This is a genomic window from Desulfoluna sp. HI9BLuna (assembly GCF_056829775.1).
Genome location: NZ_CP186555.1, coordinates 6280585 through 6338255 on the forward strand (window position 1 = coordinate 6280585; position 57671 = coordinate 6338255).

A 57671-nucleotide genomic window follows, 5' to 3' on the forward strand; every position below is an offset into this window, starting at 1 on the left:
ATGGAATATCGGACAATATTGTCCATATTTACACCTGAGATGGTGTTATGGGACAAAAATGTCCACTAATAATTGTTAGGCCCAACAATATCAGTAAGGAGTATCGTAGTTTGTTTGTTAATTTATTTAAATCATTTATGTACGTCAGAAAAATTCGTCAATTTAGCAACACTCTGGGAGATAATAGCTCTTTCAACCTCGATAACATGTTTGAGGATTTTGAAAAAAAAGAAGAAGCACTTAGATCAATGGTAAAATTTTGGGATGAAAATGATAAACTTTCACCCATTCTAAGCAAATATAAATTGTCCCCTCACAACCTTGAAGAGTATTACAAATCGTTGTTACGTTCAGGCACAGGGCAATGGGTTAATGGCTACTATGTTCCAGTCGCTGCTTTATGTTTCCCTATTCCCCTCGAATTTATAATTTCAAACATTGAACAACTCTCAATGGAAGAATTAACATTTAGATTAGTTGACTATTTCTCAAAAGGAAATCCTAACTCACCAGTAATCTAAGTTAATTCAGGGCCTAACAATGGCATAAAGGGCGACGGCAAAAAACCGCCGCGCCTTATGCCAGGCGTTATCTTAACTCTGCCCAAGAATTTTAATTATGGATCTTTCTTTTCTAAATTTTAGCCTTATAAAAACAGTGTTGATGTCGCTACCTGGTTTTATCGTAGTGTGCTTTTCAATATATTTTGCAATCCAAAAAACTGGATCAAATATCCAAATTTCTTATACTTACCACAGTAATAGCTTATCAGCAGAGCGAATTACAGAGCTGATTTTGGTAAATAAAAAAAACAAACCTATAGTTATTTTTTCAATCCAAGCCATAATAGACAATCACTTAATTTTGGATGTAATAAAATTCAAAAGCCCTCTAATTCTTAAACCCTTAGAGTCTCATCTAATAGAGACTGACCCTATTTCAAGTTATTATGTCGGTGACCAAGCTTGGGAACCAAATTTTGCCTTAAATAAACGAGATGAAAAGTTTTACTTGATAACCGAGAAAGGAAAAATTCGTTGTAAAAAATTAACACCACCATCTATCAATTCTTTCCTTTTATTCAAAGATTATGTGAGGGTACTAATAAATAGATCCACATTTAACGATATAATAATAAGCGAGAATAAGGTTAGTTACGCTATAACGTACAATATGGACAATGAGGATAAAACGGCGTTTGTTACTAAGGGTGGGTTTATTAGCGGACAGTGGAAATTTCGTTTTAACTGTATTCCCGAAAACGAATTGATTTCAGAAGAAACTGTTTCAAATTGGATAGTTCAATCTGGCATATCCAAGTATTTTAAAACGTTCTTTGTCGATAAAATTGAAAAAAGATAACAATGTACTAAAGTGGGACCGGCTACTGCAGGCTTTTTTCAAATTATTCTATAATTCAAGCTTTATGGGGCAACGGCCAGTGTCGTTACACGCCGCCGGCCCCTTAGTACGGCGTTAGCAGCCTATGAACTATCAACGTTTCAACGAACTATTCTGGGAGTTCTCGAAGTACCTCGAGAATATACACGCATTATATCTTGATAGCGTAGTTGGCTATGAGCTGCTGCACAAAAGCATAGAGAAGCACCAAGAAGTGGTTTGCTCGCTTATGGGCGATTATGAGTATGCGACAAGAGAATTTCAGGATACGTGTTCTGTTGCTTATGAGACGTTAGGCGGTGGTAGCCATCGATTAATCTCAACCTCTCCTGTTATGAAACAGGGTGATCTTCGGGCCAGAATTGAGCCAGACGGGCAAAATGTACAAATTATGGGAAACATGCTTGTTGTATCTGCGTACGCCTACTGGGAGGAGTACTTGAGGATCGAGATCGGTAAAGCTAAGGGTGTTCTCCCCCCAGATGCCAAGAATTCAGAGGAAACGCGAAAAATCCTCAACAAAGAGGTTGTCAGCGACTATTGGGGAGACCTTAGGCATCTGCGCAACTCTATTGTTCACTCGAATGGTGTGGCAAATAGCGATATTGCCCGGTGCAAAGTTATAAGGTGGTTCAAGCCAGGCGACAAAATTGTACTGAGTTACGAAATGGTTAGGGCACTATTCCTCAGGATGGGGGCATATCGCAATGAAATACATCGAATGCAGTTCCCGCCGAGATACACTCAAATACCTCACGACAGCTGCTAACATTTTTTTGCAGTGGGACCGGGCTTACAACCCGGTTTTTTGAATAATAAAACATATACAAACAATTTTTTTCAGTGGCCGTTTTCTGCATTCGCCGCCCGGCCCCTGAAAAATGCGTTAGGTTTCAATCGGTAATGGAAAAATCAATTAGAAAATATGAAATTGGCAAAGGTTTTAGCCAAGACAATTCGATCTTTCCTTATGGAATTCGATATGTTCCAGATATGGAAAAGCCTATATATTTTTGGAGTGGTTACACTTGGCTTTTGAATGGATGTTATTGTTCCGCCAAAGAGGCATTATTTCCTTCATGGAAAGAGCATTTCGTATTGTCAAAATCCGTATGGTTTATTCCAATAGTTGAAAAAATTGCTTCTGGGCAACACGTTTCTATTGATGAAATCGAGAATGCTAAAGGCAATAAACTCAAATACTTTGATGAAACATTAAAAACCTAACATACGCATTGTAAGGGACCGCTGGCGCTCCGCGCCAGTGCCCTCGCTTCGCTCGGCGGCCCCACATGCGTGGCGTTGGTCTGTGAATATTATGCATAAATTAAGTCTATTAGAAAATGCCGCAGATTCATTAAGACATGCTATCGAGCATATTGACCCTTTAAACAAAGGGAATATTAGCAATTGGAAACGTGCCATACTGGACTTGGCTCATGTGGTAGAGCTCATGTTTAAGGAGCGACTAAAAAGAGTTCATCCTTCTTTAATGTGGAAAAATGTAGACAAATATCCATCAACTGAGGCTTTTACTGTCTCTTCCGAGTTAGCTCATAACCGACTAAAAAAAATTGTCGGTGTTAAATTCACAGAACAAGAAGATGAATTCATAGAAAAGCTACGTAAAAAAAGAAATGAAATTGAACACTTTGAGTTTGATATATGCAACGAAACTGCCCGAATGGTAATCGGACACATACTATCATTCATACTTAATTTTTCGAAAAGAGAGTTAGGTCTTGAATGGCAAGAAGAGCATCTTGATCATAAAAAGTGGGGTATTCTAAAAGAGTATACTGAATTCTATGAGCAACAATTAAAAATAATTGAAAAGCGAATTGAAGAAGAAGAGATACATGTACTAATTTGTCCGTCTTGCAACCATGAAACTTTTGGAATAGAAGCTGAATACTGTTTGTTGTGCAATCATAAAGACGACGTTTTAGAGTGTAAGTGGTGTAAAGAGCATTACCTTTATTCTGACGTCGAATATGAAGAAGCAGGGTTATGTAAAAAATGTGAATATGAAGATGGTTACGCTACAGCTAACTTTGAAAAATATTGACAGATTCGGCCAACAAATAAATAAACTCGGACGCCACAAAGCTGCTGCGCTCGTTCCTCGCTCCGCAACTTCGTGACGCCGGTTATTTAAGCGTTATGGCATATTCGGAGTTAAATATTGGACTCGTTCGACAGTTTAGTTCAGGAATATAAAGCAAAAAAAGATGTTGCTCACTTGTTTGGTGTAATTTTGTATACAGATGAGCATCCGCACATCAAAAAAGTCCTAAGGGATGATGATTATTGGTGTTCATTTGACGAGTTAACAGGCGAGCGGCTTTGTGTTTTTTCAGTAAGGCCCAAACAAGGGCAATACAAAATGCCATCGCCTCCTAAAGGTACTATGGCAATGATGGTTCCGATATGGAGCGAACCGTCAGAAAACAATAAACTCATTAGGTTTTTTGAGATAAAAAACACCGAAGCATTACCCTTACTATTATTATTCACCGAAATACATGGTGAGTACCACAAAATTGAAATACGTATAGATGATCGAACTGTAGACTCAGCCTATAACTCAATCAAAGACAGTTTAAAGTCAACATACCAGGCCATTATACGTATAAAACATGAAAACCTTACAAACACAGCAGGCCTATACGCAGCAGTATCTCGCCATGAAAAAGACCGGGTTTATTGGAGTAAATTAAAAAAAGGTTTTGAAATTCTAAATTACCTTAGAAAGTTGAAGCCATAACAAGCACTTTCACGCCGACCGGGCGTAAGTGCAGCTTTTCGATCCTGTTCGTTAGCCGAAGGGCGTCAATTATCAAACACTATCGTACTTCGGCGCCCGTCGGGTGAAGTGCGGCGTTCGTCGGCAAGAGATTGAAATACGATGACAGCTTTTAAACAGTACCAACTGGTGCGCGTAAAATGCCTTCTACAACCCCAGTCTCACTACAACGGTTGGTGCGTAAGTGTGCGTCCACCCTCAATCGGTGATATTGGAACGATTGTGGATTTCTTACATGCTAACGGGTTGCCTGACCGTTTCATTGTTGAATGCTGTCAAGCCGATGGAAATACAGTGTGGTTAGCGGATTTCGATGCTACCGAACTGGAGCCATACATCGAAGATCAAAGCGTGAAGAAAAACCGAGCTCACTTGGTATTTCTGCGGTCAGATCGTTTGCTCCTCGTTAAACGTCCAGAGGCCGATTGGCGACAACTACAGGATGACTATTCGGATTTCGTGACATCGTTGGGGCCTTGGACCGCAGACGAGATCGCGTCATACTTCGCTCTCGATTATACTGAGGACGATACCCTATGGCCATTCTCGAAACAGAAGATCGATGAGTTTTTCGCTATGGCGGATTCCGTCGAGTTGTCAACCGAATAGCTGACGAACAAGTCATTTCACCGGACGGGCTTACAGCTGCTCTTTGGTAAGCGCTTCCGGTCCTCAAACAATTTAACCAATTCACCGGTGTCGGCCCTCGTCACCCGCAGTGAATTCCAGCGTTAGCTTCTCGGTATGAAAATGAAATTACCTGATTTAAAAGAATATCCGAGTGTTTTAGAGTTTATTCAAATTAATGAAATTTTTGAAAATACTTTAAACCAACTTGATAATAAAGAAGAATTGGTTGATAGAAGTAAAATCGTCGATTTTTTAATAGAAGTAATTCAAGCGCAAGGATATCGGCCAGATGAAAATTTAAGAGAGGATCTATCCAACAGAGTTCTTATTTATTTAGAATTTTGGTGGGATGAAAACGATATTGAACTATGTAAAAATATAACAATATTATCTGCAAATTTAAAAATTCCTGGTGTACTTGTATTTTTAAATGAAAAATTGAATTCAACAAAAAATCAATCTATTCAAGATGAAATTATTGATACTATAAATGAAATCAGAAACAGCTAACATTAAGGATTGCTCGTAACCAAAGGTCACATCAATCCTTTGTTCAAGAAACCCGGTTTTCGGTACTCGATGGTCTTAAAAAGCCTTCGCTTGTTGGGTGCCAAGCCTTTCCATCGCCTGAGACAGCGCCTCCAGGAACCAGGTAGTGGACATGTGGATGATATTGAAGTTGGCGTCCCCAGGTATGCAGCACGCCAAAAAATCCCGGTGCCTTACCCGTCATCCATCGTCCCCTGTCCACAAGTTCTGACATGGCTTGGGAGGAGGCCGCGAACATCATGCCATAGCAAGCCTTCTGATTGGAGCGGATCACATTCCGCAGCTCCTCCGGCACCGTAAAGGTCACCATGAAGTGATGGCCCGGGAGCTGCCGCTTGATCTGACGAGCCATCCACTGGCGGGCCTTATGATTTTGGCACGCCGGGCAATGGCGATTCCCGCAGGAACGATAGAAAGCATGGATTTTTGCCGCACGCTTCGCATTTATAGTAGAAGCAGCCCATGGGCCTGCGTTCGGCAAGAGAGGATGGCACAGATGGTTTTGCGATGGGTCTTCGGCATGGAGGCCCCAAATCGATCCAGATACTCGGGGGCTAACTCCCGGAAAATTTCAGATATCTTGTTCATGGCTGTCTCCTCTCATCACGTGATTGATGATCCGGTACGAATTTTCAATCCCTTTCTGTGTGAGATGGAAGTAAGCCATGGTGGTTTTGAGATTGCTATGCCCCATGTAACGCTGCACGACCCTCGGGTTGACTCCAGCCTCAAGCAGGTGGGTGGCATAACAATGGCGCAATGTATGGATGGATACCCTGCATTTCTTGATGCCCGCTGCATATCGAGCCTTTCGGAAGGCGCCCTGCACGCCTTCGATGGACATGACCTTATCGGTGGTGGGGGCTTCTGTGTCCCCACGTCCCCGAGCAGGGAAAATCAGGGTGGGGTTGCGGTGGTTGCACCAGTATTGCCTCAGGACACCCAGTGTGTGTTTCGGCAAAGGCACATAACGATCCTTATGATAAAACGCCAGGTTGTGTGGGGTTGTCACATGATTCAATATGCGGAAGACCTCCTCACGGCTGAGGATACACGGCAGGTTTTTTTCCCGCCTGGCCTTCAGGTAAGAAAAGAGATGGAAGTCTTGCTTTAACACATTGGTGAAGAAGAACTTGATTCCGTAATGGGCGATACCCATGGTGGAGGCGGACCTCCTGTCAACGTTTCGACGATGAAGAAAGTAGGCTTCAATTTCTTCTTCCGTGATTTTGTCAGGCGTCTTGCCACAATAATCGACAAGCTTGCGAACAGCGCGTGTGTATGCCCTTTGGGTGCTCTTTCCCAAACCTGCCAGTTGCAAAGCGCGCATTGATTTTTCATAATAGTCGTGCATCGTAGTCTCCATTGGTTAGAATTGGTTGAGTTACCGCAAGGCTACGATGTTTTTCTTTCGTTTTAAATATGCTGGTATGCAGGGATATTGATTTTTGATATGCAGGTTGAGGAATGATTTGCCGCGTAGCGGCTTTCTTGAACAAACGATTGAACACCGATCGAGCACAACTCAGTCGGCCGAAGGCTTTCACATTTGAAGCACATTCGTGCTACCCGCCCGCCGGGTGAAGCACGGCGCTCGCTATATAAAATATGATTTTCAAACGACATAAAATAATAAAAAAATTTGGATCGAGTATGAAGAGCCCCTTGAAATTGACCATATGCGATCTTAATACATCAGTCCTCGATACATTTAGTGCGGAATTTCAGGATATAAATGAAGTTTCAGTTGTTGAGGGGGATATTACCAAATTCAAGTGCGATGCTCTTATAACTGCTGGAAACAGTTTCGGGGATATGGGTGGTGGAGTCGATAAAGCAATAGATGATAGTTTTAATGGGGAGGCTCAAAAATTAGTCCAGAAAAACATTACAGATACTTTCTTTGGAGAGTTACCCGTTGGAACGGCCCTAACAGTTTATCCAAATAAAAAAAGGCCAGCATTGATATATGCTCCGACAATGCGTATTCCAGGCCATATCCCCAATACTATCAACCCGTACTTGGCATTGCGAGCTGCGTTGATTGTTGCAATACAAAATAATTTTGAACATGTTGTTTGTTCAGCATTTGGTTGTGGTATTGGTGGGGTTTCTCCTGAAGATTCCGCTGAACAAATGAGGACGGCATTTCTTATTATAGCATTCAATCAATGGAAAAAAATTGTTCACCCAGCTCAAGCACCATATGCTATGAGGCAATGTTAGCGGCAAGTAAATCTGAGGTTTTGTTATATTGAAAAGTCGATCGCTAAATGAACAGCTCGAGATAGGTAATCTCTCTGAAGTTATCAATATCGACTTCGATACTGAGACGTTGGTGGTTACAATATCAGTTGATAATTATAGGTTCGATATTGCCTTTTATAGCACCCTCGGCTTTAGAGTCCTTGACGAAGGCGATTTATTAGAATTTTGGCCGCATTGTTCCACAACAAGTGGATGGCTTTTTGAAATTGAGAGTGGTGGATGGTTCGACCAAGAAAGCCAACGAAAAGATTTTTTATCAATGGAGAACGATGAGGTGCAGGAGTCTTTCATTTCAGGTGAGAACTATTGCGTCAATGTGCTTGCTTTTGAAAAACCTGAAGTAACGGTAAGTATCCGCTAACAAGTACTTGTACGCCAACCGAAAGCAAGTGTTGCTTTTTCGGGCCTGTTTGTTAGGGCTATGACCTTAAATAATAATACACAACGATACTCCGCCTCAAATTCGTTATGTATCGAAGCAACGATCAAAAAAACATGCTGAGGACTTATGGGGTGATCCCGTCATGTGTAATTAATTCTTGGCATGACCCTTATCTAAAATACTCCAAATATCAAATACTATCGTACTTCGGTGCCGTCGGAGGGGTTCCGCGCTAGCAGCAAGAAGGTAAAATATTATCATGTCTGATAAGGCAATCAAATTTTGGAGAATCCTCGATTTATGCTCTATTTCCTGGTATGTTGTACTCGACATTACAAATAGCCGCATCCCCTTTTGGTCTGGCTTATCAAGGTCTATTGCTGTTTCTAAATCGTTTGGAAATCTGTTGCCAATTGTCATGTCGGCCACAAGTATCATTCTCTATGTTTCGTTTGTTGTCTCAGGTATTCTCCTTTTCAAGGTGAAAAAATCCGGTGTATTTTTAAGTTACATACAGTTACCCTTCAGAGTGATTAGTGCTTCACCATCAGTATTTTTTGCCACCTGGCCGCTCAAATACTTGTTTGTGGAGCCACCGTAAATTCTTGGTGCTGTCATTATGATTGCAACAGCAATCAATAAAACTATTATCGACAATATTGTGGCATAGAAGACATGTAACAAACGGCTGCTAACAATGCGCCTGCACTCCGCCCGGTTTGCTGTGGCGTTTTTTCGGACGCTGTTGTTCACCAGATTTTTTTGAATTTTATCATAGGACTTTTCGTTATGAATCCCCGGCGGGTTATAGCCAGCGTATAAAATTTTCTGAACTTTGAAAAAAACCTAAATGGGTTGTTGTAGTTTTCCACTTCGTCTCGGGGTTTCGTCCTTTGAACTCTTTCACTGTTTCCCGGCAGGGCCCACCGTACATTTTCTTTTATATTCAAAGAAATACAAGCTATTCAGAGCACTCTAAGCACATCGTTCAACTGAACAAGGAGGAGTGAAATGAACAAGTTAAAATTTGCTGTATTAGTAATACTGATGAGTGTTGCCACACTAAACTCGGAAGCAGCTGAACACTCTGTAATAGCAACCGATAATATCAAATGGGGGCTTCTTAACCCTCTCAGGGGTGACGCAAGCCCAAAAGCGGCTGATCTATGGGGCGATCGTACCAAAGATACAGCAACAGGTATGCTGGTCAAATTTAAAAAGGGATTCTCTTCTCCCCCCCATATTCACAACATTACTTACCGTGGTGTAGTGATCAAAGGGTTCATGCATAACGACGATCCCACAGCAGAAAAGATGTGGCTGCCCACGGGTTCCTTTTGGACCCAACCAGCAGGTGGAATTCACATCACAGCAGCAGACGGACAAGAGAATCTTATCTATTTAGAAATCGACAGTGGACCATACCTTGTCCTGCCTAAGGAAAAAGCGTTTAACAACGGAGAACGTCCAATCAATATAGATGTAAGTAACTTGGTCTGGCTTGACGCTAAGGATGTTAAATGGATAGAAAAAAGTAACGCTCAAATAGCGTACCTATGGGGGGCACCTCATTTAGCCAATGGTAGCTTCATTAAACTGCCTAAGGGCTTTAAAGGTTCAATCCAAAGCGAACAAGCTTTTAAAGCTGTAGTCATAAAAGGTAAAGCCACCTATCAATGGAATGACGAAAACCCAGAAACTGAGCTATCGCCAAGTAGCTTCTTCAGCTCTGATGTAAAAGGTAGGCATAAGATTAACGCAGAGACTGAAGCCATCTTCTATATTAATTCAAATGGCAGGTACAACGCAGAGCAAACACCAAATTAAGCGGCAAGCTTTAAAGGCTCCGCCTCCACCAAACCCCGTCAAGAGCATCAAGAACGAGGCGTTTTATCATTCTTGCTCCCTTCTATTTGTCGAGGTTAAAAATCCATAACAATGGGCAGGTATGCCCATCCTTCAAGCATCCAAACATATGTGATATCTGTTGCCCGTACTTTGTTATGGTTTGAAGGGTTAAACGTTAGGTCAAGGAGATTTTGGCGACTGGATCACGGAAACCTCGCTTTTAGCTATCGGTGGTTGTCAAGCAAGGTGTCCGTTCGATGTTTACCCATTCATCGGTCAATCATCCCTTTTTCATCTTCACAGCCAACTCCAGGCGATCCCGAAAGCCCGTTTTGGCAAAAATCGAGGTGAGATGGGCCTTTACCGTACGCACGGTGATGGCCATCTTTTCGGCGATCTCCCGGTTGGAGAGGCCTTCGGCTACAAAGCCTGCCACCTCTTCTTCCCGTCTGCTCAAGGGCTCCAGGGTATCGGGCAAGGCCTTTTCAGGTAGTGTCGGTGCAAGGGAGGCGATCATCCGGGTCACGAACTCAGGGGGCATCCAGACTTGGCCTTCCTTAACGGCCGAAATGGCCTGGGCCAGATTCTCGCGGTGCATGTGGCGGTTTCCGTAGCCGCGGACCCCGCGCCGCAGAAGCCTCATGCCCTGGTCGTACAGGGGCCTTTCGGCAAGGGCAATCATGGGGGGGACAACCGCATCCAGATTGTCTTCGCCGCAGGATTTGAGGTCGATGAGAAGCAGGCTCACAGAATCCGGTTCCACATCGGACAGCCCCTCAAGGCCTGTCACATGCACGAGATTGTCGTCATCAAGGGGAAGACCGGCAAGGGATTTCACCCACCGGCTATCGCTACTGCACACACAAATCATGAACTACCTCTCCCCCAACGCATTTTCTTTGGCCCTTAAAATCGGTTTCAACAGATAGGCCATCACGGTTTTGCTGCCCGTGATGATGTCCACCTGGGCCGTCATTCCAACAATAATCTCTTTTTTGTTCTCGTCCGTGCCGAGGTAGTTCCGGTCCGTCTCGATGCGGACCAGGTAGTACTCTTCCCTTCGGTCATCGGTGATGGTGTCCGCGCTGATGTGGGTCACCTGGCCGTCAAGGCCGCCGTAAATGGCAAAATCGTAGGCCGTGATCTTTACCACAGCCTTCAGGCCGGGATAGAGGAAGGCGATGTCCGAGGGCTTGATTTTCGCTTCCACCACCAGGGATTCTTCATCCGGGACGATCTCCAGGATGTCCATGCCCGGCTTCACCACCCCGCCCACGGTATTAATGAGGATCTGCTTGACCGTGCCGTTCACAGGGGACCGGACGCTTGTGCGCTGAACCCGATCCTCAATGGCCAGGCGGCTCTGGTTGAGGCGTTCGATCTCTGCCATCACCTTGTTGTACTCTTCCTGGGCTTCGCTTCGAAACCGCGCCTCCAGCTCACTGTTCTGCTCTTTGGCCTCCACAATACGGGAGTTGAGGGTTTCGACCTTTTTCCGCGCGCTTTCAAGCTCGTGGTTTCTGTCCAGGGATTTTTGCTTGAGCTGAATATACTCCAATTCCGAGACCAGCCCTTTCCTATACAGAGGACGCGTGAGCTCCATCTCCCGGGCGATCATCTGAGTGCTGCTCTCCAGCATGCGGATGTTCATTTCTGCTTCGGCCAGTTCGATCTCGCGCTGGCGAAGTCGTTCGCGCATTACCTCGATTTCGCTTTGCTTGCGCCGGGTGTTGGTCTCGTAGAGGCGCTTCTCCTTTGCAAGCAGGTCCTTGACCTCCTGGGCTTCGGCCACGCCCTCTTCAAAGGAGAGAATTCCGGCTTCGGCCGCCAGACGGACGGAGCGGGCCGTGAGCTCATTGATGACCGAACTGCTCTCCGCGTAAGAGCTGCCCACGCCCGTGTCGTCGATGGCGATGAGCACCTCCCCTTTGGTCACTTTGTCCCCTTCCCGGACCCTGATCTCCTTGATGATACCCCCTTCAAGGTTCTGCACCACCTGGATCTGACGGGAAGGAATCACCTTGCCGATGCCGCGGGTTCGCTCATCCAGGCGCGCAACGCTCATCCACCCGAGAAGGGAAAACACCAGGGCGGCAATGATCCACAAAAAGAAATTTGATTTTTTAGGGTTTCCCGCAAGGACGGCAGCGCTCAAGCTGTTCATGAACTCAATGTCCTGGCTGCTGTATCGCCCGGACCGCCCCGACAGACGGCGCCCCTGGACGCCTTGTTTCCGCACACTCTTTTCGGTTGCCATTTACTGCGCCCCCCCCAGCTTTGCCAGCACCTCGGCCTTGGGGCCATCCATGGCAACGGACCCGTTATGCATCACGATGATGCGGTCCACCACCTCCAGTATCGAGGGTTTGTGGGTAATGATGACCGTGGTCTTGCCCTGGGTCACCTGCTTTAAGTTGGAAATCACCTGAAGCTCCGTATTGAAATCCATGGCGTTGGTGGGTTCATCCAGCAGGACCAAAGGGGTGTCGTCGATGAAGCAGCGGGCCAGGGCCACGGACTGGCGCTGCCCTCCCGAGAGGCTGGCGCCCCGCTCCCCCACCTGAAGGTCCATGCCCAGGGGGTGACGGTCCGTAAAGGTGTTCACCCTGCCGATTTCAGCCGCCCTGATGATGGCCCGATCGTCCGCATGGGGAGATTTCAGGGTCATGTTGTCCCGCACCGTACCGGAGAACAGAACCACATCCTGGGGCACGTAGCTGAAATGGTGCCGCAGGTCTACTGGATCGATCTGTCGGACATCCAGGCCGTCCACAAAAACCGAGCCCTGGTCCTGCTCGTAAAACCCAAGGAGGATCTTGCTGATGGTGGATTTACCCGACCCCACCTGACCGATGATCCCCACCCGCTCGCCAGCCTTGATGCGAAAGTTCACGTCCGACAAGGCATTGATCTGCTCACCCGGATAGGCAAAACTCACGTCCTTGAACTCAATGTCGCCCTTGATATCCTGACGTCGGACAAACTGCTTGGTTGCGGGACGCTCCACCTCCTTGTCCATCAACTCGTTGAGGGATTTGAGCCCGGCGCGCATCTGCTCAAACCCGGAAAGCAGCGCCACCACCTGGGACATGGGGGCGATGGTGCGGGAAGAGAGCATGTTGATGGCGATAAGCCCGCCCATGGAGAGTTCGCCGGCTTTGATGAGGTAGACCCCCACCACGATAATGGCAACGGAGCTGAACTGGGTCAGAAAGGCGGAGAAAACGCTCAGGGAGTTGGACATGATCCGGGATTTGAGGCTCTTTGTCGCAATATCCCCGGTGCTCTCCTCCCAGTGCCACTGCATGGAGCTGCCCGCGTTGAAGGCCTTGATGGTCTCCAGGTTGGCCAGGGCCTCCACCAGGATCCCGTTTTTCCGGGCCGCGGCTTCATGGGTGCTTTCCACGATCCTGTAGATGGGCTTTTTCAAGCAAAGACTCGTCAGGAGAATCAGGACCATGACCGTAAGCGGTACTCGGGCCATCACCGGATGGATCGAGTAGATGACGATCATGAAGAGAACGGCAAAGGGCACCTCGATGAACGCGGTGACCGCGCTGGAGGTAAAAAAGGAGCGGATGCTTTCAAAATCCTTGATGTTGTTGGCAAAGGAGCCCACGGACCGGGGCCTCTCCTTCAGCTTGAGGTTCATGGCCTGTTCAAAAAGAAGGGACGAGAGGATGATGTCGCTCTTCTTGGCCGCTGTTTCAAGGAACGAGGTACGGATACACTTGATGACCAGGTCAAACAGATAGACAAGACAGATCCCGGACGCCAGGACCCAGAGGGTCTCCACGGCGTTGTGGGGAATGATCCGGTCGTAGACGTTCATGGTAAACAGGGGCCCTGCCACCACAAACAGGTTCACCAGGAGCGTGCCCAAAAGCACCCGCGCGTAGATGCCCTTGAAGCGCTTCATGGTCCCGAAAAACCAATGCCCGTCCGAGGGGCGTCTCACCTCTTCATCATCCCCGGAAGCCCCGTCATAGGTGCGCTTCAGGAAAAAAACATAGCCCAGGTACTCCTCGGCCAGACGCTCGACCTCAATCTCCCGGGGGGTGTCGTCCACCTCCGGCACGATGATCTCGGCCATGCCGCTGCCGTGGGAAATCCGCGTCAGCACACACGCCTTGTCATCTTTGAGCATCAGGATCACGGGCAGGACAACGGCCGGGATTTCGGAGAGAGACCGCTTCTGGAGACGAGACTGAAAGCCTGCCTTGGCTGCTGCCCGGGAGACGTTGGACTTGCCCTTGTCCAGGCTGAAGAGCCGCTGCTTCTCCACCGTGGGGTCAAAGGGCAGCCCCTGAGCCAGGGCTTCTGCCGAGGCGGGTTTGTTGTTTATCTTTGTCAGCACGACCAGGCACTGCATCACCGGGTCTGTGGATATATCGTAACTCATGACGGATTCCCCAACGGTTCGACCTCGGCGATGGCACGGCCCTGGAAGAAACGGATGTTCCTCCTCTCCAGCATCTCCCGTTGGTCCTCTGATTCAATTTTCGATGCCACGAGCCTGATCCCCAGGCTGTCCGCAATGGTGGCAAGGGCATTGAGGGCAACATCCGACACCCCACCCTGCTCTGGATCATCCAGATAATCGGCATCCACTTTCATGTAGTCGGGCTTCAGGTCTTTCAAAAGGGTCAGGGTGGCATCCTGCATCGTGCACTGGTCCAGGCCGAACCCGTAGCCCATGCCCCGGAAAAGCCCGGCAAGGTCCATGCAGATCTCCGGAGAGCTCAGAAGGGTCGCCTCCTGAAGCTCGAAGACAACCCGGTGCCGCACGGGCCGCTGGGCAGACAGGAACTGCCGAAGCCACAGGAACGACTCCCGGTCCCTGCAGAATTCACGGGTCAGGTTAACGGCGAAAACCCCGTGGCGATCCCGGGCTATCTGCTCTGCCACGGCATCAAGCACAACCCGATCCAGTCGGGCCGCATACCCCAGGGTAATGATCATGGGCATGAACTCCCCTGCCTTGTGGAGCACCCCGTCCCCGTCCATCATGGAGACATACACCTCCCGATGAAGCTCGCCGTCGGCCGACACAACAGCCTGGGAGTCCACAGGAAACCGCCCGCTGTCAAAGGCATCTTCGATCATCCGCTTCCACTCGTATTTCCCCGAGAGGCAGGGGGCGGACCGGCCGCTGTAAGTTTTCACCATCCAGGGGGCCCCGGATTTGGAGACAGAAAGGGCGTAATCGACCTTGGACAGGATGCTGCCCACGCGCTCTTCGGCACCGTAGGCTGCCAGCCCTCCGCTGACGGTCACCTCGCCCTTGAAGGTGGGATGGCCGGAGGTCAGGGCATGGGCTCCTTTGATGATGGCATCGGAGACGGCCAGGGCATCTTCCCGAAGACACCCGGGAAGGGCCACGCCGAACTCCTGGTGAGACAACCGGGCAACCACATGCTCAGGGACCTTTGCGGCCTCGGTTTTCATCATCTCCACAAGCCCGCTGTAAAAACGGTGCATCACCGGATGCCCACCGGACAGACCGAGGCGCTCCATGCCGTCGAGGCTGAGAATCATCACCGCCCCCACCGAGCCCCCGGAATCGCTCTCCAGAAAATGCCCCAGCTGCTTTACGAAATAGGAACGGTTGTACACCCCGGTATCGGGGTCCTTGAAGTGAAGCGCCTGATAATCCCGAATAGTTTGCAGCTGCCGGTCGAAGATGGCCTTCACTTTTTCCACCATGGTGTTCATGGCAAGAACCACCTCTTTGAGTTCCGGGGTACCGGGAAGATTGCTGTTGATGATAAACTCGTGGTTGCTGATGGCCTCGGCCTGACGCCGGATGTCCGTCAGGGATCTCATGAGATACCGCAGGATAACCCAGCAGACGAAAAGGGCTGCGCCGCCCACCAGCACAAAGGTGAGGCAGAGCTGCTTGAAGGTATCCCAGAGCCGCAGATAGGCGTGCCCCGGATGCCCTTTCACCTTGAGGGTTCCAAAAACGGACCACCCGTTCATGACACGGGCCTCGGCCACCGGCGGGTCCAGGGCCACCATGCGAATAAACAGCTCGGGCACCCCTTCCACACGCACGGCCTCATGCCGCTCGTAAACCGGCACGCCGTTTGACCGGACGAGCTCGATGCGTTCGTAATACCCCCCGTCAAACATGGCGTTCACAGCCGACTTCGTGAATCCCGCGTCGGAAGGTGCGGAACTCAGGGACAGGGCCAGGACATTGGCGGTGTTTTTCGCGCCGGTGTAAAGCTGCATCCCGGTAAAATCACGGGCACGGTCAAAGTTGATCTTCATGACAATGCTCAGCATCACCACAAGGACCACGGTTATCAACACCTGTATCTGTTTGAAAAGACTCATGACCTTCCCCTTTCACGGATCTCCGGATCAACGGCTTTCAGCTTCTTCTGGTTTTTCAAGGGTTTCCTGTTTATCCGCTTGCCCAGGCCCTGCTGTTTCTGAAGGTACAGGTCATCGGCTGTAAAACTGTAGACCGGGATCAAATCGGGACGTTCGGTGGCGGGTTCGATGGTGGTCTTGTAGTTGTCCAGAACGAGGGGAACGGCGCCGGGCGCGGCGTAGTAGGTCACAACGAGGTGAGCAGCGTCCGGGTAGCCGATGGCCTTGACATAGGTGAGAAAGACCTTCTCTTCGGGCACCCCCACCTGGACCATGGTCAGGTACTTGGCCACCGCGAAATCCTCGCAGTCGCCCCGCCCCTTTCCCAAAAACTCAAGGCGGCTTGCCCAGTAATCGTCACGATTCCACACGGTCCTGTCCGTGGCGTAGGTTACCTGGTTGAAAAACCGGTTGATCTCGGCCACCTTCTGGTCTTCAGTGGCGTTCACCAGGCTTTCCATAAGGGCAAGAAGGCCGTTGAGGCGTTTGGTGGCCTGTTCTCCGTAGGTCTCCCTGTAGCGTGCGGCTGCATTCTCGGGCACATAGAAACGGTTGGCCTCCCGTGCAGCCACAAGCTGTGAACACACCAGAAGTATCAAAAAGGCTCGACGCACGAAGCCTCCGGTGGGGAAAGGACTCCCCGCCAATTTACGAACGGACCTTTCGGGTCAGCTTGAACTCGGTCCGTCGATTTTTCCGTTTGCCATCCCCGGTGGCGTTGTCCGCCACGGGCTCGCTCTCCCCTTTGCCGGACCAGGAGAGGATCTCACGATTCACACCCAGCCCCACAAGGGCATCACACACACTACGGGCCCTTTTCCGGGAGAGTTTGAGGTTGTAAGCCTTGGAGCCATCGGAATCGGTATGCCCGACCACTTCAACGGAAAACCCCTCTGTGGCCTTGAGCTGGTCCGCAACGTAGGTGAGCTGCTTTTCAGCCTCTTTGGTCAGTGAACCCGAGTTGCGCTTGAAGCTGATTCCCTCAAGGGCGATGGTCTGCTCCTTCCGGGAGGTATCGATCTTCAGGTCAAAGGCATCCGGTGTCCCGGTCACGATGTACGGGGCCACGACGTCTGTCTCCTCAAACCCCACGGTCTGCATGGCATCCCCGGCGCAGCCCGATGCCGGTGTACTGCTCTTCGGAACGGAGTTGTCGCACTGATCACAGGGGTCGTCCACGGAGTCCTGGTCCCGGTTATGCTCCAGGTCGTCATCCCCGGCGCATCCCAGGGATGCCTCCAGGGGAAGCCCCATGGCCTTGCGAAGGCCGGGATCGTATTCCCGGAGCATCAGCCCGGTTGTGCCTGCGATCCTGTAGGTGGCCGTCAGGCAGGAGTACACGGACTCCACCAGGGCGGTTTCCGCCGAGTTGTATTCGTTTTCCATGTTGAGCAGGTCAAGGAGGGTGCGGCGACCTAAGTGGTACTCCTCTTTAAAGGCGGACAGGGTGTCCAGGGAGAGCCGAACATGGTCACCGAGGTATTTTTCCCGCTGCTTTTCTGCCTGAAGGATATTCCAGGCCAGCCTCACGGACTCATTGACGTTTCGCCGTTCGAGGTAAGCCCGGTAATTTTCCCCGTGCAGGTTCCTGTTGCTCTTCAGGGTTTCCCCTTTTCTTACGCCGCCGTCAAAGAACGTATAGTTCAGCTTCAGCATGGCCGAGGCCTGGTCTGTGTCCCCTTCGTCTCCACCGGTATCGGAACGACGCTGGGCCTTGAGCTCAAGGTCCAGGGAGGGCCAGTAAGCGGCCTTTGCTTTTTCCACGGCCTGCTTTCGAACCTGGATATTGGACTGGGAGACCCACAGGGCCGGATGGTTTTTCAGCGCGATATCCACCGTGCCCTCGACGGTCTCGGGAACGAGAAAGGACGGAGCAGGACGCACCATGCGATCAGGGGAGACAAACCGGCCAAACTGCCTGTGGAACTTGACCACCGCCTGATTCAGGTTCTGCTGCCTGGAGATGTAATTGCTCTGGGCCAGGGCAAACCGGGCCTCGGAGTTTTTGAGGTCGGAGACCCTGTTGAACCCGGACTCGGCCTTTTCCCTGACCTGGCGAAGAATCTGCTTCTGGGTGGCCACGTTCTTTTTGGCCAGGGCCAGCATCTCTTTGGCCTGGAGCACACCGAGGTAAGCCTCGGCCGTATCCAGATAGACCCGGTTGCTGACATTGAGCACTTCGTAAGCGGCCGAGAGGATCCGGGCGTCGGTCTCCCGCACGGTGGCCCGTGTTCTGCCGCCGTTGAATAAATTCATCCGCGCATAGACCGTTGCCGTTGCTGCCGTCAACTCCTCGCGCTCGTCGTTGGTATCTTCCCCGTCCGTTACTTCCGGACCGGCGGCAAGTTCTGCGCCGATGGTTGGACGATACCCGCTTTTTGCGATGGATCGCTCAGCAAGAACGCTTTCGTACCTCTGCCTGGCCTCCAGAATTTCCGGGTTTGTGTTTGTAACAATTTCGAGCGCCTGACGCAGTGTCATGGCCTCAGAGACAACCCGCTCGCCTTCTGCCAAAGCGACGGTCGTCAACGATAAAACAAAAACAGCCATCGGGATCACCCGACGGAACAACCTGTTGCGCATGCCTGAACATTCTCCCACCACAGTTTAACTTATTGATTTTAAGACCATCGGACTCCGCTCCAAATCATCACGGAGTATCGCTAGTTTTAAAACCAGCGAACACATATTCAATAAAACAGCACCTGTCAATAGACACATTTACAGCAGTTACGTAACCCCTCGAACCTTTCTTTATTTTTCTATAGTATTAGAAATATCCTTTTAACAATTTCACACAAAAGACTCAAGTCAAAGAGTCATCTAAACAGGAACCTCACAACAAAACCACTGCCGCGGCAAACGGCCACATCACATTCAGACGCCGCACCCGCACGCCGCAATCACCTGCCACCCCACAGCTACGCTGGAAAACAACAGAAAATGCTTATCCGGCAGCCCTCATCCGGCTGCGTCGCGAAGGCGACAAATCATGGATTTTTTGATATGCAGCCTTTAATCGCCTTGCCGTATCCCACGGACCCGCGTGAGGTTTTGACATTCCCCCGGTCGGCATGTAAAGTAGAAAAAAATCGACCGCATCTCCGCAATCCCGCCATCTTTAACAGATGCTTAAAAAAAGCCTCCCCCCAACCACCTGCAAACGAGAAGGTAATGACCCATGTCCATGATCTTCCCAGATACGTTTACGCGTCTTTCCGGCACCAAGGTACCCATCTATGTATCTCCGGACACCCCTCACTGGTTCGTTCCCAACACGGCCGGGGACCGGTTGCTTCAGGCTTTGGGCGAGGCGAAAAGCGCCCCCCGGGACAACAAGACAAAGGGCCCCCTGGAGCAGCTCAGGGCAGAACAGTTTTTATCCCTTATGCCCTGGGGCAACCCCGCACCCTACTCCGGGCGCGGAGAGATTCTCTCCCTGAACCGCCTGTCCGAATGCTGGATTCACCTCACGGATCACTGCAACCTGTCGTGTCGTCACTGCCTCTTCTCCTGCTCCCCAAAAACAAGGCAAAGCCTCAATTTTGAGGAGATCGAGGCTTTGTACCGGGCAACCGAGCCCTTAGGCACGGAGACCTATTACATCACCGGGGGCGAGCCCCTGCTCCACCCAGATTTTCAACGCATCTGCCGCCTTCTCCTGAGCAAGGAAAACACCCGCCTTGCCATCCTCACCAACGGATTGCTCGTCCCGAAGCATCTGGATTTTCTCACCACGCTCCCCACAGACCGACTCCACTTCCAGATCAGCGTGGACGGCCTTGAGGAGAACCACGACGCCATGCGCGGCCAGGGGGTCTTCAACAAATTACTCGCCATTTTTGACATGCTGTCCCAGGCAGGACTCAACACCTCCCTTGCCATGGCCGTTCACAAAGGCAACGTCCACCAGATGACCGATATCGTCACCCTTGCCGGTCGGTTCGGCATTGCCGACGTCCATTACCTCTGGCTCTTTGCCGCCGGAAAGGCGCGAGACACCGCCCATGTCCCTCCGGAACAGCTTTTTTCCCACCTTATGGAGGCTGAAAAAACCGCCGCACCATTGGGAATCACCATCGACAACCTCAAGAGCATGGAGGCCCGGGTCTTCTCCTCTCCGGGCATCCGCCACGACCTGGGCAACGCCGGATGGGAATCCCTTGCCGTGGGTCCCGACGGGCACATCTACCCCACCCCGGCCCTCATCGGCAACAAACCGGCATGCTGCGGCCACATGCGGGACGGCATCGAGAAGGTGTGGAGACACAGCAAAGCGCTCAGCGACTTGCGAGGACTATCCGTTGTGAATGACGAAAGCTGCCGCACAAGCCCTTTTCGCTACATCGTGGGGGGCGGCGATATCGACCACAGCTACTATGCAGGCCAACACTACATCGGCCACGACCCTTACATGGCGCTCTACGAAGCCATCGCCGTTCACCTTATTGAAAAGGCGGCGGGTACGGTTGCCGACGCCCATGGCGTGCCCGGCATGCGAATCCAGATGGGCGACCGCCTCACCGAATGCAGCCACGCCGAGGGTGATGTGGCCCTCACCCACTCCAACTGTGTGCTCTCCCTAGCCGGTACCCGGGGCACGGTGGGCGCCTTTTATGCCGATGCGGCAGACGCCCCCAACACCGACATCACCAACCCGGTCTGTTACGAAGAGGAGTTGATCCACCACATCCCGGAGTCTGCCAGGGTGCGTTCCTACGGATGCGGAAGCCCGGTACAGGATGCGGACCTTGACCAGGGGGAAACCCTTGTGGACTTAGGCTCCGGGGCCGGGGTGGAGTGCTTTATCGCCGCCAAGATCACCGGTGCGGCGGGGAGCGTCTACGGTATCGACATGCTCGACGACATGCTCTCGCGGGCCCGTAATGCAACGGACGAAGTGGGAAGGAGGCTGGGTTACCGGAACGTGGAGTTTAAAAAGGGATACCTGGAAAGCATCCCCCTGGACCGTGAGACCGCCGACGTGGTGATCTCAAACTGCGTGGTGAACCTTTCCGAGGACAAGACAAAGACCTTTGCGGAAATTTTCCGCATCCTGAAGCCCGGGGGACGAGCCGTCATCTCCGATGTGACCACCGACGCCCCCTTCCCCGCTTCCATCCAAAACGACCCGACCCTTCGGGGAGAATGCATCGGCGGGGCCATGGTGCAGTCCCGCCTCATGGCCATGCTGGAGGCCACCGGTTTTATCAACATCCGAATCATCAAACGCTTCTTCTATCGCGAGGTCCAGGGGCACACCTTTTATTCCCTCACCTACCAGGCCGTCAAGCCCGATGAGACCCGCACGGCTGTTCTCTATCCCGGCCCCTTTGCAGGGGTCATCACCGATCAGGGCGAAATCATCCCCCGGGGCGGTATTCTGGATGCCCCCTGGCCTTCAGCCACCCACTCCGACCCGTCCGCCTTTGTCCTGGACAACGACGGCAACATCACCAACCAGGACGCGGAAAACAGCTGTGCCTGCTACCAGCCTGTGGAAAAGGAACAGAAGCCAGCCCAGCCCGCCGGTGCCACCATCCTGAGCACAGGAAAAAAAGCGTCGGGCTGCATGCGCTGCGGCAAACCCCTTGCCTATCTCGACATGGAGCAGGAAGAGACCTGCAGCTTCTGCGGAGAGACCGCCATGGCCAACGCCCTCTGCGAAAACGGCCATTTTGTCTGCGACCTCTGCCACAGCGAGGATGCCCTCTCCGTGGTCAAGCACCTCTGCCTGACCACCAGGGAGACCGACATCATCACCCTCTTTGACAGAATCAAAAAACACCCGGCTGTGCCCCTCCACGGACCGGAGCACCACTTTATCGTTCCGGGTGTGATCACCGCAGCGTACCGCAACGCCGGAGGCGCCATCGGAGACGAGGAGATCCTCTCGGCCATCCGACGCGGCGCGGATATCCCCGGCGGCACCTGTGCTTTCTGGGGAGGCTGTGGCGCGGCCCTGGGGACAGGGATCGCCTTCGGCATCATCCTGAAGAGCAACCCGGTGAAAGCCACGGAGCGGCAGATTATCCAGAGGGTCACCGGCCGGATAATCACGGCCTTAGGCGAGCTGGAAGCAGCCCGCTGCTGCCGCAGGGAGACCCTCACCGCCTTCAAGATCGCGTCGGGCCTCTCCGCGGATCTGCTGCCCATCCCCTTGCAGGCAAACGGCACCACCCACTGTTTCCAGTTCAATATTAATAAGGAGTGCATCAGGTCCGGGTGTCCCTGGTACGTGGCGGGAAAAAGCGATATCAAGGGAGAGTGGCTGAAGGTGAAAGGATAAAAAGGCCGCCCCATGCGACCCTTTGGATTCGCAGGCAAACCTGAAGGAACCAGCATACTTGAAAACCGGATTCGTGCCGATGCTGATAGCATATCCCACGGGCTGTGCTAAGCGATATCACCCTCAAACATCAAAATCGCCGGCGGCCGAATCCGGAATCCTCTATAAATGCAGGATTACCTCATACATATGGCATGAATCAACCGCAAACAAGCTGACACCGTGATGACGGTAAAAACGAAGAGAATCACCGCGTATCGTCTTTTCATGGTTCCCCCAGCCCAATTCCGCGTGAAAACCGAACAGCCGCCAGGTGGCGGCTTCATACCTCATTCAACATAGCAAAAAGCAATCATGGGCGTCTACTCAATCTCGCTATCCCGGGTATTTCATGAGAAAACGGGCCGGTTGTAGTAGTGGAAAGTGTAATTCACGGTTTTCTGCTCGATTTTCTCACCCCTTGGGCTACAGGGCCACACGGAGCCGGCACCCCAGGACCCATAAGGTATCCTCATCGCTGGTGAGGGCTGGATCTTTGATGTATTGAAGGGACGGGGTCACGGCCACCTCCTTTGTCAGCTGATACCTCCAGAACACTTCAGTGGTGTACTGATCATCTGCCCCTTTGAACGACACGTCATTGGGGCGTCCCCAGTTGAACCCTACCCCAATGACACCGCGCATGGGCACCGGCTGACAGCCAATGCCCGCCGATACCGATCGCTCAAGGAGGCTGCCGCTGTCATCGGCATATCCCCCACGAACAAAGGGCAGCCATGTGTCGTCGATCCATCGTTGCCAGGAGAGGTTCACCCCCCAGCCGTCATCCGTTCCGTTTGCACGTTCGTCAATCTGCCAGAGTGTGATGTGGGTGTTGTCAAAGTAGATCTTGTCCTTGCCGGGGGTCCAGCCGATTTCAACCCATCTGAAAAAATCACTGTCGTCGATGACGGACTCAAACCCTTCAAACGGATCCCTTGGGTCGGCGTTGGCATCTGCGATTCCGGCCTGAATATAGAGTGAGCTGCTTACCATGGCACCGGCTGCCGCGCCCAGGGTGGCATCATTGGGCAGATCCATGGAGGCGGACCCCGTTGAAAAAACGAAGTTGGCAAACCCCGTCCACGGACTGGAGAGCAGGTAGACATCGATAAAATCCGTGGTGTCCAGAAACCCTCCCACAAACACGCCCTTGCCCTCGGATACATACTGTTTCCAGTAGAGGTTTGTCAGACGTGCCTTCTGGTTGCTGAACGGAGGTTCGATGATGCCCGCATACCCGCTTTCAAACCCCAGGGCGCTGGGCGGAATGTCCGAGTACTTGTGGCGGTTTTCAATTTTCCAGTTCAAGCTGCCCTTGTTGGGCCCCCCGCGGTTCACCAGGTCCCAGTAGCCATAAAACCGCGCAATGCCGCTGGAGGCGCTATCTTCCCCCGGGCTGTCGCTCACGTGCATGAAAAGGACTGAATAGTCGGCCGCCAGATGCAACCCCATCTGTTCTGCCACGCCATCCCGCCAATCCCGTACCGGAGAGAACAGCCGCGATTCGTAGAGTGGATCGGCCTTCTGGTCCAGAGCAATCTGGTTTTCAACCTCATCAGGGGAAAGCCTCGGCCTGAGTTTGCCCCCGGTTGATGCAACGGCGACCCCAAACCCCAGGAGAAGTCCCACAGAAACGATCATCATGACAGTGCACTGTTTTGTTTTCATGGCCCCCTCGGCTTCAACCCCGTTTTTTCACGTAAGGAAAGAAAAACAGATAGACACCTGTTACCCAGACACCGGCCAGGAGAATGGCGGTGGGCAGAAGAACCCACAGCTTGACATGTTCATGGAAAAAGCTGCCGTCATGGATGCTTTCGATGAGGTCGGAACGCCGCACGGCGACGTGAAGGACTTCACCGGTTTTCGTATCAACCTGGATTTCCCAGTGGTTCTTGGCCCGCACCTTCACCAGGCCTTTTCCGGGTCGCACGTCCAGGCGATCGATATCCTCCCAGTTGTGGATCCCCACGTCCGGAACGGAGGTGGCGATGGCCAGAATCTCATCAAAACTGAGCATCAGCTCATGCCCCACCCCCTTCTGGGTCGCAGGCTGAATCCACTCCAGCTTCTTTTTCATCAGAAGGACAGCCCCGCTGAGGACGACGACAAGGACCGGTAAAGCCGTTGCAATGGCGGCCCATCTGTGTACCTTCCTGTTCATCACCACGGCTCTCATGTTGCCCCCCTTGCAATGGGGGGATGAAAACGCCGAAGCGTCCGCATCGCCCCATCACCTGCTGTTCAGCTATTGAGCATGTGCCACCGTCGTCCCCTCGCTTTGCAAAAAATCAGCCCATGCAGCGAGTTCGGTATCAATCTCTTTTTCCAGCATATCCACCACATCGTAGGCAGACTGGGGCGGGCGGCCTTCGCTCTGGAACAACACCCAGTGGACCGTTTGAAGCTTGGACAGCAGCTTGGACGGCTCATTGGCGATCTGGGACAGGTTGGCCCCCATGGGGACCAGCTTTCCGATAAACACCGAGGACTCTTTTGCAATGGCCGAATCCTCTCCGGCGTCCTCGGACAGTTCCATGGCGGAGATAATGGTCTTATTGGTTCTCTCGAAAATATCCCTGATGCGCCACCACAATTCGAAACGGGCATCCGCATCTTTCTGACTCCACGTCTCGTTGGGGTTCATGCGCAGTTCAAACGCCTGATCCTGGGACTGGCCGTCAACCGTCAACCTGGCGGTGTAGGTGCCGGGCCTGGCTTCCACCACAATCCCTGCAGGCGGCTTGCCCGGTACAGAGACCACATCCGGATAATTCATGTCCCAGACCATCCGGTTCAGGCCCGTCTCCCGGCTCAGGATGTCCCCCTCGTAGGTTTTGATCAGCTCACCCTTGCTGTCGAGAATACTCAGGCTGACATCCCGGGCACCTTCTCCAATCAGATAGTAAATAATGGCACCACGGGGCCGGGCACCTCCGGCATCGATGAACCTGCGCTTGCGTTCTCCGTTGACCACCCCGAGTTCGATAAAGGTGTGCCCCATGCGCCCGTTCTGGACAAAGTAGTTCTTCTGGCCCCCTCCCACGCCCCCACCGTAGAGAGCCCACCAGTTGATGCCCAGGCGCGTATGGGTTCGCGGTTTGAACAGATGAGCCGTCTTGGCCTGGATTTCGTCTGAGGTCTGCCGCAAGGGGCTGATGTCATCCAAAATCCAAAAACTGCGCCCAAAGGTGGCGATGCACAGGTCCTCATCCTTGATTTTGATGTCGTGCACCGGTACCGCCGGCAGGTTGAGGTTCAACCGTTTCCAGGTGAGCCCGTTATCCAGGGAGGCAAACACCCCCGTTTCGGTTCCCACGAAGAGCAACCCTTTGCGCACCGTATCTTCCCGAATGGTCCGCGTGATCTCCGTCTGAGGAAAATTCTCACTCAAATTCGTCCATGTCTCTCCGTAATCAGATGTCTTGAAGAGATAGGGCAGGAAATCATTGGCCGTGCGGTACCGGCTGATGGCGACATACGCCGTCCCCGCGTCATGGGGCGAGGCCTCGATCTCGTAGACATCCGAGTCTTCGGGAAGGCCGGGCGGGGTGACGTTGGTCCATTTCCGGCAATTGTTTCTGGTCACATGGATCAGGCCGTCATCACTGCCCGTCCAGAACACCCCCTTTTTGACTCCGGATGCGGCCATGCGGTGGATGGTGTTGTAGGCTTCCTGGCCGGACGTCTCCAGGGATGAAGGAGAACCTCCCGGCTGCTGCTTTTCCGGGTCATCCCGGGTCAACACCGGGCTGACAACCTCCCAGGTCTGTCCCCGGTCTTTGCTGCGGAACACCACCTCGGCGGCGGTGTACAACACCTTCGGCCTGAAGGGGTCAAAAAGGACAGGGGCATGCCAGTTAAAACGGTACCTTGCCTCGTCCTGCCCTCTTCCGAAGGTGATCACAGGCCAGACATTGACCTGCTCCCACTGCCCCGTCTTCAGGCTGACCCGCTGGATCGGGCATCCACCGGCGGCAAAGGTGCTCTGCGCCAGGTGATAAATGGTATCGGGGTCATTGGGATCCGGCACCGAAGCACCGGACTCCCCGCTGCCGATGACCGTCACATCAGCTTGCGAAATGCCGCCGTAAATGGACGCGGAAGGGACCTTGTATCCGATAAGGTCCTGGCAGTTTCCATACAGGTTATACGGAAATTCATTGTCCACATCGAGGCGATAGACCTGCTGATTGGGCTGGGTATAGGGGCCAGACCAGGTGACCCCGCCGTTTCTCGTCACCATGGCGCCGCCGTCGTGGGTGACGATCATGCGATCGGGGTCTTCCGGATCAAAGGCCATGTCATGGAAATCATCCTTGGTCCCGGAACGCTGGGTCCAGGATTTTCCCCCGTCCAGGGATTGCCACATCTTGTTGGAAAGCACCCACAGCTCGTCCCCGTTGTGGGGGCTGGCGTGGAGGTGCATGTAGTAGAAAGGCCGCTGAATGATGTTGACGTTATCCGAGACAAAGGCCCACGTCTCGCCGCCGTCCTCGGACTGATAGAGCCCCGGCTGCTCCTTGGAGTCCACAAGGGCACTGATGCGCTCGGGGTTTTTCCTGGAGTGGGCAAGGCCGATGCGGCCTAAGTCGTCGGTGGCCATGCCCGGGTTCCGGGTGATCTCGGCCCAGGTTTCCCCACCGTCCGTTGATTTGAAAATGCCGGTGTTGGGGCCTCCGGCCTTCAGCCCCCAGGTCCGCCGGAACACCTCAAAGGTTGCGGCATACAATATATTCGGGTCGTGCTCACACAGCACCAGGTCGATGACGCCGGCCTGTTCATGCTTGAAGAAAACCCGCTCCCAGGATTTACCTCCATCCTTGCTGCGGTACACGCCGCGGTGCTGGCTCGGCCCGAAGGGGCTGCCGATGGCGGCCATGTAGACCAGGTCCGGGTTGGTCGGGTGCACGCGCACCCGTGAGATGCGCCTTGTCTTGGCCAGCCCGATGTGTGCCCAGGTCTTGCCTCCGTCCGTGGACTTGTAGGCCCCGTCACCCCAGGTGGAGCAGTCGCGAAGCTGCGGCTCACCCGTTCCGATATAGATGATGTCCGGGTTGCTGGGTGCCAGGGCAATGGCCCCCACCGGCCCCACGTTGATCTGGCCGTCGGTAATGGGATACCAATAGGTGCCATTGTCATCGGACATCCACACCCCGCCCGATGAATGGGCATGATAGAACCGGTTCTTGTCCGTGGGGTGCACGGCCACGCCGCAACCGCGAACGCCCACAAAGGGCCCCACACACCGCCACTCCAACGATCGCATCTCCCGGTCCACTTCCAGGTCGGCCTGTTGTGCGAATTCCCCGGGAGCGACAGGCTCAGGCGCCTCACCGGGCCGCCACTCGGCATGGCCCATACCCGACCAGATCATGACGCATACAGCTGTTGCAATGGTAACCACGCGCTTTTTCATACCGCACTCCTTCACTTTGAGTTTAGCGGACACACTCGAAATACCAGAACAATAAGCTTTTTTTACAACGACTTAGCGAAAAAAATTAAGGCATCACAAAAATACAAGCCACCATTTTGGCGCTATTTTTTCACCCTGCTGACGAACCAAGAGAACCCATCTACTGCATTATCAGAGCTTTGATAAAACAACGCTTTCTGAAAGCTCTGATGCCTTGAACAGAGTCCATGAATATGTGAACGAAAGGGATAAGGTGAAGAGGAGTGACAAGATGCTCTGCTTTTTTGACATCGGCTCCAAACGCGCGCACCAATACGACAAAAATACGAGCAACAAAGATACCACGGGTTATCTATGGCGATTTAATCGCCCGGCACAACGGATATCAACATCTTGTAAGGTATGATTGTCTTTTGGATTGGACAGGGAAAGGCTAAAAATCATTATACGCTTTAATTTTGGAAGTTTATCAAAGCGACAATTTTCATACAAGCCATTTTTGGTTCTTCAGTGACACGATTTGCCGGGTGCACTCTGTGCCCCCAAATCAAAGCCCTGGGTGAGCCGAACACGGTGCACAGAATGCACCCTACGGGCTGACGGACTTTTGGGACAGTATCATCAACAACACACTGGTGGCCCAAGCAATGCCCCAGCGGAAACCAGCTGTCAAGGTGGCATACCTTGCCGCTGGAGGCATTGCTTTTTTTAGCCCCTCAAATCATACCGAAAAGGCGTGGAAGAAACAGAGTTATGCTTGGAAAAAGGGCCAGGATCACGAGCCCGGCAAGCATGGCCAAAATGAATGGAATCACGGCCTTGAAGGTCTCCTCCACGGGAATCTCCGCCAGATGGGTGGTCACGTAGAGGTTCACGGCAACCGGGGGCGTGAACTGCCCGATGGCCAGATTAAAGGTCATCATGATACCGAACCAGATGGGGTCCCACCCGAACCGCGCCATGATGGGCAGGAAGATGGGGATAAAGATATAAAATATGGAGATGGCATCGATGAGCATCCCGGCACAGAACAAGATGAGGTTGATAACAAAAAGAACCACATACGGATTGTCGCTGATGGCCAGAAGCGAAGCCGAAATGGCGTCCATGGCCCCCAGGGTGCTTGCCGTCCATGAAAACAATCCGGCAAAAGTGATGATGAGCATCACCACGGCCGAGGCGTTGGAGGCCTCCACCAGGATCTCGTACAGGGCCTTTAAGGTGAGGGTCCTGTAGAGGAAAAAACCCAGGATCAGGCCGTAGAAGACCGCCACCACGGCCGCCTCCGTCGGCGTAAACACCCCGCCGTAGAGCCCGCCCAGGATAATCCCCGGGGCCATGAGCCCCCAGAACGCCTCACGAAAGGCCTGGAACAAGCCCATGTCCGACTCCATGGCCGTCCTGCTGCCGTATCCCCTCTTTTTGGAAATCCACCAGGCGGGCAGAATCAGGCAAAGCCCGGCCAGGGCACCGGGGATGGCCCCGGCGGCAAACAGGGTGGTGATGGAGGTGTTGGTGAGAGCGCCGTAGATGATCAGCGCAATGCTCACGGGCACGATGATGGCGGTGGAGCCTGCCCCGGCGATGAGGGCGGCCACAAAGCCGCGGTCGTACCCGTCCCGGATCATGGCGGGGATCAAGATGGCGCCAATGGCCGCAGCGTCGGCCGGGCCAGAGCCGGAGATACCGCCGAAGAAGACACACACCAGTACGGCCACAATGGCCAGGCTCCCTTTTTTGCGCCCCACAAGGAGGTTGGCAAAGCGCACCAGCCGCTCTGAAATGCCGCAGCGTTCAAACAAAAACCCGGCAAAAATAAAGAGCGGGATGGCCAGGAGCTGAAACTTGGCGATACCCGAATAGAAGTTGGGCGAGACCACGGCAATGCCAAGGTCGGCCAACCAGATGACGACCACCGAAGAGAGCCCGATGGCAACGGCAATGGGCACGCCGGAAAGGAGCAGCACCATGAAAAGAAAAAACAGCAGCAATCCCATGGTCATACTCCTTTGAGTTTCGCCTTTTCGGCGATGAGCACCTGAACGATACGGACAATGACAAGAGCGGACCCCGCGGGAATGGCAAGGGCATAGATCCACTCCGGAAGCTCCAGGGCCTCGGTGGTGATCTCAAGATCGATAAGATCGTAAATGTGAAACCAACTGAGGCCCGCAAGGGTCGCAAACAGCACGATGGCCAGGACAAGGCCGCCCATGCGGACCATTGTGGCCGCCCGTGGGGAGAGCTTTTTTTCGTAATACTGGAGGTTCAGGTGATGGCTCTTCTTGAAAGCCGCGCTGGTACCAAGCATGGTGAGCCAGACCAGGCCAGCCACCTCCAGCTCCTCGGTGAAGGCCAGGGAAAACTCGAAAAAGTAGCGGGTGACGACGTTGGCCAGCCCCAGGACAAACATGGAGCCCAGAAGCAGGGCTCCCAAAACTTCTTCAAAATTGCGCACACAATATTTCAGGGTGTTCAAGGCTTAATTCCCCATGTCCGCTTTGGCCTTCTCCACCAGCTCTTCACCGATGCGGGGGACCCACTTTTTGTACACGGGCTCGGTGAGCACACGAAAGGCCTTCTTCTCTTCGGGGGTGAGCACCGTCACCTCCATGCCGTTTTCCCGCATCAGCTCGTGGGCGGAAAGGTCCGGGGCCACCAGGCCCTTTCTTACGACACCCTTCTGCATGCGACCGGCGTCCACCGCCGCCTGACGGATGATCTCACGGTCTTTTTCCGAGAATTTTTTCCAGGTTTTCTGGTTCACGGTGAACATGAGGGGATCGATGACATACCCCCAGAAAGACACGTGATTATGGAACTGCCAGATCTTCAGGGGAATCTCGATGCCCACGGCGGGGTTCTCCTGGGCGTCCACAACACCCTGCTGAAAAGCGATCTTGGCCTCGCCCCAGTTCATGTTCACGGGGTTGGCACCCATGGACTTCATGATGTCGATGAAAATGGGGGTACCCACCACACGGACTTTCAAGCCCTTTAAGTCTTCCGGGGTCCGGATGGCCCGCTTGGAGTTGGTGATCTCCCGGTACCCGTTCTCTCCCCAGCCCAGGACCTTAACCCCTTTTTTGGCGATCAGGGCTTCAATGGCTTTTCCCGCCTCCCCTGAGGTCACCTTGTCCAGGGCCTCGTAGTCTTCAAAAAAGAAGGGAAGGTTAAACAGGTTCAAAGCCTTCAGGGTAGACGACCAGTTGATGGGGGAGGCAAAGGCAAAATCGGCCACGCCGCGCTTGAGCAGGAGGAACTCGTTGGTCTGCTTGCCCGCCATGAGAGAACCTGCCGTGTAGACCTTGATGTTGACCCGGCCCTCGGTGCGCTCGCGCACCAGATCGGCAAACAGGGTCGCCCCTTCGCCCCAGGGCATCTTGGGTCCCACCACACAGCTTAATTTGTATTCCTTTTTATACCCCGCCTCGGAAAGAGCCGGGAGCATCAAAAGGCACACAACCGCGATCGTCCATTTTTTAAGCGCTGTCATCATCACACGTGTCCTTAACGTATCCGGTTACAAAAAAAGGGGCCCGGCGGCTTTGACGAGCCTGCCCGCCCCATCACATTTTTCAAGGATTGCGGTTTCTTTCTTAGCCGGGGCCATTCCGGGCTGTCAAGTCACCAGCAGGCTCTATCCCACCGCCCACAGGCCCTCTCGGCCGTTTCGCCCCGAAGAAGCGTTCCCGTTCAAGGACCCTCAATCACCCATACGCCCCTGGTGTAACCCACCCGCCCAACCGAGCCCCACAAGCCTTAAACACTCATGATATCAGCCATATAAAAACATGCCACTCACCAGGATCGCCATGACTGGCGCCCCCTCCCCTCCCACGCCGAAAGGACAAACCACCCCTTTCATGGCAGGCCCTCCGCAATCAAAAATATCTAAAAAAAAATGCCGCCCATCTTCATCTTTTAATGAAAACGAGCGGCACTTTTTTATATTTCATTAATTAAGGACCGCAAGGCAAGCACGTCAGACAGGGCCAAAACAAGACAGCAACATGATCAGGCCCACATGGAGAAAACGCTCCCCAATCCGGTCACCGATTTACTATCGCCTATAACCTGCTTTCCCTATGACCTGCTTTGCACCTGCTTTTTAGTCATTCAACTGAATATCCTTGCCCTCATGGACCCGCTTCATGTTACGCACTGCGCACATCTTGCCGCACATGGTGCAGCTGTCCTCAAACTCGGGTTTGGAGCTTTCCCTGTAGCTCCTGGCTTTTACGGGATCCATGGCCAGGGAGAACATCTTTTCCCAATCGAGGTCGGCGCGGGCCTTGCTCATGGCGTTATCCCAGCTCCGAGCGCCGGGGATCTTCTTGGCGATGTCGGCGGCGTGGGCCGCAATACGCGTGGCGATAACGCCCTCTTTCATGTCCTCCAGGTCGGGGAGACGCAGGTGCTCGGCCGGGGTGACGTAGCAGAGAAAATCCGCGCCGTTGGCCGCTGCAATGGCCCCGCCGATGGCGCTGGTGATGTGGTCGTAGCCGGGGGCCACATCGGTGACCAGGGGCCCGAGGACGTAAAAGGGCGCGCCGTGGCAGAGGCGTTTTTCCATCATCATGTTGCCGGTGATCTCATCCATGGCCATGTGGCCCGGCCCTTCGATCATCACCTGCACATCCTGCTCCCAGGCGCGCTTGGTGAGCTCACCCAGGGTGATGAGTTCCTCCACCTGGGCCGCGTCCGTGGAGTCGTTGATGCTCCCCGGGCGGCAGCCGTCGCCGAGGCTCAGGGTGAGGTCGTACTTGGTGCAGATCTCCAGGAGCCGGTCGTAGTGCTCATAAAAGGGGTTTTCGGCGTCATTGAGCATCATCCAGGTGTAGAGAAGGGAACCGCCACGGGAGACAACACCGGTGAGGCGGTCGTTGCGCTTGATCTTCTCGGCGGTGGCCCGGTTGAGCCCGGCGTGGATGGTGGCAAAATCCACCCCGTCCTCGGCGTGACGCTCAACCACTTTGAAGAACTCATCCACGGTGATGTCCTTGATGTTCTTGTCGTAGAAACCCACGGCGTCGTACATGGGGACCGTACCGACCATGGCGGGGCATTCGGAGATAACGCGGGTGCGGAACTCACGGGTCTTGCCGAAGCAGCTGAGGTCCATAATTGCCTCGGCCTTCATGGCAACGGCGGCCCGGACCTTGGCCATCTCCACCTCCAGGTCGCAGCAGTCCTTGGAGATCCCCAGGTTGACGTTCACCTTGGTACGGAGCCCCTCCCCCACGCCTTCGGGATCGATGACGGTGTGGTTCTTGTTCACCGGAACAGCAATGGTACCCTTGGCCATGCGCTCCATGAGGGTTTCGATGGGCATGTTCTCTTTTTTGGCCACGGTCTCCATGGCGCCGGTAACGATCCCTTTTCGGGCCGCATTCATCTGGGTTGTGTAGCTCATTTTAGTTTCTCTCCATGGCTTTGCGGATGGCTTTGACCCGCTTTGAAATATCTTCGGCTCCGACGATCCCCGTCACCAGAGCAATGGTTTCCGCGCCGTGGGCTTTCACCTCGGCAATGTTGTGTTCCTTGATCCCCCCGATGGCCACAAAGGGGATTTTTTCGTTTTTCACCACATGATCGAGGTAGGTCAGCCCCACGGCGTCGCAGACATCCTTTTTGGTCTGAGTGGTGAAGATGGGGCCGACACCGATGTAATCGGCCCCCGCCGCAACGGCAGCCGCCGCCTGGGCAGGGCTGTGGGTGGAGAGCCCGATGATCATGGATTCCCCCGCAAGCTTTCGCACCACGGGAATGGGCAGGTCGTCCTGTCCCACGTGGAGGCCGTCGGCTTCCACGGCCAGGGCCAGGTCCACATGGTCGTTGACAATAAAGGTGACCCCCGCATCCTGTGTCAGCCTGCGCACCACCTCACACTGCCGGTATCGCTCCAGCATGGATTTGTCTTTTTCCCGGTACTGAATCAGGGTAATACCGGCGTCGATCATCGCCTTCACCACCGTGATGTTGTCCCGGCCCAGGGAGTGCTCCTCCCCGGTGATGCCGTAAATATCGGCACCTGCAATGGATCTCATGGTTTCTTATTCTCCTGTAAAAAACGCCCCCCGGCGGCCAGGGGATTTTCCTTTAGCCTTTAGCCTTTAGCCCTTAGCCTTAAGCCTTTATCCTTCCCCCATTCACCACCCAACCAAATACCAAATCCGCCTGCTTGGCCGCCGCAATAGAAACCACCGCAGACATGGGTGGGGCTGTATCATCCGCTTCAGTGACCCCGTCCCCCACCACATAACAGGTGGGGGTGATCTTCCGGGTCACGATGCGATCGGCATCTCCCCAGCCGCCGATGCCGGAGGCGGCCACGAGAAAGGTCCCGCGTGCCAGGTATCGCTCCACCAGGAGCTGCTTGGCTTCCACCCGGTCAAAGGCCTCCACCACGGCATCGCAGCCGTCAAAGAGCCCCCCGATGTTCTCGCCGGTCACCTGCACGCAGTGGGTTTTAACCTCTGCCTCCGGCTCGATGGCGACCAGATTCTCTTTCAGGGCCTCCACCTTGCTCTCTCCCACCTGGCGGGCGAAAAAAAACTGCCGGTTGAGGTTGGAGGGCTCCACCCGGTCAAAATCGGCGATGACGAGGTGACGGAACCCCATGCGCACCAGGTGCATGGCACAATTGGACCCCAGCCCCCCCGCCCCTGCAATACCGATGCAGGCCGAAGAGACGCGCTCCATGGGATCTTTACCCACGCGGCTCACAAGGGCCCCTCCGAGGGTGTCCATCAGTGCATCCTCCAGTCCTGGTACACGGGCTGGTACCCGCGCCCCCTTAAGTTGGCGTCCATCTCCACCACGCTCCGTTCGTCATTGATATCGAACTGGCCGGAGCCCTCCTCTTCGGTATGGCTTCCCACGGATGTGCAGGAACCTGCCGACAGGCGGGTAATGCCCAGGGGAAGCACGTTGTCGCGAAACGCAGCGCTCTCCCGAGTGGACAGGGTGATCCCGGCCCGGGGCAAAAAGAGCCGGAAGGCGGTCATGGCCTGGACGATGTCGGTATCCGATACAATATGGGCCGGTTCATAACATCCGGCGTGGGGGCGCATGCGAGGAAGGGAAAGGCCCAGCTCCACCTCGGGGAAGGTGGTCATGATCCAGTCGGCGTGCATGGCCGTGAAAAAGGCCTCGCGTCGCCAGTGGTCCAGACCCAGGAGCCCGCCAAGATTGATCCCGCGCATCCTGGCCCGGGCTCCCCGCTCCAGGGCCTCCAGTCGAAACCTGAAATCCCGCTTGGGTCCGGCCGGGTGCAGGGTCTTGTAGAGATCTTCGTTGTAGGTCTCCTGATACACGGTGAGGCTGTCGGCCCCGGCATTCACAAACCGGGCATACCCATCCTCGTCCACGGGGTAGATCTCAATCCCCACCGACGTAAAGTATTTGGAGATGATGGCCAGGCTCTCCTCGATGTAGGCGGGGGTCGCCACGTTGGGTGCCTCGCCGGTCAACAGGAGAATGTGTTTGAGCCCGGTCTCGGCAATGGCCGCAGCCTCGAACTCCACCTCTTCCAGGCTCAGCTGGCGCCGGTGGATCTTGTTCTTGGCGTTGAACCCGCAGTAAACACACTGGTTGATACAGTGGTTGGAGATATAGATGGGAGTAAACAACAGGATCTGTCGGCCAAAATGGCGCAGGGTCGACTCGTGGGCTTTTTGGGCCATTGCCTCAAGGAAAGGCACCGCCGCCGGAGACAAAAGGGCCATTAAATGATCTACCGAACATTTGTGTGCGTCCAGGGCGGCTTGCACGTCACGCTCCGTGGCTCCGTTGATGCGGGCAAGGGTCTCGTCCGGGTCCAGGGACTTCCATATATCGAAAAAGCCCATCACGCCCTCCCCTGCCCGAGGAACCCGGTAAGGGGTGAGGAGGCCGATGCCTCTTTGCGTGTCGAACCAAGGCCTGCAAGGTACGCAGCACGTCCGGCGTCAACGGCCCGGCCAAAGGCACGCCCCATGGACACAGGATCACTGGAAGAGGCAATGGCCGTGTTGACGAGGCAGGCAGCAGCCCCCATCTCCATGGCTTCGCACGCCTGGGAAGGCTTTCCGATGCCCGCATCCACAATAATGGGAAGGGAGATCTCATCGATGAGGATCCGTATCATCTCACGGGTCCGAATCCCCCGGTTGGTGCCGATGGGAGCACCCAGGGGCATGACCGCGGCGGCCCCGGCATCAACCATGCGCCGGGCATCCATGAGATCCGGGTTCATGTACGGAAAAACATGGAACCCCTCTGCTGCAAGGATCTCCGTGGCCTTTGTGGTTTCCAGGTTGTCCGGAAGCAGGTAGCGCTGGTCGCTGATCACCTCGATCTTGATCCAGTCCCCGCACCCGGCGGCCCGGGCAAGGCGGGCGATGCGCACCGCTTCTTCAGCGTTTCGTGCGCCGGAGGTGTTGGGAAGGAGCACCATGTTCTCGGGAATGTGCTTCATCACGTTGTCGGTCTCCGAGGCAAAATCCACACGGCGCAGGGCCACGGTGATCACCTGGGCGCCGGAAGCCTCGCACACGTCGGGGATCAGGCCGTCGGCTGGGTATTTCCCGGTTCCGATGAAAAGCCGGCTTGAAAACTCTCTTCCCCCAATTTGAAAACAATCGTCCATCAGCACCCCCCTCCCACAAATCGCAGGATCTCAAGTTTATCGGTTTCGCTCAGTGTCACCGCCCCGAACCGGGACCGCTCCACCACCTCGCCGTTTCGCTCCACCACGACACTGCCGGGGTGAAGCCCTTTGTGCTCCAGGAACCGCTCCAAGGTCATATTACCTTGGGACAGGCTCTCTTCGCTGCCGTTTACCATCATAGACACACCTCCTGAAAACCCCGGAAACGCGCATGGACCGTAAACGCAGACAAAAACCGCGCCACAGGCACACCGAACCAGGGCCATAAGCTGGAGGACAGGTATTCTTGTATGAAGGGGAGATACCAAGGAAAGGGTTTCCAAGGCGCAGGACCGATGATTCCGGAGCGGCACCGAGGCCTGTGAGCCTGGGCCAGGTACCGGACCGCGAGCGGCCAAAAAAAAAGGCCGCCCGCAGGCAGCCTGATACGTGAGGTGTCGGGGGGCTTTGAAGCGCCGCGACAAAAATCGTGTATGTGGCTTCCCTACGGCAGTACAAACTGCGTCAGGTTCAAAGGGTTGGAATATCTCCGTCTCAGCCCGGTTAAGGGCACCCCCAGCAAAGTTACAACTGATTGTGAGATTCTTTTAGCATCATCCGCCCCGCCCGCGCAAGGAAAACCGACGAGGCTGTGGACGAAGGGTTCCGCAACGACTCCCGGGAGTGCCTGCAGGTCGTCCAGAGCCTGTTTTCACGGCTCAGCACCCACGCAGGCCGATGATTTTTCCGACACCGGTGCCCTCCCCATGGGCGGCTGCCGGGTCGGGCTTTCCGAACCACCCCTGTTTTACCCCATTGACCCGGAGGTACCATTCCAGTATAACTATTGAAGATTTCAAGACTTGGGGCCACTTTTTATCATTTTTCAAAGCACCTTTTCACCCCCTCAGATCCCTGCACCGGAAACCTCCGGATCTCTCGATTTCAGCGCCTTCTCCGTTCCCTTTTGCGTCCACTTTTCCCCTTGCCGCACCCGTTTTCGGAGAAAAAAAGGTTCCCTCATGAGAATTTAAGATTGACAATCGTATGCTTTTGTATATATTCGGTGCCCTTGATTGCTCCTGACGCCGGCCTTTTGTCTGGTCTAAGCAAACAAACCACCATGAGCAAAATCTGGAAAGGCTCGTTAAACCGGGGTAACGTGTGACTTACACCCACCGGACAGGGAATGATACGTCTTCATTCCCTTTTGGGTTGTCATGTGCTGCCTCGATCGTTTTTTCAAGAAGGATACGTGACAATGAAGACCGACTTGCAGAAAGTTAGAAACATAGGCATCAGCGCCCACATCGACTCCGGGAAGACCACCCTGACCGAGCGCATTCTCTTTTACACCGACAGGATTCATGCCATCCATGACGTAAAGGGCAAAGACGGCGTCGGCGCCACCATGGACTCCATGGAACTCGAAAAGGAGAGGGGCATTACCATTGCCTCGGCTGCCACCTACTGTGAATGGAAGGGCCACGAGGTCAACATCATCGACACCCCCGGCCACGTCGACTTCACCATCGAAGTAGAGCGCTCCCTGCGTGTTCTTGACGGTGCCATCCTGGTTCTCTGCTCTGTGGCCGGTGTCCAGTCACAGTCCATCACCGTTGATGCCCAGATGAAGCGCTACAAGGTTCCCTGTATCGCCTTCGTCAACAAGTGCGACCGAAGCGGCGCCAACCCCTTCCGCGTTATCGAGCAGCTCAACGAAAAGCTCGGTCACAACGCTGTTGCCATGCAGATTCCCATCGGCCTTGAGGACAACCTCCAGGGCGTGGTGGACCTCATCGCCATGAAAGCCTACTACTTCGACGGCGACAACGGTGAAAACATCCGCGTGGAAGAGATCCCCGCTGAGCTCCTCGACGAGGCACAGGCCAAGCGTGAAGAGCTCATCGACCAGGCCTCCCTCTTCTCCGAGGCCCTCACCGACGCCATCCTCGAAGAGGCTGAGATCACCGACGAGATGATCGTTGACGCGGTCCGCATCGGCACCATTGAGCGCCAGATCACCCCCGTTTTCATGGGCTCCGCTTACAAGAACAAAGCGATTCAGCCCCTTCTGGACGCGGTAACCCGTTACCTGCCTACCCCTGACGATATCACCAACGAAGCCCTGGACCTCGACAACGAAGAGGCTCCCGTGGTTCTCGAAGGGGATTCCGAGAAGCCCACCGTGGCCCTGGCCTTCAAACTTGAAGACGGGCAGTACGGGCAGCTGACATACATCCGTGTGTACCAGGGCTCCCTGAAAAAAGGCGACACCGTGAACAACGCCAAGAACGGCCGTAAGATCAAGATCGGTCGTCTGGTCCGTATGCACGCCTCAGACATGGAGGACATCAACGAGATCCCGGCTGGTTACATCGGCGCCCTCTTCGGCGTTGACTGTGCTTCCGGCGACACCTTTGTTGACTCCGCGGTCAACTACTCCATGATGAGTATGTTCGTGCCCGAGCCCGTTATCTCCCTGTCCATCACGCCCAAGGACAACAAAGCTCAGATCAACATGAGCAAGGCCCTCAACCGTTTCACCAAAGAGGACCCCACCTTCCGCTCCTTCATCGATGATGAGACCAACGAGACCATCATCGAGGGCATGGGCGAGCTTCACCTCGAAGTATACGTCGAGCGAATGAAGCGTGAGTACAACGCTGAAGTGGAAACCGGTCAGCCCCGCGTTGCCTACCGTGAGACCATCACGCGCCGCGCTGAGTTCGACTACACCCACAAGAAGCAGACCGGTGGTTCCGGTCAGTTCGGTAAAGTCATGGGTTACATCGAGCCCCTCGAAGACGAGCAGTTCTCCTTCGAGAGCAAGGTTGTGGGCGGTCGTATCCCCACCCAGTTCATCCCCTCTTGTGAGAAGGGCTTCGAAAGCTGCATGGCCAAAGGGCCCAAGCTTGAGTTCCCCGTTACCGGTATTGCCGTTACCCTTGAGGACGGCGGCTTCCACGCGGTGGACTCCTCGGAGATGGCCTTCCAGGCTGCGGCCAAGGGTGCCTTCAAACAGGCCTATGAAAAAGCCAAGCCTGTTATCCAGGAACCCATCATGAAGGTCGAGATCGAAAGCCCCAATGAGTTCCAGGGCCCATGTATGGGCTTGATTAACCAGCGCCGTGGTATTATCCTTGGTTCTCAGGACGAAGGGACCATGAGCCGTATCGAAGCTCAGGTTCCCCTCGCTGAGATGTTCGGTTTCTCAACCGTTCTGCGCTCTTCCACCCAGGGCAAAGCCCAGTACACCATGGAGTTCAGCACGTACAAGACCGTGCCCTCCTCCGTGTCGGAAGAGATCGTAAAGAAAGTGAACGAAGAGAAAGCTGCCAAATAGCCTGATGGAACACATCACCCGGCAGCATATCCGAACATCCGATTTTTGGTTGGAGGAGACTGCCGGGTTGACACCATGGGGTCATTTTTGAGTTCGAACCTCAGCGACGAGAGAGGATACTATGACAAAAAAAGAATTGATCTTCAGGAACCCCTTCGGTGCACTGGGCATCGATTGCGATGACATGATCAACGGAGGAGAGCTCGGTGCCGTTATGGCTCGTGCCGGTCTCGGCAAGACCTCCCTGGTTGTTCAGATGGCGCTCCACGCCATGGCTTGCGGCAAGAAAGTTCTCCACGTCAGCCTGGAGGAACCCGTCAACAAGGTCAGCGTCTGGTACAACGAAATGTTCGCCAACCTGGCGGATCTGAATCGTGTGGAAGAGCCTCAGTCAGCCTACGACGAGATCCTTCCCAACCGCATGATCCTGACCATGAATGTGGATGGCTTCTCCATGGCCCGCCTGGAAGAACGCATCAACGACCTCGTCGAGCAGGACCTGTTCAACCCCGACATGATGATCATAGACGGGTACCCCTTTGAAGAGAAGGGTCGCGAAGACATGGAAGAGCTCAAGGCCCTTGCCTCACGCATGGGTTACTTTGCCCTCTTCACCGTCAAGACCCACCGCCACGAAGCTCTTGCTGAAAACGGCCTGCCCGTTCAGCTCGGCGGCGTGGACGATATCTTCTCCACCCTGCTCCAGATCGTTCCGGAGAACAACACCATCTATGTCAAAGCTGTCAAAGGCTCCAAGGCAGACAAAGAGTCCGCCGTCCTCGACCCTGAGACCATGATTATCCGCTAAGCCAATCCCCTTTAAGGGGATTGTTCTTGGATTACGGACGCAAAAAAGGCACCCCGAAACGGGGTGCCTTTTTTATTTTGATGCCATCCGAGCCTCTTTCCCGTCAGGGAAACAATTCCTATACCTCCGCTTCCCCCCAGACCACACAGTGATTCCGACCGAGTTCTTTGGCCCTGTATAGCGCTTCGTCAGCCATGTGCACAAGCTCTGCCTCCCGGGTCCCACCGTGGGGAGTCATGGCAGCCACGCCCAGGCTCAGGGTGACGTGGGTTACGAGGTCGGCCCGTTCATTCGTCACAGCCAGCCCCTCAATGCAGCACCGCATGGTCTCGGCCAGGTGCCGTGCCCCATTGAGGTCGGTACTGGGCAGAATCACCACAAACTCCTCTCCCCCGTAACGTGCCACGAGATCTCCGGGTCGGCGGGCACAGGAGACAAGGGCTTCGGCCACCCGGGCCAGGCAATGGTCACCGGCCTGATGGCCGTGTGTGTCGTTGTAGCGTTTGAAATGATCGATGTCGCAAAGGATAAGGGAGAGTTCCGATTGCTCACGGAGATGGCGGTTCCACTCCGTCACAATGCATTCGTCGAAGTGCCCCCGGTTGGCAATGCCGGTGGTGGCATCCATGATGGACGCCCTGCGCAGCTCTTCGTTGACGCGCTTGAGCTCCTGCTCCACGCGCACGGTCATGGAGATATTGATGCAGAACCCGTAAAATCCGTTCACGCGTTCCTTGGCATTGCGGGTAACCTGGCCGTAGCACAAGGCCCAGGTCAGCCCCCCTTCCCGCCTGCGCAGCTGACAGCGAAACCGGTTGAGCTGCTCCCCTTCGTAGAGTTGAAAAAGAAACGATTCAGCCTGGAGCGGATCGGAAAAGAGACAGGAGACATTCTGAAGGCTTTCTGTGAGATGGGTGGGGGATTCATATCCGAGCATCCAGGAGAGTTCGGGATTGACCACAAGAATGCGGCCTTTGATGTCTGCCTGGAAGATACCGATGGGAGAACTGCTGAAGAGGCTCCTGGCCTGGCTTCTGGCCCGGTTGAGCTCATTGACGGCCAGGGTCTGGGCCGTGACGTCCTTGACCATGACGGCCAGGCCGGTTTCACCGGACTCCCGGAGTGCGGGCACCGCATACCAGCGACAGAAACACATATCCCCCTGCCGGGTCACGCAGGCCGTGGACACGTCGGAGACGCATGCGCCCCGGAGGCACGCCTTTAAAAAGCCCTTGAGAGTATCCCCCTCCTCCGGAGACGGAACCAGGGAGGTCACCTCACGGCCGATCATCCGAGACGCGTCATAACCGAACAATGCCTCGGCCGAAGCCTCCCACTGAGAAATGGACCCATCTGGTTCCAGCCCGATGCTCGCAACCCCCGCTTTGGCCTGAAGAAGGAGGTGAGCCGGCATGGCACCCTTCCCCTCCCCTCTTCCTGTGGCCCGGTGAAACTCACCTGAGCAGCAACCACCGTCCTTTACAAGCCATTTTTCCAGCACCCTTTCCCTCCAGACCAGGCCCTGCCTGCCGTAGCCCGGGTACACACCCCGAGCCCCGAGCGGTCCCGCCCATCATATCGAGAAATAAAACCGGGATTACCTCCCCCCAAAAAGACCGGCAGCCGCTCAACGTGTCTGTTTGAACGTTCCCTGTTCAAAAACCACCCAAACCAAGGAAAGACCTACCACAATAACTGCCCCATGGCAAAGAGAGCATAAATAAAGAGGGCGATGCTCAAGCAAAATGAGCACCGCCCCTGCGGATCCCCCATCCCGGCCACAAAGGCATCTCTGCCCAGCAACACGGTGAATTCATGGGCCTGCCATGCCCCCATCCCTGTCATGGAGCATGACAAGGGCCTTGCTTACTCGCCCTGTTTTTTCAACCCCCGGGACACGGCATCGGCAATTTTACCGAGGTTTCCAAAGTAATCCTCCGCCAGGGGGTCCAGGGGAACCACCGCCCCGTCAACGGCGGCCGCCACCTTTTCCGCGGTGTGGCGATCAAATTGGGGCTGAACAAAAATCACGCGAACCCCATCTGCCCTTGCCTGTGCAATGTACCGTGAAAGGGCCTTGCCCTTGGGACTCTTCCCTTCCACCTCCACGGCCTTTTGAACCAGCCCGTAGGCATCGGCAAAGTACCCGAAGGCCGGATGAAACACGTAAAGGGTCTCACCTTTAATGGGGGCAAGCGCCCGGGCAATCTGAGCGTCCAGGGCGTCCAGGTCCTGAAGCAGGGCAGCACACCCGGCCTCGTAAACCGATCGGCCGGACGGGTCCAGGGCGATGAGGGCGTCCCGCATGGTCACGGCCTGGATCCGAACCCTGCCCGGGTCCAGCCAGATGTGGGGATCCATGCCTTCGTACTCATCGTGGCGGTCGTGATGCCCCGATGCCTCGTGGTGATCATGGTGGTGGTGGTGATCCCCGTCATGGTGATGATGGTCACGGGCCATGGCCAGCAGGGGCACCCCTTTTCGGGTATCCACCACCTGAAGGTTTCCGGACATGCTCGTGATCTTGGGCATGAGGTGGGTTTCATAGGGAACCCCCATGCGGAAAAAAAGGTCTGCGCCACCAAGCCCGGCTATCACGGAGGGTTTGGGACGATACATGGCAGGGCTCTCCCCGGGGGTAAGCAGCACCTTTACCTCAACCCGATCTCCACCGATGCGCTCCACAAAGACCTTCTGGGGCGGAATACTGACAAATGCCGTCACCGCCTTTTCGCCTGCAACCGCCCTTAAGGGCAGACTCAAAAAAATCACACCAGCAACCCATTTCACCCACGTTTTCATCTTCCCTCCTTAAGGTCTGTTTCTTTTACGGCCGCACCACTTGTCACAAGATTGCCTTCAGTGGTCTTTTTCCATCTCCTTGATCTCCCGGCGCCTGTCATCCTCTGCCTTCTGCAACACAGATTCCACTTCCCGGGCCTGCTCAAGGGCATCTCGCTGCGCATCGTACATCCGGGTGTCCTCCTCCTTCTTCCCGTCACCGGAGCAGGCAACAAAAAGGGCCACCACACACGCAGCAGCCATAATCACCACATGCTTCTTCATCATGTTCGAAATCCTTTCCAATGGGTTGGCGGAAATAAGGCAGGCAAGAGCTGTCTCCGAAGCGGTCACAGCCCCTTCAAAACCGGGAACGGCACATCATAACTAGAGTGTGCCATTGCAAAATGATCCGTTCATAGCGAAATGTCAACAGAAAGTCAGGATGAAAAAACAGCGGTGAAAGAACAAAAGCAGAGAGGATGGGAGGGGGAGCCCGCTCCTGGGGCTCCCCCGATTTCAGAGACCTACCGGTGGGAGACTGGGAGTCCTCAGGCCATGGACCCCACGGTATCCGGGACAATCAGCACGGCCTCGGTCTTTGCGAGCACCTCTTCCACGCTGACCCCCGGAGCGGTCTCTTTGAGCAGGAGGCCGCCTTCGACAACCTCCATGACGGCCAGCTCCGTGACGATCAGGTTGGCTTCCTTAACCGCTGTGAGCGGCAGGTTGCACCGCATGAGGATCTTTGACTCTCCTTTGCGATTGGTGTGATCCGTTGCAATGATCACCTTTTTTGCCCCGGTGCACAGGTCCATGGCGCCCCCCATGCCGGGGACCATTTTCCCGGGGATGATGTAGTTGGCGATGTTGCCCTCCTGATCCACCTCAAGGGTCCCGAGGACCGTGGCATCAATGTGCCCGCCCCGGATGATGCCGAAGGAAGTGGCGCTGTCAAAAAAGCAACCACCGGGCAGAATGGTGACAGGCTGGTTCCCGGCGTTGATGAGATCCGGGTCTGCCTCCCCTTCCGCCGGTGCCGGGCCGATGCCGATGAACCCGTTTTCGGATTGCAGAAGCACCTCCACCCCGTCGGGGATATAGTTGGCCACCAGGGTGGGCATGCCGATGCCGAGGTTCACGATGTCGCCATCCTTGAACTCCCGGGCAATGCGCCGGGCAATGAGTTCTCTGCCTGTGGGTTTATCAGCCATGTTTCACCTCCCCTGCCTGTACAACGGCGTCCACAAAAATCCCCGGAAGCATGACATGGTCGGGATCCATGGTCCCGGTGTCCTCAATGTGCTCGGCTTCCACAACAACATACTCACAGGCCATGGCCATCAGGGGGTTGAAGTTCTGGGCCGACTTGCGAAAGATCACGTTGCCGGCCCGGTCCGCCCTGTGGGCCTTGATCAGAGCCACGTCCCCTTTGATGGGGGGCTCCAGAAGATAGGCTCGCCCGTCCACCTCGATTTTTTTCTTTCCGTTCTCCACCTCGGTGCCCACCCCCGTGGGGGTCAGGATACCACCGAGGCCCACACCGGCTGCACGGATTCGCTCAGCCAGGGTGCCCTGGGGCACGAGAATGGCTTCAATGCGGCCTTCGGTCATGGCCTTGCCGAACTCGGGATTGAGCCCCACGTGGGAGGCGTAAAAGGTTTTCACCGACCCCTGGCGCACGAACTTGCCTGCCCCTTTCCCGGGGACGCCGGCGTCATTGCAGACGATGGTCAGGCCGGTCAGGTTTTTGGCCACCACCGCGTCCACGAGCAGCTCAGGGGTGCCGACGGTCATAAACCCGCCGACCATAATCACATCATCGTTTTTTATGCTCCGGACCGCCTGGTCCAGCGTCTTTACCTTGTTCATCGTTATGCCTCCAAAGGCCGTTAGATATGTCCTCAAAGTCTTGAAGCGTAAGCGTTGTTAAAGGAACATCAGCACCACCGAGGTAACAAGACCTCCCCAGAGCAGGGCCACGGTGCAGTAGCCCATGATGTCCCGGATGGTGAGCCCGGCGATCCCCAGGAGGGGCAGGGCCCAGAAAGGCTGAATCATGTTGGTCCAGGCATCACCCCAGGCAATGGCCATGGCCGCTTTCCCCAGGGGAACCCCCAGCTCTTGTGCAGCTGGCATCACAATGGGGCCCTGGACGGCCCACTGACCGCCGCCGGAGGGCACGAAGAAGTTGACGATGCCTGCGGAAAGATACGTGAAGAAGGGGAAGGTGGTGACCGTGGAGACCTCCACAAACCACTGGGAGATGGAGGCGGCCAGGCCGGAATGGACCATCATCCCCATGATGCCTGCGTACAGGGGGAACTGCAGCACGATGCCGCCGGTGTTCTTGATGGCGTCGTTCATCACGCGAAGGTACTTGGCCGGGGTCTTGTGAAGGATAATACCGGCAAAGAGAAAGATGAGGTTCACGCTGTTGAGCCCCAGCTTGCCGCCGGTGGCAAAGTAGTAGATGATGTATCCGAAACCCATAGCGCCCAGGAGCATGGAGATCACCATGGAGTTCTCCAGCCGTTCGGCAGGCGTCATCTCGGATCGGGGCTTCAGGGGCTCTTCTTCGTGCTCATCGGCAAAGAGGGCGGGATCGACCTCCACCACATCCTCGGCCTTGGGCATCATCATTCGGTTGATGATGGGAAGGGAGGCAAGGAGGATCACGCAGATCAAAAGACTCTGCCAGGAAAAGATCGTTTCGGATACGGGGATCTGCATGCCCCCGGTGATCTGAGCCATGAAGCCCTTGGCATCGGCCACCTTCAGGGGAATGGACCCGGAGAGCCCGGCATGCCAGACAATGAAACCGGTATAGGCCGAGGCCACGAGGAGACCGTAGTGGACCCCCTTGACCTTTTTGACCATCTCACGGGCCAGGAGTGCGCCCACGATCAAACCGAACCCCCAGTTGACCCAACAGGCCACCAGGGCCACGAAGGTGGTCACCGTAATGGCCTGGGACGGTGTTTTAGCCACCCCTGCGATGGCCTTCAAAAACGACTCCACCAGCTGAGTCCGTGCCAGGGTGTGGCCGGTGACCAGCACCAGCACCATCTGCATGGCAAAGGCGAGGAGTTTCCAGAACCCCTCCCCCCAGTACTTGACCATGGAGACAGGGGACTGGCCCTGAAAGATCATGCCGAAGATAAAAACGAGAAACGTCAGGATGGCGGCAAACAGAAACGCATCCGGCAGCCAGCGACGGACGATTTTGCTGAAAAAGGCAGCGAGACCTCTTATCATGGTGATTCCTCCCTTGTTGTGATGCGGCCCGAAACACCCTTGTGACGGTGGCGCACCCACAGTTAAACCCAACTCTTGCCACAGGGTTAGCACCATGCATGCCAATCCGTGAACATCAGCCACAACAGCCCTGTTTAATGAAGGATACAGATATAGCCCAGGTATCTGATCAGGAGGATAAATCGAAAAGGTGTGCAAACTTCGGGAGAGGGCTGTGTAAGGTTTACACAGCCCTGTCAAGCAGAGGAGATCGAAAAGAGATGAACCGTCAGTGTTGTGTCAATCCGTACTTATCAATTTTATAAATCAATGCCTTGCGGCTCATCTTCAGCATATCGGCTGTTTTCACACGGTTCCAGCCGGTGTCGTCCAGGGCGCGTTGCAGGATGTCCGCCTCCACGGCGTCCATCTTCTCCTTCAGGGAGCTTCCCTGCCCCGGCACCCCGGCCCCTGCCGTGCCAGGGGCTCCGCCGCGGAGCGAGACAGGCAGGTCTTCGGCCATGATCACCCCACCCTGCCCCATGACCACGGCCCGCTCCACGGCATTTTCGAGCTCACGCACGTTCCCGGGCCAGGGATAGGCCATGAGCTGGTCCAGGGCCCCGTGGGAGATCTGCTGGACCTGTTTACCCGTCTCCTTGTTGGACCGTGCAATAAAATGATCCACAAGAAGGGGGATGTCTTCCCGCCGATCCCGCAGCGGCGGGATATCCAGCAGAACCACGTTGAGGCGGTAGTAGAGGTCTTCCCGGAAGCTCCCCTGGCGGATGGCCTCGGCAAGGTCCTTGTTGGAGGCTGCGATCACCCGGACATCGGCATCAAGGGTCCGGGTTCCCCCCACGCGCTGAAAGGTCCGGTCCTGAAGAACACGCAAAAGCTTTGCCTGAAGGTTCGGGCTCATCTCACTGATTTCATCGAGAAAAATGGTTCCGCCCGCCGCCAGTTCAAACTTGCCGGGATGGGGCCCCACTGCCCCTGTGAAGGCACCCTTTTCATGGCCGAAGAGCTCGCTCTCAAGGAGCCCTTCGGGGATGGCGGCGCAGTTGAGATTCACCAGGGGCCCCTGGCTCCGACGGCTGTTGTAGTGAATGGCCCGGGCCACCAGCTCCTTGCCCGTGCCGCTCTCGCCCTGGATGAGCACCGTGGAGTTGGTGGGGGCCACCCGGCCGATGTTTTTAAACACCTCCTGCATACCGGCCGATGTGCCGATGATGTTGTTGATGGAGTACCGGGTCCTCACCACCCGCCGCAGGTCTTCCACCTCACGGGTCAGGCTCTGAATCTCCAGGGCGCGCCGGACATTGAGGATGATCTCCTCGTTGTTGAAGGGCTTGGAGATGTAGTTGTACGCCCCCAGCTTCATGGCCTCCACGGCGGTGTCCACCCCGGCAAAGGCCGTGGTCATGATTACCGGCACCTCGGGCCAGGCGTCCCGCATCACACGAAAGGCCTCCATGCCGTCCATCTCCGGCATGCGGATGTCCATGAGCACAAGGTCCACCGACTCCGCCTCCATGCGCGCCAGGGCATCCTTGCCGTTGACCGCATCCACACAGGCAAATCCCTCCATTTTAAGGACCTCGCACAGGAGAATCCGAACATGGGCCTCATCATCCACCACCAGCACGCGTTTTTTATCCGTTCCCATGGGCCTCCCCTCTGGTCTTCACAGGCAACACCACCGCAAACCGGGTCCCCTTGCCCGGCCGGCTCTCCACCTCCACCACCCCGTGATGGAGGTCCACAATCTTCTGCACGACTGCAAGACCCAGGCCAGTGCCGTTGCTCCGTGTCGTAAAAAAGGGGTCGAACAGCCGCGGGACCTGTGAAGGGTCAATGCCCTTTCCGTTGTCTTCCACCACCACGGCAACGCCCCGGTCAACGACCAGGCTCTCCACACGGACATGCCCCCGGGGTCCCACCGCCTGCACCGCGTTGATCAAAATATTGAGAAAGACCTGTTTCATCTGCTCCTGGTCCACCACCACCTGGGGCAGGCCCTCTCCATAAACGGTCTCGACCTGCACATCCTGGCGGCTGGCGTTGAGATTCACCAGAAGCAGGGTATCGGTCAGGATGCCGTTGATGTCCACGGCCAGCTTCAGGGATTCGGATGGTCGGGCATAGTAGAGAAGCTCCCGGACCATCTTGTTGAGGCGATCTACCTCCGCCGTGACAATGCCCGTGTATTTGCGCCTTGGGTCACCGGCCTCCATGCCGGTTTCAATGAGCTGGACAAACCCTTTGATGGAGGTCATGGGGTTTCGGATCTCATGGGCCACGCCTGCTGCAATTTCCCCCAGTGCGGCCAGGCGGTCTGTTCTCTGCATCTGCTCTTCCAGGCGCCGCCTGGACTCCAGCACTTCTGCAAACTCGTTGACCGAAACGGCAACCTCCCCCAGCTCTCCGCCCATGGGGGCGATGCGGTGGGTGACATCGGTTTCAATGGCCTTTATGCCCCGCTTGATCTCCCGAATCCTAAGCCCCACGGCATGGGCGATAAACGCCGTACCGGCAAAGGAAAAAATGATACCGGCGGCAATGGCCACATAAAAACGATAGAGCATCTTGCGGATCTGGTCGTTGATGTCGTCCATGAGCTCATTGGCCCAGATGTAGCCGATGACCTCACCGTCCCTGTTGATGGGGAGCATGCAGTTCATGATCTCACCGCGAACCAGGGCGGCGGTCTGTACCCGTGCCATGCCCGTGGTCATGACAAACCGCCCCTTGTGATCCGCACTGATGCTCTGCCCCACTTTGTGGCCCAGGGTTTTGCTGGGACCGTAGGTGATGATGGCGTCCAGATCCCTCGAGTAGTACCCCACCCCCACCCCGGGCTCGGACAGGGCCACCCGATCCGTGATCTCCCTGAGCCGTCGGTTCAAAGCACCGATGCGGGCGGCCCGGGAAACCGTGGTCAGGCCATCGGCCTCAAGGATGGATTCAAAGGATCCGGCCAGACTGGCGTCCAGCATGCGGGTCAGGGCAAAGAGCTTGCGCTGCTTTTCCTGAAGCAGGGAGTGTTCTGCCTCGCGCATCAGGACAAACCCGGTGCCGATGGAAGAAATCGCAATGATAATGGAGACAAAAAGAAAGATGAAAATCCGGATGGGTATACGTCTCATGCAAACACAGCCGTTGGGGTAATGGGGGGTTGCCGTTTGGGACGCTTCAGCCTGGAGCCGCAGTCAAAAACGGCACCTTATTTCTATTAAACCCAAGGGCCCTGTGCTTGTAAACACTTTTCACACCCCCATGACCGATATTTGCCCAATAAATACCAGAAATTGTTTTCCTTAAAAAACAACGACTACAAAACTCAACAGACAGCCGAACATATGAGCATTGAGCCGATACAGGGAGGCCGTGGCGATATTGACACCCCCCACCAGACCCGGTACGATAGAGAGCTTTACAATCAGGGACCGACCCCATTACCCCGGACATCCGAAGGGCCTGAGGCCCATCTGACCTGCGGGAATCGTCGCGTCCCCATGAGCCGGTGTGAACCGAAATCGATTCGCCGGTGAACTTTTTTACCAGAGCAACAACCTCGGAGACCCGACCCGTGCAATCAAAAATATTGATTCTTAAGTTCCCCAAGGAGGCCTCCCCAGAGCCGGTGGTCTGCTACCTTGCCAGAGACTATGAACTGACCTTTGCCATCCTGCATGCCAACATCTTCCCCCGTCGGGAAGGGATCATGGTTCTTGAGCTGAAGGGCACCCGGGAAAACTTCAAAAACGGATTGGAATACCTGAAAAGCAAGGGCATCAAGGTGAGCCGCTCGGATCAGGAAGTGACCCGCGACGAGGCGCGATGCACCCACTGCGGGGCCTGCACTGCCGTCTGCCCCACCGGGGCACTGGCCATCGAGCGTCCCTCCATGGAGGTGATCTTCGACCTTGAAAAATGCAGCGCCTGTGAACTCTGTGTTCCCACCTGCCCGTCCAACGCCATGAAGGCCAATCCCAAGGACAAGAATTTCTTCTGATGAACAGCCACACCACAGCCGTCGCAGTAAGCGGCGGCATCGACTCCCTGTATGCGGCCTGGCGTCTCAAAAAGGCAGGCCACAAGGTGGTCGGCATCCATTTTATCACCGGCTACGAGCCCGTAAGGTCGGCGCACCAGGCCGTAAGCCCGTCCCCGCAGCTGACCCTTCATTCGGAAAGCTGCCGGGTGGCTATCCCCGCCATGAACCACGTGGCGGAGCAGCTCGACATCCCCATCCACATCATCGACATCAGAGATCGGTTCGAGGCAGAGGTGGTCTCCCATTTTGAAAAGGCGTACCGGGACGGGCTCACCCCCAACCCCTGCCTTCTCTGCAACCCCACGGTCAAATTCGGTTACCTACTGGACGTGGCCGAATCCTTAGGCGCCCGGGACCTTGCCACTGGCCATTATGTCCGCACCCGCACCGACGAGGATGGCGGCCTTCACCTTTTAAAAGGGGAAGACCCTTTCAAGGACCAGTCCTATTTCCTTGCCATGGTGCCACCGGAGCGTCTTGCAAAGGCCGTGTTTCCCTTGGGAGGCCTGCGCAAGGAAGAGATCAAGAAAGAGGCCGCTCTGGAAGGGCTTACCTCCTTTGCCAAGGGAGAGAGCCAGGATATCTGCTTTATTCAGGACGGCGATTACAAAGCCTTTCTCCTGTCCCGCCCCGGCTTTGCCATGGAGCCGGGCCCCATCGTGACCCCGGACGGCACCGAGGTCGGACGGCACCTGGGCCTCCACGGGTTTACCGTGGGCCAGCGCCGGGGCATCAACTGCCCGGGCCCTTACCCCTACTACGTCCTGGCCCTGGAGCCCGAGGCAAACCGCCTGGTGGTGGGCAAAAAAGAGGACCTCTTGTCCGAGACCTGCACGGTGGCCCGAATCAACTGGATCCGCCCACCGGCCAGTGACTCCTTTGAGGCCACCTGCAAAATCCGCTACAGCCACAAGGAAAGCCTTTGTCGCATCGAGCTGGACCCGAGCCGTGAGGGAGCCACCGTAATGTTCGACTTCCCGCAGTCCGCGGTGACCCCGGGCCAGGGGATCGTGTTCTACGCAGGGGACGAGGTCCTGGGCGGAGGGTGGATTACCCGTTAAAGATCATGAATTGAGTACAATGATCAACATGACCTCCGGCGGCTCTGCCGGGGGGCAGCTTTTCTGCGACGTTTTTTCCCTTTGCACGCCCGACCAACGGACGATGCAGGGACACGTTGCGCTTTTATACCCAAACACCATCGCCATGTGATCATGGCGACCATCACAGGTCGATATTATGCCACGCTATTTCATCAACACCCTGGGCTGCAAGGTGAATCGGTTTGAATCCGACGCCGTGGGCATGGCCCTTACCTCCCGGGGCTGGCAGGAAACCCAAAAGCCCGCAGACGCCGACGTCTGCATCATCAACACCTGCACCGTCACCGGCAAAGCCTCGGTGGAGTCGCGGAACCACATCCGCCAGACCATTCGGAAAAACCCCTCCGCCAAAATGGTGGTCACCGGGTGCTACGCCCAGACCGAAGCCGAAGAGGTCGAAAAGATCGACGGCGTGGACGCCGTCATCAGCCACACGGAAAAACACAAGCTCCCCGAGCTGATCATCGCTCTCGTTGAAAAAGGAGAGGCCCACTTCTCCGAGGACCGGAACAAGAGCTGCCGGGAGACCGAGTTCAAAGGCATTGACGTTGACGCCCTGGGCACCCGCACCCGCCCCTTGCTGAAGGTCCAGGACGGCTGCAACGCCTTCTGCTCCTACTGCATCGTGCCCCACACCCGGGGCCGCTCCCGCAGCATGCCCATGGCCGAGGCCGTTTCCCGGCTGGCGTCCCTTGGGGCCCGCGGGTACCAGGAGGTGGTGCTCACCGGCATCCACATCGGCTGCTACGGCCAGGACCTCACCCCCCCCACCAGCTTTTACGCCCTGCTCAAGCGCCTGGCAGAGGAAAAAGCGGTGAAGCGGATCCGCCTGAGTTCCATGGAGCCCATGGAGATCACCGACGAGGTCATTGACATCATCACCGGGTCTCCCTTCTACTGCGACCATGTCCACATTCCCCTTCAAAGCGGGGACGACACCGTGCTCTCCCGCATGAAGCGCCCATACACCACCGAGCGTTTCCGCGAGCTGGTAACCCGGATCCACGCTCTTTCCCCGTCGGCAGCCATCGGCGCGGACGTCATCATTGGCTTTCCCGGTGAGACCGAAGAGCAGTTCGAGAACACCTGCGCGTTCTTAGAGTCCCTGCCCCTGGCCTATCTCCACGTCTTTCCCTTCTCCCCACGGGCAAAGACCCCTGCAGCCACCTTTGACGGACGCCTCGACAAAGAGACCATGAAGCACCGCACGGCACGCGTGCGCTCCATCGGCCAGGCCGCAAAAAAACGGTTCATGGAAGCGGCCGTGGGAACCCGCGCCGAGGTGCTCGTTGAGCGAGAGCGGGACCATCAGACGGGTCTTCTCAAAGGGGTGACCTCAAACTACATCCCGGTGCAGTTTGAAGGGGACGACAGCCTCATGAACCAGCTGGTGCCGGTGACTCTGGAGGCCGTCACCCCCGACGGCCACCTCACGGGGAGACAAGAGGAGAGCTGATGATTCGGCGCGGTCTCTTTTCCATGGCGTGTCTTATCCTGCTCCTGGCCGGAACCCTGGCCCAGGCAGCCCCCCCGGAGCGCATCGTCTTCGGGGGAGACGCCCAGTACCCACCCTACGAGTTCCTGGATCAGGACGGGAACCCCACGGGCTTTACCGTGGAGCTGACCCGGGCTCTTGCCGAGGTCATGGGCATGGAGATCGAGATTCGCCTGGGCCCCTGGGAAGAGATCATGGAGGCCTTTAAAAAAGGAGAGGTGGATGTGATGCAGGGCATCTCCTACTCGGACGAGCGGGCACGCCGGTATGAGTTTTCCCAGGCCTACACCCTGATCCACCACTCCATCTTTACCCGGGAAGAGACCCTGGGGGTGGGCAGCCTCTCCCACCTGGCGTATAAGCAGGTCCTTGTTCAGCATGACGGGATCATGCACGAGACCTTAAGGCAGAGCCCCCTGTCCATCACCCCGGTGCCCGTTCCTTACCAGACCGACGCCCTGCGCATGGTGGCGTCCGGTGCCTACGACTACGCCATTGTGGCCAACCTGCCCGGTCTCTATTACATCCGGGAACACAAGCTCTCCAACATCCGCAAGCGTGGAAACCCCGTGGCGGTGCAGCTCTACTGCTACGCCACCTTAAAGGACAACACCGAGCTGATGGCGCAGATCAGCGAGGGCCTTGCCATCCTGAAAAAAACCGGCCGCCTCCGGGAGATCCACAACCGATGGCTCGGGGTCCTCTCCCCGGGGATCCCCACCCGAAAACTTATCATCGCAGCCGGTTTGCTCTTCACCTTCATGGCCATGGTGGTCATCGGCAACATCCTGTGGTCCCGGACCCTCAAACGGGAGGTGGCCCTGCGCACCCGGGAGCTGGAGACCCGGCAGAAGCAGCTCCTCCAGGCCGATAAAATGACCTCCCTTGGTTTTCTGGTCTCGGGCATCGCCCACGAGCTCAACAACCCCAACGGCCTCCTCCTGCTCAACATCCCCTTGCTGGTGGCCGCCTTCAAGGAGATGCACCCCGTGCTGGAGCAGCACTACAGGGAACACGGCGATTTCAAGGTGGCGGGCCTTCCCTACTCCCGCATGCGAGACGAGATCCCCCTGATCCTGGACGAGACCAACGACGCCGCACGCCACATCAAAACCATTGTGGAGGACCTCCGGGATTTCTCCAGACAGAGCGACGATGAAAAGGAAGAGACCAACCTCAACACCATCGCCGTCAATGCCCTGAGGCTTGTCCGGCCCACCGTGGAGAAGTCCACCCGCCACCTGGGCGTGGAACTCCGTGAAGGCCTTCCCCCCATCCAGGCCAACCCCCAGCGCATCGAACAGGTGGTGATCAACCTGTTGCTCAACGCCTGCCAGGCCCTGGAATCCACGGAATCCGCCATCCTCTTGAAAACCGACAGCGACTCGGCCAAAGGCATCGTCACCCTGTCGGTGACCGATGAAGGGTCGGGCATCGATCCCGAGCATCTGGACCACCTCACTGATCCCTTCTTCACCACCAAGCGGTCGGTGGGCGGCACCGGCCTCGGATTGTCGGTTTCGGCGGGCATTGTCAGAAACCATGAAGGCAACCTGACCTTCGAATCCCAGCCGGGCCGGGGCACCACCGCCACCCTTGAACTCCCCGCCCTGGACAAGGAGTAACCCATGACCGGTGTGTTGACCCACGATTTTCCCATCCTCCTCATTGATGACGAGCCCTCGTGGCTCCGCAGCTTAGGGCTCCTCCTGGAGCGTGCCGGGTTTACCAACCTGCGCAAGCTCAGCGACGGACGCAAGGTGCGCGATATCCTGGCTGACGAAGAGATCGGAATCGTGCTCCTGGACCTCATGATGCCCGACATCCCCGGTGAAGAGCTGATCTCCGTCATCCGGGAAGAGTCCCCGGACACGGTGATTGTGGTGGTCAGCGGCATGAACCAGGTCAGCCTTGCCGTGCAGTGCATGAAGATGGGCGCCAGCGACTACATCGTCAAAACCGGCGCCGAGGAACGCATCGTGGCCACGGTGAGAAACGCCGTGAACCTCTGGGAGCTGAAACGGGAAAACCGGGCCATCCGCTCAACCATCAGCAAGGCCCCGAGCAACCCCGAGGCCTTCAGCCACATCGCCACGGCCAACCGGTACATGATCTCCATCTTCAGCTACATCGAATCCCTTGCAAGTTCGCGCCAGCCGGTCCTCATCACCGGAGAGAGCGGAACGGGCAAAGAGCTCGTGGCCCGGGCCATCCACCGCGTCTGCAACCCACCCGGCCCCATGGTGGCAGTGAACGTGGCCGGGCTGGACGACACCATTTTTTCCGACACCCTCTTCGGCCATGTGCGGGGCGCCTTCACCGGAGCCGATGCACGGCGTGCAGGCATGGTGGAAAAAGCCTCGGGGGGCACCCTTTTCCTGGATGAAATCGGCGACCTCTCCGCCCCCTCCCAGGTGAAGCTCCTTCGCCTGCTCCAGGACGGCGACTACTACCCGGTGGGAAGCGACCACTCGGAAAAAATCAACGCCCGGGTGGTCTGCTCCACCCACCAGGACCTCACCATCAAAGGAAAAGAGAGCAAAGAGCGACGCTTCCGCAAGGACCTCTTCTACCGTCTCCAGACCCACCACATCCATATGCCCCCCTTAAGGGAACGGAAAGACGACATTCCCGTCCTTCTGGACACTTTCCTTGCCATGGCCGCCGAAGAGACCGGCAAGAAGGTCCCGGCCTATCCCCCGGAACTGCCGGTCCTCCTGGCTACCTATCACTTCCCCGGCAACATCCGGGAACTAAAATCCATGGTCTTTGACGCCGTGGCCCGCCATGGGGGCGGCACCCTCTCCATGGCATCCTTTAAAGAGGCCATGGAAGGACATGCTCCGCACCACCCCGACGCACAGGCTGTCTCCGGGCAAGCGGACGGCAACCCCTTTTCGGGCCTGGACCCCCTGCCCACCCTGGCCGACGCCTCCAACCTCCTGGTGATGGAGGCCATGGACCGCGCCGAAGGCAACCAGAGCATCGCGGCCCGAATCCTCGGAATCTCCCAGCCAGCCTTGAGCAAACGCATGAAGCAGCTCAGGGAAAAGCAGGATGAGTAAGCAATGGCCCCATCGCCTCCGGGCTGAAAGGGTTTAAGAAGCAAAAAAACAGGAATCGATGCGCGTTCCCTGAAGACCTGCCCCAAAGGGGTATAACCAAAATTATAGCCATAACTTTTGTTATATAAGAAAGTCTTCCCCTGTTTTTTGAGCTTTTCCACAATCTGCCGCCACCATCTATTCCTTTGGTTATAGCCCCTCACGCATATTAGAAGCTCCTCAAAATAAGACATTTCATCCATTCAATCAGTTTGTTACGAAAATTAGTATATCTTGGCACCGACCTTGCTCTTAAAAAAACTGACTCAGCACCGGAGTCACGGTTTATTTGCGTTTTCCGTTTCTCCGGACATCAGGATGGAATGCTGCCCTTAAAATCAATCGGATTTCGAAAGCGCTCACTCGTACACCGTCGTGTCATTGCTTTCCGGGGGTCGCCAGAACTCGTAACTCGTAACGTGTAACAGGCAGGGGGACTTATGAAACTTTGGATGAAAATTATGATCGGTCTTGGCTTAGGTATTGTTGCCGGACTTATCTTTCAGGAAAAAGCGGCGCTGGTAAAACCCATCGGTACGCTCTTTATCAACGCCATCAAGATGCTTATCATCCCGCTTATCTTCTCGTCCCTTATCGTTGGCATGACCAGCCTCAAGGACAGCAAGCAGCTGGGTCGCATCGGTCTCAAGACCCTGGCCATCTACCTTGTCACCACAGCCTTTGCCGTCTGCATCGGCCTTCTGGTGAGCACCATCCTCCAGCCCGGCGCGGGCATGATGATCGACATGGGACAGGCCGTCTCCGCCAAGCAGGCGCCCCCCTTCATCGACACCCTGGTGTCCATCGTTCCCAAGAACCCCCTGGGCGCTCTCTCCAGCGGCCATGTGCTTCAGGTCATCTGCTTTGCCATTTTCCTGGGCATCGCCATCAACATCACCGGTGAGAAGGCTGAGCCCTTCAAGAAACTCTGCGAATCCGTGGCAGAGATCATGTACACCCTCACCGCCATTGTCATGGAATTCGCCCCCTACGGCGTCTTCGCATTGATGGCCTATGTGGTGGGACAGTACGGCGCATCCACGCTGCTGCCCCTGCTCAAGGTGATCCTGGCCGTCTACATCGGCGCCAT

General features: G+C 55.4%; 47 protein-coding genes, 1 pseudogene and 1 riboswitch (1 of these 49 running past the window's edge). Of the genes and pseudogenes, 20 read left to right on the forward strand and 28 right to left on the reverse strand.

Features of this window, described 5'->3' with window-relative positions; genetic code table 11:
- Nucleotides 1-110 precede the first annotated feature (110 nt).
- The 8 genes from ACOYW0_RS25525 to ACOYW0_RS25560 all read left to right on the forward strand — a co-directional run bounded on the left by ACOYW0_RS25525 (nucleotide 111) and on the right by ACOYW0_RS25560 (nucleotide 5347).
- The gene (locus ACOYW0_RS25525) at nucleotides 111-521 is read left to right on the forward strand and encodes a hypothetical protein (RefSeq protein ID WP_482416503.1); all 411 of its coding nucleotides are present in this window, start codon (nucleotides 111-113) and stop codon (nucleotides 519-521) included.
- Between the two features lie 97 nt (nucleotides 522-618).
- On the forward strand, nucleotides 619-1362 hold the full coding sequence (locus ACOYW0_RS25530) for a hypothetical protein (protein WP_482416504.1): 744 nt from the start codon (nucleotides 619-621) through the stop codon (nucleotides 1360-1362).
- Between the two features lie 124 nt (nucleotides 1363-1486).
- Entirely contained in the window at nucleotides 1487-2170 is a 684-nt protein-coding gene (locus ACOYW0_RS25535) for a hypothetical protein (RefSeq protein ID WP_482416505.1), read from the forward strand.
- A 134-nt stretch (nucleotides 2171-2304) separates the two neighbouring features.
- Entirely contained in the window at nucleotides 2305-2628 is a 324-nt protein-coding gene (locus ACOYW0_RS25540) for a hypothetical protein (RefSeq protein WP_482416506.1), read from the forward strand.
- Nucleotides 2629-2719: 91 nt separating this feature from the next.
- Nucleotides 2720-3469, forward strand: a complete 750-nt coding sequence (locus ACOYW0_RS25545; RefSeq protein WP_482416507.1) for a hypothetical protein — start codon at nucleotides 2720-2722, stop codon at nucleotides 3467-3469.
- Between the two features lie 117 nt (nucleotides 3470-3586).
- Nucleotides 3587-4168: a hypothetical protein gene (locus tag ACOYW0_RS25550; RefSeq protein WP_482416508.1), complete on the forward strand. Its 582-nt coding sequence runs from the start codon at nucleotides 3587-3589 to the stop codon at nucleotides 4166-4168.
- A 141-nt stretch (nucleotides 4169-4309) separates the two neighbouring features.
- Complete coding sequence (locus ACOYW0_RS25555; RefSeq protein ID WP_482416509.1) at nucleotides 4310-4816, forward strand: hypothetical protein; 507 nt, start codon at nucleotides 4310-4312, stop codon at nucleotides 4814-4816.
- Between the two features lie 141 nt (nucleotides 4817-4957).
- Entirely contained in the window at nucleotides 4958-5347 is a 390-nt protein-coding gene (locus tag ACOYW0_RS25560) for a hypothetical protein (RefSeq protein WP_482416510.1), read from the forward strand.
- 70 nt (nucleotides 5348-5417) lie between these two features.
- On the opposite strand, the pseudogene ACOYW0_RS25565 reads toward ACOYW0_RS25560, so the two are convergent.
- Both ACOYW0_RS25565 and ACOYW0_RS25570 read right to left on the reverse strand, forming a co-directional pair.
- Nucleotides 5418-5974 (reverse strand): annotated as a pseudogene (locus ACOYW0_RS25565) (IS91 family transposase); the annotation flags it as partial.
- Nucleotides 5958-6740 carry a tyrosine-type recombinase/integrase gene (locus tag ACOYW0_RS25570; protein ID WP_482416511.1) on the reverse strand — a complete coding sequence of 261 codons (783 nt, stop codon included), beginning with the start codon at nucleotides 6738-6740 and terminating at the stop codon, nucleotides 5958-5960. The gene ACOYW0_RS25570 and the pseudogene ACOYW0_RS25565, both read right to left, overlap by 17 nt.
- A 299-nt stretch (nucleotides 6741-7039) precedes the next feature.
- On the opposite strand from ACOYW0_RS25570, the gene ACOYW0_RS25575 reads away from it, so the two are divergent.
- The 3 genes from ACOYW0_RS25575 (at nucleotide 7040) to ACOYW0_RS25585 (ending at nucleotide 9863) form a co-directional block, all read left to right on the forward strand.
- Nucleotides 7040-7612 carry a macro domain-containing protein gene (locus ACOYW0_RS25575; protein WP_482416512.1) on the forward strand — a complete coding sequence of 191 codons (573 nt, stop codon included), beginning with the start codon at nucleotides 7040-7042 and terminating at the stop codon, nucleotides 7610-7612.
- A 28-nt stretch (nucleotides 7613-7640) separates the two neighbouring features.
- Nucleotides 7641-8015: a hypothetical protein gene (locus ACOYW0_RS25580; protein ID WP_482416513.1), complete on the forward strand. Its 375-nt coding sequence runs from the start codon at nucleotides 7641-7643 to the stop codon at nucleotides 8013-8015.
- 1032 nt (nucleotides 8016-9047) lie between these two features.
- Nucleotides 9048-9863 carry a DUF4437 domain-containing protein gene (locus tag ACOYW0_RS25585; RefSeq protein ID WP_482416514.1) on the forward strand — a complete coding sequence of 272 codons (816 nt, stop codon included), beginning with the start codon at nucleotides 9048-9050 and terminating at the stop codon, nucleotides 9861-9863.
- Nucleotides 9864-10164: 301 nt separating this feature from the next.
- Here ACOYW0_RS25585 and ACOYW0_RS25590 read toward each other — a convergent pair whose 3' ends face one another.
- From ACOYW0_RS25590 to ACOYW0_RS25615, 6 genes are read right to left on the reverse strand one after another with little or no spacing between them, the layout of a single operon-like run.
- On the reverse strand, nucleotides 10165-10755 hold the full coding sequence (locus ACOYW0_RS25590) for a helix-turn-helix transcriptional regulator (RefSeq protein ID WP_482416515.1): 591 nt from the start codon (nucleotides 10753-10755) through the stop codon (nucleotides 10165-10167).
- 3 nt (nucleotides 10756-10758) lie between these two features.
- Nucleotides 10759-12141 (reverse strand): HlyD family type I secretion periplasmic adaptor subunit, encoded by a 1383-nt coding sequence (locus ACOYW0_RS25595; RefSeq protein WP_180141374.1) that lies wholly within the window; start codon nucleotides 12139-12141, stop codon nucleotides 10759-10761.
- A complete protein-coding gene (locus tag ACOYW0_RS25600) occupies nucleotides 12142-14286 on the reverse strand; it encodes a type I secretion system permease/ATPase (protein WP_482416516.1) in 2145 nt (714 codons plus the stop codon).
- The gene (locus ACOYW0_RS25605; protein ID WP_482416517.1) at nucleotides 14283-16226 is read right to left on the reverse strand and encodes a bifunctional diguanylate cyclase/phosphodiesterase; all 1944 of its coding nucleotides are present in this window, start codon (nucleotides 16224-16226) and stop codon (nucleotides 14283-14285) included. Before ACOYW0_RS25605 ends, ACOYW0_RS25600 begins: the two co-directional genes overlap by 4 nt.
- On the reverse strand, nucleotides 16223-16879 hold the full coding sequence (locus ACOYW0_RS25610) for a transglutaminase-like cysteine peptidase (RefSeq protein WP_482416518.1): 657 nt from the start codon (nucleotides 16877-16879) through the stop codon (nucleotides 16223-16225). Before ACOYW0_RS25610 ends, ACOYW0_RS25605 begins: the two co-directional genes overlap by 4 nt.
- 34 nt (nucleotides 16880-16913) lie before the next feature.
- Nucleotides 16914-18746 (reverse strand): TolC family outer membrane protein, encoded by a 1833-nt coding sequence (locus ACOYW0_RS25615; protein WP_482416519.1) that lies wholly within the window; start codon nucleotides 18744-18746, stop codon nucleotides 16914-16916.
- Between the two features lie 700 nt (nucleotides 18747-19446).
- Between ACOYW0_RS25615 and ACOYW0_RS25620 the strand changes: the two genes are divergently transcribed.
- Complete coding sequence (locus ACOYW0_RS25620) at nucleotides 19447-22554, forward strand: DUF5714 domain-containing protein (protein WP_482416520.1); 3108 nt, start codon at nucleotides 19447-19449, stop codon at nucleotides 22552-22554.
- A gap of 465 nt (nucleotides 22555-23019) precedes the next feature.
- Here the strand turns inward: ACOYW0_RS25620 and ACOYW0_RS25625 are convergent, their stop codons facing one another.
- The 12 genes from ACOYW0_RS25625 to thiS form a co-directional block, all read right to left on the reverse strand.
- Nucleotides 23020-24264, reverse strand: a complete 1245-nt coding sequence (locus tag ACOYW0_RS25625; RefSeq protein WP_482416521.1) for a carbohydrate porin — start codon at nucleotides 24262-24264, stop codon at nucleotides 23020-23022.
- 13 nt (nucleotides 24265-24277) lie between these two features.
- The gene (locus ACOYW0_RS25630; protein WP_482416522.1) at nucleotides 24278-24775 is read right to left on the reverse strand and encodes a PepSY domain-containing protein; all 498 of its coding nucleotides are present in this window, start codon (nucleotides 24773-24775) and stop codon (nucleotides 24278-24280) included.
- Between the two features lie 69 nt (nucleotides 24776-24844).
- Complete coding sequence (locus tag ACOYW0_RS25635; RefSeq protein WP_482416523.1) at nucleotides 24845-28015, reverse strand: WD40/YVTN/BNR-like repeat-containing protein; 3171 nt, start codon at nucleotides 28013-28015, stop codon at nucleotides 24845-24847.
- A 716-nt stretch (nucleotides 28016-28731) separates the two neighbouring features.
- Entirely contained in the window at nucleotides 28732-30012 is a 1281-nt protein-coding gene (locus tag ACOYW0_RS25640) for a TRAP transporter large permease (RefSeq protein WP_482416524.1), read from the reverse strand.
- Between the two features lie 2 nt (nucleotides 30013-30014).
- Complete coding sequence (locus ACOYW0_RS25645) at nucleotides 30015-30494, reverse strand: TRAP transporter small permease (protein WP_482416525.1); 480 nt, start codon at nucleotides 30492-30494, stop codon at nucleotides 30015-30017.
- Nucleotides 30495-30497: 3 nt separating this feature from the next.
- The gene (gene dctP / locus ACOYW0_RS25650) at nucleotides 30498-31514 is read right to left on the reverse strand and encodes a TRAP transporter substrate-binding protein DctP (protein WP_482416526.1); all 1017 of its coding nucleotides are present in this window, start codon (nucleotides 31512-31514) and stop codon (nucleotides 30498-30500) included.
- 612 nt (nucleotides 31515-32126) lie between these two features.
- Nucleotides 32127-33431, reverse strand: coding sequence for a phosphomethylpyrimidine synthase ThiC (gene thiC / locus ACOYW0_RS25655; protein WP_180141350.1), 1305 nt, complete (start codon nucleotides 33429-33431; stop codon nucleotides 32127-32129).
- A 1-nt stretch (nucleotide 33432) separates the two neighbouring features.
- The gene (gene thiE, locus ACOYW0_RS25660; protein ID WP_482416527.1) at nucleotides 33433-34065 is read right to left on the reverse strand and encodes a thiamine phosphate synthase; all 633 of its coding nucleotides are present in this window, start codon (nucleotides 34063-34065) and stop codon (nucleotides 33433-33435) included.
- Between the two features lie 79 nt (nucleotides 34066-34144).
- A complete protein-coding gene (gene thiF, locus ACOYW0_RS25665) occupies nucleotides 34145-34768 on the reverse strand; it encodes a sulfur carrier protein ThiS adenylyltransferase ThiF (protein WP_482416528.1) in 624 nt (207 codons plus the stop codon).
- Nucleotides 34768-35868 (reverse strand): 2-iminoacetate synthase ThiH, encoded by a 1101-nt coding sequence (gene thiH, locus ACOYW0_RS25670; protein WP_482416529.1) that lies wholly within the window; start codon nucleotides 35866-35868, stop codon nucleotides 34768-34770. Before thiH ends, thiF begins: the two co-directional genes overlap by 1 nt.
- Entirely contained in the window at nucleotides 35868-36647 is a 780-nt protein-coding gene (locus ACOYW0_RS25675) for a thiazole synthase (protein ID WP_180141346.1), read from the reverse strand. The genes thiH and ACOYW0_RS25675 overlap by 1 nt, the downstream gene beginning before the upstream one ends.
- Nucleotides 36647-36847, reverse strand: a complete 201-nt coding sequence (thiS, locus tag ACOYW0_RS25680; RefSeq protein ID WP_482416530.1) for a sulfur carrier protein ThiS — start codon at nucleotides 36845-36847, stop codon at nucleotides 36647-36649. The genes ACOYW0_RS25675 and thiS overlap by 1 nt, the downstream gene beginning before the upstream one ends.
- 285 nt (nucleotides 36848-37132) lie before the next feature.
- Nucleotides 37133-37235: riboswitch (TPP riboswitch) on the reverse strand.
- A gap of 673 nt (nucleotides 37236-37908) precedes the next feature.
- Between thiS and fusA the strand changes: the two genes are divergently transcribed.
- Both fusA and ACOYW0_RS25690 read left to right on the forward strand, forming a co-directional pair.
- A complete protein-coding gene (fusA, locus tag ACOYW0_RS25685; protein ID WP_482416531.1) occupies nucleotides 37909-39993 on the forward strand; it encodes an elongation factor G in 2085 nt (694 codons plus the stop codon).
- A 121-nt stretch (nucleotides 39994-40114) separates the two neighbouring features.
- Nucleotides 40115-40801: an AAA family ATPase gene (locus tag ACOYW0_RS25690; protein WP_180141340.1), complete on the forward strand. Its 687-nt coding sequence runs from the start codon at nucleotides 40115-40117 to the stop codon at nucleotides 40799-40801.
- A gap of 118 nt (nucleotides 40802-40919) precedes the next feature.
- On the opposite strand, the gene ACOYW0_RS25695 is transcribed toward ACOYW0_RS25690, so the two are convergent.
- The 8 genes from ACOYW0_RS25695 to ACOYW0_RS25730 all read right to left on the reverse strand — a co-directional run bounded on the left by ACOYW0_RS25695 (nucleotide 40920) and on the right by ACOYW0_RS25730 (nucleotide 49968).
- Entirely contained in the window at nucleotides 40920-42215 is a 1296-nt protein-coding gene (locus ACOYW0_RS25695) for a sensor domain-containing diguanylate cyclase (protein ID WP_482416532.1), read from the reverse strand.
- A 452-nt stretch (nucleotides 42216-42667) separates the two neighbouring features.
- Entirely contained in the window at nucleotides 42668-43603 is a 936-nt protein-coding gene (locus ACOYW0_RS25700) for a metal ABC transporter solute-binding protein, Zn/Mn family (protein ID WP_482416533.1), read from the reverse strand.
- A gap of 57 nt (nucleotides 43604-43660) precedes the next feature.
- Nucleotides 43661-43870 (reverse strand): hypothetical protein, encoded by a 210-nt coding sequence (locus ACOYW0_RS25705; RefSeq protein ID WP_482416534.1) that lies wholly within the window; start codon nucleotides 43868-43870, stop codon nucleotides 43661-43663.
- Nucleotides 43871-44133: 263 nt separating this feature from the next.
- Nucleotides 44134-44796 (reverse strand): 3-oxoacid CoA-transferase subunit B, encoded by a 663-nt coding sequence (locus ACOYW0_RS25710; protein ID WP_180141331.1) that lies wholly within the window; start codon nucleotides 44794-44796, stop codon nucleotides 44134-44136.
- Nucleotides 44789-45454 (reverse strand): CoA transferase subunit A, encoded by a 666-nt coding sequence (locus tag ACOYW0_RS25715; RefSeq protein ID WP_482416535.1) that lies wholly within the window; start codon nucleotides 45452-45454, stop codon nucleotides 44789-44791. The genes ACOYW0_RS25710 and ACOYW0_RS25715 overlap by 8 nt, the downstream gene beginning before the upstream one ends.
- Before the next feature lie 57 nt (nucleotides 45455-45511).
- Nucleotides 45512-46840, reverse strand: a complete 1329-nt coding sequence (locus ACOYW0_RS25720) for a short-chain fatty acid transporter (RefSeq protein WP_482416536.1) — start codon at nucleotides 46838-46840, stop codon at nucleotides 45512-45514.
- Between the two features lie 268 nt (nucleotides 46841-47108).
- Entirely contained in the window at nucleotides 47109-48488 is a 1380-nt protein-coding gene (locus tag ACOYW0_RS25725) for a sigma-54-dependent transcriptional regulator (protein ID WP_482416537.1), read from the reverse strand.
- Nucleotides 48475-49968 carry an ATP-binding protein gene (locus ACOYW0_RS25730; protein WP_482416538.1) on the reverse strand — a complete coding sequence of 498 codons (1494 nt, stop codon included), beginning with the start codon at nucleotides 49966-49968 and terminating at the stop codon, nucleotides 48475-48477. The genes ACOYW0_RS25725 and ACOYW0_RS25730 overlap by 14 nt, the downstream gene beginning before the upstream one ends.
- 443 nt (nucleotides 49969-50411) lie before the next feature.
- On the opposite strand from ACOYW0_RS25730, the gene ACOYW0_RS25735 reads away from it, so the two are divergent.
- The 6 genes from ACOYW0_RS25735 to ACOYW0_RS25760 all read left to right on the forward strand — a co-directional run.
- Nucleotides 50412-50837, forward strand: coding sequence for an NIL domain-containing protein (locus tag ACOYW0_RS25735; RefSeq protein ID WP_482416539.1), 426 nt, complete (start codon nucleotides 50412-50414; stop codon nucleotides 50835-50837).
- Nucleotides 50837-51940 (forward strand): tRNA 2-thiouridine(34) synthase MnmA, encoded by a 1104-nt coding sequence (gene mnmA / locus ACOYW0_RS25740; RefSeq protein WP_482416540.1) that lies wholly within the window; start codon nucleotides 50837-50839, stop codon nucleotides 51938-51940. The genes ACOYW0_RS25735 and mnmA overlap by 1 nt, the downstream gene beginning before the upstream one ends.
- A 178-nt stretch (nucleotides 51941-52118) precedes the next feature.
- The gene (gene mtaB / locus ACOYW0_RS25745) at nucleotides 52119-53438 is read left to right on the forward strand and encodes a tRNA (N(6)-L-threonylcarbamoyladenosine(37)-C(2))-methylthiotransferase MtaB (RefSeq protein ID WP_482416541.1); all 1320 of its coding nucleotides are present in this window, start codon (nucleotides 52119-52121) and stop codon (nucleotides 53436-53438) included.
- A complete protein-coding gene (locus tag ACOYW0_RS25750) occupies nucleotides 53438-55102 on the forward strand; it encodes a transporter substrate-binding domain-containing protein (RefSeq protein WP_482416542.1) in 1665 nt (554 codons plus the stop codon). Before mtaB ends, ACOYW0_RS25750 begins: the two co-directional genes overlap by 1 nt.
- A gap of 3 nt (nucleotides 55103-55105) precedes the next feature.
- Nucleotides 55106-56542: a sigma-54-dependent transcriptional regulator gene (locus tag ACOYW0_RS25755; protein ID WP_482416543.1), complete on the forward strand. Its 1437-nt coding sequence runs from the start codon at nucleotides 55106-55108 to the stop codon at nucleotides 56540-56542.
- 491 nt (nucleotides 56543-57033) lie between these two features.
- A protein-coding gene (locus tag ACOYW0_RS25760; RefSeq protein ID WP_482416544.1) for a dicarboxylate/amino acid:cation symporter crosses the window boundary here: on the forward strand, nucleotides 57034-57671 show its 5' portion. It continues 562 nt past the right edge of the window; 638 of the gene's 1200 nt are visible here — the first part of the coding sequence; its start codon is at nucleotides 57034-57036; its stop codon lies off the right edge, out of view.

Excerpts from the sequence above, each read along its gene's own strand:
- ACOYW0_RS25530 (WP_482416504.1), top strand. The coding sequence starts at position 619 with ATGGATCTTTCTTTTCTAAATTTTAGCCTTATAAAAACAGTGTTGATG.
- ACOYW0_RS25535 (WP_482416505.1), top strand. The coding sequence starts at position 1,487 with ATGAACTATCAACGTTTCAACGAACTATTCTGGGAGTTCTCGAAGTAC.
- ACOYW0_RS25540 (WP_482416506.1), top strand. The coding sequence starts at position 2,305 with ATGGAAAAATCAATTAGAAAATATGAAATTGGCAAAGGTTTTAGCCAA.
- ACOYW0_RS25545 (WP_482416507.1), top strand. The coding sequence starts at position 2,720 with ATGCATAAATTAAGTCTATTAGAAAATGCCGCAGATTCATTAAGACAT.
- ACOYW0_RS25555 (WP_482416509.1), top strand. The coding sequence starts at position 4,310 with ATGACAGCTTTTAAACAGTACCAACTGGTGCGCGTAAAATGCCTTCTA.
- ACOYW0_RS25560 (WP_482416510.1), top strand. The coding sequence starts at position 4,958 with ATGAAATTACCTGATTTAAAAGAATATCCGAGTGTTTTAGAGTTTATT.
- ACOYW0_RS25570 (WP_482416511.1), bottom strand. The coding sequence starts at position 6,740 with ATGCACGACTATTATGAAAAATCAATGCGCGCTTTGCAACTGGCAGGT.
- ACOYW0_RS25575 (WP_482416512.1), top strand. The coding sequence starts at position 7,040 with ATGAAGAGCCCCTTGAAATTGACCATATGCGATCTTAATACATCAGTC.
- ACOYW0_RS25585 (WP_482416514.1), top strand. The coding sequence starts at position 9,048 with ATGAACAAGTTAAAATTTGCTGTATTAGTAATACTGATGAGTGTTGCC.
- ACOYW0_RS25590 (WP_482416515.1), bottom strand. The coding sequence starts at position 10,755 with ATGATTTGTGTGTGCAGTAGCGATAGCCGGTGGGTGAAATCCCTTGCC.
- ACOYW0_RS25595 (WP_180141374.1), bottom strand. The coding sequence starts at position 12,141 with ATGGCAACCGAAAAGAGTGTGCGGAAACAAGGCGTCCAGGGGCGCCGT.
- ACOYW0_RS25600 (WP_482416516.1), bottom strand. The coding sequence starts at position 14,286 with ATGAGTTACGATATATCCACAGACCCGGTGATGCAGTGCCTGGTCGTG.
- ACOYW0_RS25605 (WP_482416517.1), bottom strand. The coding sequence starts at position 16,226 with ATGAGTCTTTTCAAACAGATACAGGTGTTGATAACCGTGGTCCTTGTG.
- ACOYW0_RS25615 (WP_482416519.1), bottom strand. The coding sequence starts at position 18,746 with ATGACACTGCGTCAGGCGCTCGAAATTGTTACAAACACAAACCCGGAA.
- ACOYW0_RS25620 (WP_482416520.1), top strand. The coding sequence starts at position 19,447 with ATGTCCATGATCTTCCCAGATACGTTTACGCGTCTTTCCGGCACCAAG.
- ACOYW0_RS25625 (WP_482416521.1), bottom strand. The coding sequence starts at position 24,264 with ATGAAAACAAAACAGTGCACTGTCATGATGATCGTTTCTGTGGGACTT.
- ACOYW0_RS25630 (WP_482416522.1), bottom strand. The coding sequence starts at position 24,775 with ATGAGAGCCGTGGTGATGAACAGGAAGGTACACAGATGGGCCGCCATT.
- ACOYW0_RS25635 (WP_482416523.1), bottom strand. The coding sequence starts at position 28,015 with ATGAAAAAGCGCGTGGTTACCATTGCAACAGCTGTATGCGTCATGATC.
- ACOYW0_RS25640 (WP_482416524.1), bottom strand. The coding sequence starts at position 30,012 with ATGGGATTGCTGCTGTTTTTTCTTTTCATGGTGCTGCTCCTTTCCGGC.
- dctP (WP_482416526.1), bottom strand. The coding sequence starts at position 31,514 with ATGATGACAGCGCTTAAAAAATGGACGATCGCGGTTGTGTGCCTTTTG.
- thiC (WP_180141350.1), bottom strand. The coding sequence starts at position 33,431 with ATGAGCTACACAACCCAGATGAATGCGGCCCGAAAAGGGATCGTTACC.
- thiE (WP_482416527.1), bottom strand. The coding sequence starts at position 34,065 with ATGAGATCCATTGCAGGTGCCGATATTTACGGCATCACCGGGGAGGAG.
- thiF (WP_482416528.1), bottom strand. The coding sequence starts at position 34,768 with ATGGACACCCTCGGAGGGGCCCTTGTGAGCCGCGTGGGTAAAGATCCC.
- thiH (WP_482416529.1), bottom strand. The coding sequence starts at position 35,868 with ATGGGCTTTTTCGATATATGGAAGTCCCTGGACCCGGACGAGACCCTT.
- ACOYW0_RS25675 (WP_180141346.1), bottom strand. The coding sequence starts at position 36,647 with ATGGACGATTGTTTTCAAATTGGGGGAAGAGAGTTTTCAAGCCGGCTT.
- thiS (WP_482416530.1), bottom strand. The coding sequence starts at position 36,847 with ATGATGGTAAACGGCAGCGAAGAGAGCCTGTCCCAAGGTAATATGACC.
- fusA (WP_482416531.1), top strand. The coding sequence starts at position 37,909 with ATGAAGACCGACTTGCAGAAAGTTAGAAACATAGGCATCAGCGCCCAC.
- ACOYW0_RS25690 (WP_180141340.1), top strand. The coding sequence starts at position 40,115 with ATGACAAAAAAAGAATTGATCTTCAGGAACCCCTTCGGTGCACTGGGC.
- ACOYW0_RS25695 (WP_482416532.1), bottom strand. The coding sequence starts at position 42,215 with ATGCCGGCTCACCTCCTTCTTCAGGCCAAAGCGGGGGTTGCGAGCATC.
- ACOYW0_RS25700 (WP_482416533.1), bottom strand. The coding sequence starts at position 43,603 with ATGAAAACGTGGGTGAAATGGGTTGCTGGTGTGATTTTTTTGAGTCTG.
- ACOYW0_RS25705 (WP_482416534.1), bottom strand. The coding sequence starts at position 43,870 with ATGATGAAGAAGCATGTGGTGATTATGGCTGCTGCGTGTGTGGTGGCC.
- ACOYW0_RS25710 (WP_180141331.1), bottom strand. The coding sequence starts at position 44,796 with ATGGCTGATAAACCCACAGGCAGAGAACTCATTGCCCGGCGCATTGCC.
- ACOYW0_RS25715 (WP_482416535.1), bottom strand. The coding sequence starts at position 45,454 with ATGAACAAGGTAAAGACGCTGGACCAGGCGGTCCGGAGCATAAAAAAC.
- ACOYW0_RS25720 (WP_482416536.1), bottom strand. The coding sequence starts at position 46,840 with ATGATAAGAGGTCTCGCTGCCTTTTTCAGCAAAATCGTCCGTCGCTGG.
- ACOYW0_RS25725 (WP_482416537.1), bottom strand. The coding sequence starts at position 48,488 with ATGGGAACGGATAAAAAACGCGTGCTGGTGGTGGATGATGAGGCCCAT.
- ACOYW0_RS25730 (WP_482416538.1), bottom strand. The coding sequence starts at position 49,968 with ATGAGACGTATACCCATCCGGATTTTCATCTTTCTTTTTGTCTCCATT.
- mnmA (WP_482416540.1), top strand. The coding sequence starts at position 50,837 with ATGAACAGCCACACCACAGCCGTCGCAGTAAGCGGCGGCATCGACTCC.
- mtaB (WP_482416541.1), top strand. The coding sequence starts at position 52,119 with ATGCCACGCTATTTCATCAACACCCTGGGCTGCAAGGTGAATCGGTTT.
- ACOYW0_RS25750 (WP_482416542.1), top strand. The coding sequence starts at position 53,438 with ATGATTCGGCGCGGTCTCTTTTCCATGGCGTGTCTTATCCTGCTCCTG.
- ACOYW0_RS25755 (WP_482416543.1), top strand. The coding sequence starts at position 55,106 with ATGACCGGTGTGTTGACCCACGATTTTCCCATCCTCCTCATTGATGAC.